Raw genomic sequence first — 55,918 nt, 5'->3', positions numbered from 1 at the left:
AACGCGGCCACCATCTCGTCCTCGCGCTCGACGCCCGGATAGACATCGACGAGCGCCCGCATCCGGTCCAGCCGCAACACGGCCAGCCCCGCCTCGGTGAGTGTCCCGAGATCACCCCCGGACCCCTTCACCCACATCAACTTGACGTCGCCGCCGGTGACGGGGTCGGTGTCGGTCCCCTTCGCGGACGCGTTCCCGCCGGCGTAGTTGGTGTTGCGGGGGTCAGCGCCGAGCCGATGGGACCGGGCGAGGAGAGCAGCGGCTTCGGGGTGCGATGCCATGTGCATTCAGTCCTTGTCTGAGATACGTGTGTGGAGCGCCCCTCCAGGGGCGCGGGGCTGTATCAATTTGCGGCTCCGCCGCGTGGGCGCGACCAGCCACATACGGCCCGCAGCCCGCAACGAACAGATCCCGGCAGACGCTTACGCCCCCCACCCCGCCTGCTCCCCACCAACCCGCTCGGCCACGATCTTCTCGGCCCACCCGGACCTCCGATACGCAGCCATCGGATCGGCGTCAAGACCCATCTCCTCGCGCACCTCGCCAAGAAGCGGCCGTACATCAGTGTTGTACGCGTCCATCAACACGGCGTTGGCCTCGAGAACGTCCCCGGCAGCCTGCGCCACCGCCAACGCCGATCGATCGACCAGCAGCGCTTTCGCGGTGGCTTCCTGCACATTCATCACGGAACGCACGATCGCCGGGATCTTCGCCTCGATGTTGTGACACTGATCGAGCATGAAGGCGACGTCGGAAGTGAACCCACCCCCACGCACGACCTCATACATGATCCGGAACAGCTGGAACGGATCGGCGGCCCCCACCATCAGGTCGTCATCCGCGTAGAAGCGCGAGTTGAAGTCGAACCCCCCGAGCTTCCCCTCCCGCAGCAGCGTCGCCACGATGAACTCGATGTTCGTACCCGGCGCATGATGACCGGTGTCGACCACGACCTGAGCCTGCGGCCCCAACTTGAGGCAGTGCGCGTACGCCGTACCCCAGTCCGGGACATCGGTCGAGTAGAAGGCGGGCTCGAAGAGCTTGTACTCCAGCAGCATCCGCTGCCCCTCGCCGAGCCGCCCGTACACCTCGGCAAGTCCCTCGGCCAGCCGGTCCTGGCGCTCCCGTAGATCATCCTGCCCGGGGTAGTTCGTACCGTCGGCAAACCACAGCTTCAGGTCGGCGGAGCCCGTCGCGTCCATGATGTCGACGCATTCCAGCAGGTGATCGACGGCCTTGCGCCGTACCGCCGCATCCGGATGGCAGATGCTGCCGAGCTTGTAGTCGTCGTCCTGGAAGGTATTGGAGTTGATCGCGCCCAGTTTCACGCCGCGCTCCTCGGCGTACTTCGCCAACGCGCCGTAGTCGTCGACCCTGTCCCAGGGGATGTGCAGCGCAACGGTCGGGGCCACGCCGGTGAACGCGTGGACCTGGGCGGCGTCGTCCAGCTTCTCCTGCGGCGTACGCGGAACGCCTCGCTGCGCGAACACCTTGAACCGCGTGCCCGAGTTCCCGTACGCCCACGATGGCGTCTCGACGGCCTGGGTCTTCAGGGCGGCCTTCACCGCGGGGAGATCGGTCACTTCAGGACTCCTGTGGCATCGGGTCGTAAGGACTGCTGCAACGACTACTTCATTGACTACCGCATTGACTGTTGCATGAAACGATTCAGAACGGGAAGCTATGGCGCCCCCGAAGGGGTGTCAACCCCTCTGACCAACCCCGATTCCCGTGACTGGTCCGTGACCTTCGGCTATCGAAACTTTTTCGACACAGACCCATTGACGTGACATGGCTGTCGTGTCTAACGTCCCGGCAACCAAGTTGAAACCTTTCACGACGTCGTGAGGCCCGTCCCGCCGGCGTTGTCGAGGAGCCCCCAATGACCCACCCGTCCGACACGGGTCCGGCCCCGGTGCTTGCGCTGAAGGACGTTTCCAAGTCCTTCGGCGCGGTGCGCGCTCTGCGGGACGTCTCCCTGGAGTTGTTCCCCGGCGAGGCGCACGCACTCGCCGGTGAGAACGGCGCCGGCAAGTCGACCCTCATCAAGACGCTTGCCGGGGTGCATCGGCCGGACGCCGGCCAGGTGCTGCTCGACGGCGAGCCCGTGGTCTTCCACGGCCCCGGCGACGCCCGCGACGCCGGCATCGCCGTGATCTACCAGGAGCCCACGCTCTTCCCCGACCTGTCGATCGCCGAGAACATCTTCATGGGCCGCCAGCCCCGGCGCGCCCTCGGCCGGATCGACCACAGGGCGACGCACGCGGCCACCGCCGCACTGATGAAGCGCCTGGGCGTCGAACTCGACCCCGACCGTCCCGCCCGCGGCCTGTCCATCGCGGACCAGCAGATCGTCGAGATCGCCAAGGCGCTCTCCTTCGACGCCCGTGTCCTGATCATGGACGAGCCGACCGCCGCCCTCACCGGCAGCGAGGTGGCCCGTCTCTTCGGCGTCGTGCGCACCCTGCGCGAGCAGGGCGCCGCGGTGCTGTTCATCTCGCACCGGCTCGAGGAGATCTTCCAGATCTGCCAGACGGTGACCACGCTGCGCGACGGCGCCTGGATCGCCAGCGAGCCGCTGGATGCCATGACCGAGGACGACCTGGTCCGCCGTATGGTCGGCCGGGACCTCGACGAGCTCTACCCCAAGCAGGACATCCGGACCGGTGAGGTCGCCCTGAGCGTACGGCGGCTGACCCGGGAGGGCGTCTTCACCGACGTCTCCTTCGAGGTCCGCACCGGCGAGATCGTCGGCCTCGCCGGGCTCGTCGGCGCCGGGCGCACCGAAGTCGCCCGTGCCGTCTTCGGCATCGACCGCTGGGACGCCGGCGAGGTCGAGGTCCAGGGGCGGAAGCTGACCAACGGCGCGCCCTCCACCGCGATGGCCGCCGGGCTCGCCCTGGTCCCCGAGGACAGGCGCGCCCAGGGGCTGGTGATGGACATGTCCATCGAGCGGAACATCGGCCTCACCGGACTCCGTACGACCGTCAGGGCCGGCCTCATGGACCGGGGCGCCGAACGCAGCCGCTCCCTCGACTGGGCGGTCAAGCTCCAGGTCAAGTACGCCCGCATCGCCGACACGGTGAACACGCTCTCCGGCGGCAACCAGCAGAAGGTCGTCCTCGCCAAGTGGCTGGCCACCGGCCCCAGGGTGCTGATCGTCGACGAGCCCACCCGCGGCATCGACGTCGGCACCAAGGCCGAGGTGCACCGGCTGCTGAGCGAGCTGGCCGCCGACGGCGTGGCCGTGCTGATGATCTCCTCCGACCTGCCCGAGATCCTCGGCATGGCCGACCGCGTCCTCGTGATGCACGAAGGCCGACTCGCCTCCGAGATCCCGCGCTCCGACGCCACCGAGGAAACCGTGATGGCCGCAGCCACGGGGAGGGCCGCCGCATGACGGTGACCACGAACCCGGCCCCCGTGACCGACGTGCCCAAGTCCAGCGGCACCCGGCTGGTCGACCGCGTCTTCAAGATGCGTGAACTGGCCATCCTGGTCGTGTTCCTGGTGATGATCGTCATCACCCAGCTGGGCAACAGCGAGTTCCTGAGCGAGCAGGGCATCAAGGACCTGCTCCTCAACGCGACCATCCTGGTGCTGGTCGCCACCGGCCAGTCCCTGGTCGTCATCACCCGCAACGTCGATCTCTCGGTCGGCTCGACGCTCGGCATCAGCGCCTTCGCGGCCGGGACCTACCTCCAGGGCGGCGGCAACTCCACCGTCGCGATCCTGCTGGCCGTGCTGCTCGGCATCGGCTGCGGCCTGCTCAACGGGCTGCTCGTCAGCCTCGGTCAGGTGCCCGCCCTCGTCGTCACCCTCGGCACGCTCTACATCATCCGCGGCATCGACTCGATCTGGGTCGGCTCCCGCCAGATCACCGCCGCCGACCTGCCGAACGGCTTCGTCGACTTCGGCTCCGGCGGCATCTGGGCGGTGCCGTGGCTGGCGCTGATCGCGCTGGCGGTCCTGGTGGCCACCGCGTACTACCTCAAGCACTTCGGCAGCGGACGCGAGCTGTACGCGCTCGGCTCCAACCCCGAGGCCGCGCGACTCGCCGGCATCCCGGTCCGCAAGCGGATCCTCGCCGCGTACACCTTCTGCGGAGCGCTCGCCGGGCTTGCGGGCGCGATGTATCTGGCCCGGTTCGGCAACGTCGACTCCGGTACCGGCAACGGCTACGAACTCACCGTCGTCAGCGCGGTCGTGGTCGGCGGTGTGGTGTTCACCGGCGGCTCCGGGAGCGTGTACGGCGCCGCGCTCGGCGCGCTGCTGCTGACCTCCATCAACAGCGTGCTGCCCGCCCTCGGTGTCAGCTCCGTCTGGGTGCTCGCCATCAACGGCATCCTGCTCCTCCTCGCCATCGCGGTCGACCGGATCGTCGCGCTCCGCGTGGCCTCCGCCCTGAAGAAGAGGAACGCCCGCCATGCCTGAGTCCTTGACGCGCGCGATCCGCTGGGACACCGTCGTGGGCGCGCTCCTGATCGTCGTCCTGCTGCTCTCCTTCGGTTTCGTGGACGGCTTCGGCAACGCGCTGAACCTGTCGTTCCTGATCGGCAACACCCTGCCGATCGCGCTGATCGCGCTGCCCATGACGTTGCTCGTGGTCTCCGGCGAGATCGACCTCTCGGTAGCCTCCACGGCCGGGCTGTCCGGCGCGGTGATGGGCGCTCTGTGGAACCAGGGCATGACGATCGAGACGATCATCCCGATCTGTCTGCTGCTCGGCGTGGTCTGCGGGTTGATCAACGGGCTGCTGGTGACCCGGCTCGGGCTGCCGTCCCTCGCCGTCACCATCGGCACGCTTGCCGCCTACCGGGGCATCGCGCAGATCGTGCTCGGGTCCGACGCGGTGACGGATTTCCCCTCGCAGTACCTGGACTTCGCGGCCGGGCGCCTCGGGGACACCTTTATCCCGTACGCCTTCCTGCCCTTCCTCGTGCTGCTCGCCATCGCCGTGGTCGCGCTGCACGCCACCCCGTTCGGCCGCTCTCTTTTCGCGGTCGGCGCGAGTGAGGAGGCTGCGCGGTTCGCCGGTATCCGCGTCAAGCGGCAGAAGTTGATTCTGTTCACGGTGACGGGGTTCATGGCCTCGCTCACCGGGATTTTCTGGGCCCTGCATTACGCGTCCGCTCGGTATGACAATGCCACGGGGCTGGAGCTCTCGGTTGTGGCTGCCGTGTTGCTCGGTGGCATCGACTTCGACGGTGGCAAGGGCACGTTGGGCGGTGCTATTGCGGGCGTGTTCCTGCTCGGTGCGCTGCAAAACGTGATGAGTCTTCAGGACATTTCCGTGCAGACGCAGATTCTCGTCACCGGTGTGTTGCTAGTGCTTTCCGTCCTCGGGCCGCGTGTGGCTCGGCAAGTCGCCGTTGTGCGTGCTCAATCGTCCGGCTGACGGCCGTGTGTGGCTGGTCGCGCAGTTCCCCGCGCCCCTTTGGGGGCGCCTCCGCTCACCCTCTTTTCAAAGGAAACCGTCATGCGTAAGTCGTCCCTCCGCCGTACCTGCGCGGCCCTCGCCGCCGCCACCTCTCTCGCCCTGGCGCTGACCGCCTGCGGTGGCACCACCAAGAAGGACGTCGCCAATGACGACGCCTCCGCCGCCACCGCCGGCAAGGCCGACCCGAACGCCGAGCTGAAGAAGGGCCTGACCGTCGGGTTCCTGCCCAAGCAGGTCAACAACCCGTACTTCACCTCCGCCGACAAGGGCGGCGAGACGGCACTGAAGGAGCTCGGCTCCAGCTACAAGGAGGTCGGCCCGAGCAGCGCCACCGACACGGCCGGGCAGGTGAGTTACGTCAACACGCTCACCCAGCAGCAGGTCGACGCGATGGCCGTATCCGCGCAGGACCCGGGCGCCCTGTGCACCGCGCTCAAGCAGGCCATGAAGAACGACATCAAGGTCGTCACGTACGACTCCGACACCAAGGCCGACTGCCGTAACGCCTTCGTCTCGCAGGCCGGCGCCGAGGACCTGGGCCGCACCGAGGTGCAGCTGCTCGGCGAACAGCTCGGCTACAAGGGCGAGATCGCGATTCTGTCCGCCGCGCAGACGGCGACCAACCAGAACACGTGGATCGACTTCATGAAGGACGAGCTCAAGGATCCCAAGTACAAGGACATGAAGCTGGTGAAGGTCGCGTACGGCAACGACGACGCCCAGCAGTCCTTCCAGCAGACCCAGGGCCTGCTCCAGGAGTACCCGAACCTGAAGGGGATCATCTCCCCGACCACCGTCGGCATCAAGGCGGCGGCCCAGTACCTCTCGGGCTCGAAGTACAAGGGCAAGGTCAAGCTGACCGGCCTCGGCACCCCGAACGACATGCGCAAGTACGTCAAGAACGGCACCGTCGAGGCCTTCGAGCTGTGGGACCCGGCCAAGCTGGGCGAGCTGGCCGCCCGTACCTCCGTCGCGCTGGTGTCCGGTCAGATCACCGGCAAGGAGGGCGAGACCTTCACCGCCGGCGACATGGGCGAGTACACCATCGGCAAGGACGGTGTGATCAGCCTCGGCAAGCCGACCGTGTTCGACGCCAAGAACATCGACCAGTTCGACTTCTGATCATCAGGGGACCGTTGATGCAGCGTGTGTGCTTTCTGCTGAAGGTCCGGGCGGACCGCCTCGACGAGTACCGCGAGCGGCACGCCGCCGTGTGGCCCGAGATGCTGGACGCGCTCTCGGCCACCGGCTGGCACAACTACTCGCTCTTCCTGCGCGAAGACGGCCTGCTGGTCGGCTACTTGGAGACCGAGGACTTCGCCGCCGCCCGGGCCGGCATGGAGGCCACCGAGGTCAACGCCCGCTGGCAGGCGGAGATGGCGCCGTTCTTCGAGTCCCTGGACGGCGCCCGACCCGACGAATCGATGAAACCCCTCACCGAAGTCTTCCACCTAGCCTGAGCCGGAGTTGCCTTCATGAAAAGACGCGCCTTGCTCACGACGGCCCTGCTGACCTCGGTGGCCGGCTCCGGCCTGGGCGCCGGTGTCGCGCGCGCCGCCGCCCCTGGCCCCTCCGTCACCCGGACCGGCACCACGACCCTCGACACCCAGGCCATCTTCTTCGTCTCCTACGACGGCCTGGTCAACAACAACTCGTTCCAGAAGAACGGCCTGCTGACCTACAAGGGCCACCAGTACGCCGTCTGGTACACCGCCGACCGCAACGCCGTCGTCGGCCGCCGCGCCCTCGGCGCCACCACCTGGTCCACGGTCCGGGTCGGCCACACGCTCCGCTACAACGACTCCCACAACGTCATCTCCATGGGCGTCTCCAAGGTCGACGGCCGACTGCACCTCCACATGGACTCCCACAGCGACGGTTTCACCTACGTCAAGTCGGTCGCCGGCCTCATGGACAACCCGGCCGGTCTCAGCTGGACCGCGAGCCGCTTCGGCGCACCTCGGTCGACGCTCGACGGGCTGGCGCTCACCTCGCAGTTCACCTACCCGCAGTTCATCTCCACCCCCGAGGGCAAGCTCCAGCTCAGCTACCGAGTCGCCGTCTCCGGCAACGGCCGCAACGCCCTTGCCGAGTACGACGGTTCGACCTGGACCGCGCTGGGGGAGTGGAGCAGCTCCACCGGCACCTACACCAGCGAGCACGGCTCCTCGACGGCCCGCAACATGTATCTGCACGGCATCGACTACGACAGCAACGGCCGACTGCACTCCTTCTTCACCTGGCGCGAGCAGAACGCCGCCGTGATGTGCAGCAGCGGCGGCATCACCAACCACGACACGGGTTACGTCTACTCGGACGACCGCGGCCGCACCTGGCGTACCAACGCGGGCACCGTCGTCGGTACCACCGGCGGCTCCGACAAGGTCGCCGTCACCGATTCCGGACTGGTCGTGGACGCGCTCAACCCGGACCACTCCCTGATGAACCAGGAGAGCCAGTTCACCGACTCCGCCGGTCTGCCGCACGCCATCATCAGCTACGTCCCCGGCCGCTTCGGCCAGTGCACCACCAACTACGTCTCTAACCGCACCACCAATGGCCGCGCCTTCCACCTCCGCAAGAACTCCTCCGGCACCTGGCAGAAGACGGAGATCCCCCTCGCCCTGAACTCCAGCCAGCGCACCAGGCTGGTCCTCGACAAGTACGACAACGCGTATGCCGTCCTCCCCTTCGGCCGGATCGCCGGCGCCTCCAAGGCGTCCGGGTACGCCGACTGGACCCTGCTGTTCGACGGCAGCGGTCTGAACGCGTTCGGAGAGGTCGTGATCGACGAGATGCGGATCGCGCAGGACAACGTCCTGTCGGTCATGTACCAGGAGAAGTCCAGCGGTACGACGCCCTCGGCGCTCCGAGTGGCCGACTTCCGGCTCCCTACGTGACCGAAGCACCGTTGCAGTACTGATGGGGCGGCATGACGGTAATGTGAAGCCCTTCCCGCCGCCCCTCGTTTCCCTGGAGGTCCCTGCCCGATGGCCCAGTCGGTGGGTATCAAGGACGTCGCCCGAGTCGCCGGAGTCTCCGTCGGCACGGTGTCGAACGTGATCAACCGCCCGGACACCGTCGCCACGGAGACCCGCGCCCGGGTGCTGTCCGCGATCGACCGGCTCGGCTACGTCCGCAGTGAGTCGGCGCGCCAGCTGCGCGCGGGCCGCAGCCGGATCATGGGTCTGCTCGTCCTCGACATGGGCAACCCGTTCTTCGTCGATGTCGCGCGCGGTGCCGAGCGGGCCGCACGCCAGGCCGGGCTCGGCGTGATGGTCTGCAACAGCGCGCAGAGCGCCGGCGAGGAGGCGGACTATCTGTCGCTCTTCGCCGAGCAGCGGGTACGCGGCGTCCTGCTCACGCCCACCGACGCCAGCGGCCGCAACATCGACGCGTTCCGCCGCCACGGCATCCCCTTCGTGCTGGTCGACCGCGTCGCCGACGGCACCACCGAGTGCTCGGTCTCCGTGGACGACGTGGCGGGCGGCGCGCTGGCGGTACGGCACCTGGTGGACGCCGGGCACCGCTCCATCGCGTACGTCAGCGGCCCGCCCGGCCTCAACCAGGTGCGCGACCGCCGCACCGGCGCGCTCAACGCGCTCACCGAGGCCGGTCTTGGCCCCGGCGCCCTGCGCGAACTGCCCACCGAGCGGCTGGACGTCGCCGCCGGCCGGGACGCGGGCGCCCGCCTCCTCGGCCTCGCCGACCGCCCCACCGCCGTCTTCTGCGCCAACGACCTGCTCGCCCTCGGCGTCCTGCAAGCCATGTACGCCGCCGGTGTTGGCGTCCCCGACGACCTCGCGATCGTCGGCTACGACGACATCGAGTTCGCGGCCGCCGCCGCCGTCCCCCTCACCTCGGTCCGTCAGCCCGCCGTCACGATGGGCGCCATGGCCGCCGAACTGCTCCTGGAGGAGACGGAAGCAGAGAGCGGCGGACCGATGAAGCACGAGCACCGCCGGGTGGTACTCCAGCCCGAGCTGGTGGTACGCCGCTCCAGCCTGGCGGCACGCTGAGCCCTGTAAGGGGCGCGGGGAACTGCGCGACCAAGCCCCCACCGGCCCGCGGGTTCATCACCGCGGGCCAGCGGAGCGCTTACTCTGCGGCCATGACCGAGCCCCAGATCCCACAACTCCAGCCCATGCCCGACGACTGGCAGCGCGCCCTCGCCGTCGTGGCGCACCCGGACGACCTCGAGTACGGCTGCTCCGCGGCGATCGCCGCCTGGACCGATGGCGGCCGAGAGGTCGCCTACGTCCTGGCGACCCGCGGTGAGGCAGGCATCGACACGCTGGAGCCCGAGACGTGCGGTCCGCTCCGGGAGCGTGAACAGCGGGCGAGCGCGGCCGTCGTAGGGGTGTCGGAGGTGGAGTTCCTCGACCACAAGGACGGGGTCATCGAGTACGGCACGCCGCTGCGCCGTGACATCGCCGCCGCCATCCGCAGGCACCGGCCCGAGCTGGTGATCACCCTCAACCACCGGGACACCTGGGGCGGCGTCGCCTGGAACACCCCGGATCATGTGGCCGTCGGCCGTGCCACGCTGGACGCGGCGGGCGACGCGGGCAACCGGTGGATCTTCCCGGAGCTCATCGAGCAGGGCCTGGAACCCTGGAACGGCGTCCGCTGGGTCGCCGTCGCCGGCTCCAGCAGCCCCACGCACGCAGTGGAGGCCACCGAGGACTGTCTGGAGCGCGCGGTGCGCTCGCTGCTCGAACACCGCACCTACATCGAGGTGTTGACGGACGAGGACCCGGAATCGTACGTCCGGGAATTCCTGACCCGGGGTGCCGCGATGTCGAGCGAGCGCTTCGGCGGGAAGCCCGCCGTGGCGTTCGAGCTGTTCGGCCGTTAGCCCGGCCGGAGGCCTCAGGCGGCGACGGCCAGCGCGCCGAGGGTGCGGTACGGGCTCACGACCCGTCCGTCCGGCAGGAGTTCGCCGGTGTCGTCGAAGACGATGGTGCCGTTGCACAGCAGGCTCCAGCCCTGTTCGGGGTGGGCCGAGACGATCACGGCGGAGTGGTGGTCCGCGCTGTCGGCGGTGGGGCACGGGGGCTGGTGGCTGCACATGACGTCTCTCCTCGATCCGTTGGCTCCTGCCTTGCCGGCTTGTTTCTCATTGGTAGCCGAGCTTGTTTTCTGTTGTATGTGGAGACACCCACACCGCCGGAAACTCATCGGTGAGTTTTCCTTTCGGGGCGGAGATTAGGCTGGTCGTATGGAAGATCGACCCGGCGACCTCATCGACCTGCGCGGAGACTGCGAGAACTGCTTCGGACTGTGCTGTGTCGCGCTGCCCTTCACCGCCTCGGCGGACTTCGCCATCGACAAGGACGCCGGGACGCCCTGCCGGAATCTTCAGGACGACCACCGCTGCGGTATCCACGCCCGGCTCCGGCAGAAGGGCTTCAACGGCTGCACGGTCTACGACTGCTTCGGCGCCGGGCAGAAGGTCTCCCAGGTCACCTTCGGCGGACAGGACTGGCGCACGGGCCCGCGTGAGCAGGCGCGTCAGATGTTCGAGGTGTTCCCGGTGGTCCGCCAGCTCCATGAACTGCTCTGGTACCTGACCGAGGCCCTCACCCTGCCGGCCGCCCGCCCCGTCCACGCCGATCTGCGCCGGGCCCTGGACAGGACCGAGGAGCTGACGTGCCTGACCGCGGAGGAACTCGGTGCGCTGGACGTCGGCGCCCATCGGCAGGACGTCAACGCGCTGCTGCTGCGGACCAGTGAGCTGGTGCGGACGGGCATGCGGGGCCGGAAGAAGGACCGCAGGGGCGCGGACCTCATGGGCGCCCGTCTCAAGGGCGCCGACCTGCGTGGCGTCAGTCTCCGTGGCGCCTACCTCATTGCCGCCGACCTGACCGGCGCCGACCTGCGCGGAGCGGATCTGATCGGTGCCGACCTGCGCGACACCGATCTCACGGGCGCCGACCTGACCGGCGCGTTCTTCCTGACCCAGCCTCAGCTGAACGCGGCCAGGGGCAGCGCGGGCACCAGGCTGCCGGAGTCACTCACCCGCCCCGCGCACTGGACAGGGAGCCTCTGAGCGGGGTGCCGGCAGAGTCGTGTGCCGGCGCTCCAGGTGCAGCCGCAGTCCCTCCGGCATCAGCGTCAGCCGCTCGGTCACCCGCAGCCGGTACTCGGGGTCGGCCTGCAGCTCGTAGCGGCGCAGCAGCAGCCCCAGCACCAGCGTCGCCTCGTGCAGCGCGAACTGGCGGCCGATGCAGGCCCGCGCTCCGGTCCCGAAGGGCTTGAAGGCGTGCGCGGGACGGGATCGTACGGCCGCGGTGTCGAAGCGGTCCGGGTCGAAGCGCTCGGCGTCGGCGCCCCACACCTCGGGTTCGCGGTGCACCATCGGGATGAGCACCAACGCCCAGGCACCCCGGCGCATCGGATGGCCGCCGGCCAGCACCGTGTCCTCCCGGGCCTCCCGGGCGTACGCGGGCGCCGTCGGCCACAGCCGCAGCGACTCGTCCAGCACCCGGCGCACGTACCGCAACTTGGCCACCTGGTCGTAGCCCGGCGTCTCCGTGTCGCCCCAGACGCGGTCCACCTCGGCGCGGGCGCGGGCCGCGACCTCGGGGTGCCGGGAGAGGTAGTGCAGGGCGAAGGAGAGCGCACCGGACGTGGTCTCGTGGCCCGCCACCAGGAAGGTGATCACCTGACGGCGGACGTTCTCCGGCGACAGCCGCTCGCCGGTCTCCGGATGGGCCGTCTCCAGCATCCGGTCCAGCAGATCCCCGTCCCCGCTCGAACTGCGACGGGCGCGGACGATGTCGTCGACCGTGCGGTTGAGGACGTCCATGTCGGCGTCGTTGCGCCGGGAGGCGCGCTTCAGCAGCAGCGGAGCGAGCGGCGGCGGCACGCGGTTGAGGTCCTGCGCATAGGAGAGCGTGCCGACCATCGCCGTCACGAACGGGTGCGGCCGGGACCGCTCGAAGGAGCCGAAGTCGTGCCCGAAACCGGTCCGCGCGATGGTCTCCAGGGTCAGCTTCGTCATGTCCCCGGGGACGTCCACCGCCCGGCCCGCCGCCAGCTGACGGTCCCAGTGGTCGGTGAGCCGCCCCGCCACGTCCAGCATCATCGGGTGGTAGCCCGCCATGGCCTCCCGGCTGAAGCCGGGTGCCAGGACGTCGTGCGCCAGCTGCCAGTTGGGCTCGTGGTTGTACGCCGTGAACAGCCCGTCCCCGACGATCTTCCGCAGATTGGCGATGCCGAGGCCCACATGCTTGGCGAAACGCGACTCGTCGGCCATGTCCGCGGCCAGGCCCGCGCCCCACACGAACACGATCTCGTTGGCGAACACCTTGCGCCGGAAGATCGGCCCCAACTGCCGCGCGTGGCGCATTGAATCCTGCAAGGGCTTGGTCCTGCTGGCGCCGACCACATCGCCGAGCAGCGGGAGCCGGCGCGGCGGATGCGGTATGCGGTGGAGCTCCGGCCAGCCCTGCTCGGCGCTGCGAAACCCCTTCGGCATCGCGGCTCTGGTCGTCGTCTCCGCCATGACGCGATCTCCCTTGATCCAGCGGTGGGTTGAGCATGTTGTACGTGGGTTCAACAACGCGAGCCAGTCTGATCCCGCTGTTGAACCGGCGTCAAGTAAAGTGCGGACATGACCGCGAAACAGGGCGGGCCGATACGCCGTCGGCTGAGCACCGAGGAGCGCAGGGATCAACTGCTCGCGGTCGGGGCGCGGTTGTTCTCGGACAGTCCGTACGACGACGTGTGGATCGAGCGGGTCGCCGAGATCGCCGGAGTCTCGCGAGGGCTGCTCTACCACTACTTCCCGACGAAACGCGACTTCTTCGCGGCGGTCGTGGAGCGGGAGAGCGAGCGGATGCTGCGGCTGACCGCGGCCGTGCCCGGAGTTCCGGTGCGTGAGCAGCTGGCGGCCAGTCTCGACGCGTATCTGGAGTACATCCAGACCCATGCGCACGGCTTTCGTGCCTTCCACCGGGCCGACGCGGCGGGGGACCAGGCCGTGCACACGATCTACCACCGGTATCTGAGGGCCCATGAACGGCAGATCCTGGCGGTGCTCGCCGAGGATCCCGAGTTCGGCCCTGTCGCGCGGGCCCGTCCCGACATCCAACTCGCCGTCCGTGGCTGGCTGGCGTTCACGACGTCCGTCTGTCTGGGGTGGCTGCGGGAGTCGGATCTTTCGCGGGAGCAAGTGCGCGACCTCTGCGCACGGGCCCTGCTGGGCGTGCTCACCCTCTGAATTCCGACAACCGCCGCACAGGTTCGGCCGAGCCGGTTGGCGTGCGCCTCGATCTTGGGTAAGTTAGGCAAGGCTTACCTAAGGAGGTTTTGGGATGGGTGACAGTCAACCCTGGACGGCCGCACCTTCCGCGGCGGAACGGGCCCGTTCGCTGCTGGCCACCGCGTGGTCCTGCGCGGTGACCGCGGACGGCGGTCGTGAGGAGTTCGTCGGCGCGCACTCCGTGGACGAGGACGGCCGGGTGCTCCTGAGTGTGCCCGAGGACAGCGCGCTGCTCGCGGCGGCGATCTGCGCGCCCCGCGGCGAGCCGTCCGCCGTCCTGGAGTTCGCCGACGTCGCGCCCGTCCCGGTGCGCAACCGGATCCGCGCCCGGCTCTGGCTCGCCGGATGGTTCGCGTCCGCGGACGACCAGCTCGCGTTCCACGCCACGCGCGTCGTGCTGCGGCAGCCCTCCGGCGCCGTGGTCGTCGACCTCGACGACTTCGCCGTCGCCGCGCCCGATCCGCTGGCCACGGCGGAGTCCCGGCTGCTCACGCATCTCGCCGACTGCCATGCCGACGCGGTCGAGCGGCTCACCCGGCTCGTCGAGCCCGAGAGCCTGCACGGCGCGGTGAAGGTCCAGCCCCTCGCCGTGGACCGGCACGGACTGACGCTGCGCATCGAACGCAACCGCGCCCAGGGCGACGTACGACTGCCGTTCCACCGGCCCGCCGACGATGTCGCGCAACTCACCGAGCGCATGCACATCCTGCTCTCGCAGGCCAGTGCGGCCCAGTGCCCCCGCGCCCTACAGCGGCAGCGCACAGACGGCGACGGGTGAGGCGAACGGTTTGCCCGCGAGCCGCAGTTCACCGCTGCCGGCGTCCACCTGGAACACGCTCACCGTGCTCGACTTCTGGTTCGCCGCGAACAGCAGCGTCCCGTCCGGCGAGAGCGCGATCTGCCGGGGGAAGTCACCGGACACCGGCACCGTGTCCAGCAGCCTGAGCCGGGCACCGTCGGCCTCCACCGCGTAGCGCGTGAGGCTGTTGTGGCCGCGGTTGGCGAGATAGGCGTACGAGCCGTTCGGCGTCACCACGATCTGCGCCGGGTAGCTGGTGCCCTCGCCGGTGCCCGTGGACTGCGGCTCGCCGATGGTCAGGCGCCCGGAGGCGGTGTCGTATGCGCAGACCGCGACCGTGTTGTCGACCTCGTTGGCCAGGTAGGCGTACCGGCCGCCGGGGTGGAAGGTGAGGTGCCGGGGGCCCGCGCCGGGCCGGGTGTGGGCCTGGGAGACCTCGGCCAGGGTGCCTGCGCTGTCGTCGAGACGGTAGGTGTAGACGGTGTCCGTGCCGAGGTCGACGGCGAGGACATGGCCGCCGTCGGGGCTCGTGACGAACTGGTGGGCGTGCGGGCCGTCCTGGCCCGGACCCGGCGCCGGGCTCGTGTGGGTGACCAGGTCGGTGCGCTCGCCGAGTGCGCCGGAGTCGTCGATCGGGTGCACCGCCATACTGCCGGAGGCGTAGTTGGCGCTCAGCAGCCACCGCCCGCCTGGATGCACCGAGAGATGGCAGGGAGCACCGCCGCCGGTGCTCCGGCTGCCCAGGATCTTGCGGTCGGACAGCCGCACGGCGGTCACGGCACCGTCCGCGCGTTCGTTGACGGCATACAGCGTGCCCCCGTCCGGATGGAGCGCGAGATACGACGGGTCGCCCACGTTCTCGATGGTTCCGGCGCCCGTGATGCTGCCCGTGGCGGCGTCGTAGGTCGCCAGGCCGATGCCCTTGCCGCCGCCGTCGACCGAGGTGTACGTGCCGAGATACAGCGGGCGGGGGCCGGAGGGCTTGGCGGCCTCACGCGGGGAGCTCGCGGCCGTCTCCGAGGCTGCCGTCTCCGCCGTGGGGGCCGGAGCGTCGTTGCACGCCGGGAGCGCCACCGCGGCCGTTCCTGCGAGGGCACCGATGAATCGGCGCCTGCTCACGCCACCACTGCCCATGTCCACCCCTCAGGTCGTCGGTCGTCCCGACAGCCACCCTGGCGTGGATCGCCCGGCCGCGCAAGAACCGCAATAGGCGTTGCGCATGCCGCAACGCCTACCAGTCGCCGTCCTCCACCGCCTTGCCCGGCGCGTCCTTGAGGGGCTTCACCTGGCCCGTCGACGGCGCCTGCCAGGGTTCGTGGTCGTCACCGATCCAGTCGCCCACCGGCTTCACCGCATCCAGGGTGTCCGTCGGGGCCAGGTCCTCAGCGTCCTGGTCGTAGTAGTCGAACCACGGGAGCCCCGCGCGCGTGTACGCCGCCCGGTCCACCGGCGACGGCGGCGGGGCCTCACCGGTGATGCGGCGCCACTCGGGAGGCGTGACCAGGTGGACGAAGACCCGCCCGGCGGGCTCCGCGGCCCAGTCCGTCGAGGGCCGGTCGTCCTGGTAGACCTCCTGGCGCATGGAGCCGCCGACGCCCAGCCCCATCGCCGCTGCCGGCCGTGCGCGCCCTGCCGCGGCGGCGCCGGCCTGCGGGGGCGCGGACATCGGCATCGCTGCGCCGAAGGCCCCGGTCGGCTGCACGGACCGCGCCTCACGCTCGGCCCTGAGCCGCTGCTCCTCGCGCCACACGGCAAGCGCCCCGTCGTTCAGTGGGAACGACTGGAGTTGTACGCCGCCCCAGACCTCCTCGCCGGTGACCTGGCCCTCGACGGTCGCGCCCAGGCCCAGCGGGACCGCCACGAACTGGCGGACCGTGCCCTTCCCGGAATTGATGCCGTCCAGCCAGGGCTGGCGGGGCAGCACGACATAGTTCTGGGGGGTCTGGGGTTTGCGGGAGAGCCGGTCGCTCCACGGCCTGCCCGAGACGGCGCACACCTTGCCGACGCCGACCTGAAGGGCGGCCGGTTCCGCGGTGCCCGCGAAGCTCAGCCACATCGCCTCGCGCAGATACACCGGCAGCAGCACGCCGCCGCGCGAGCGCCACTGCTCGGGCACGGTGTCCGGGTAGTCCGCCACCCGCCGGACCGGGAACTCGCCGAGTCCCGGCGGCAGCGCGTGCGTGCCCGTCTCGGGCAGCCGCAGGGTGCGGATGAACCGCACCGCCACCCCGCCCGGCAGCCGCAGTGTGTTCCCGTCGATCCGCACGGTGGTGTCGGTCATCGGCCCGCTCCCTCACTTCCGGCACCGGCCCCGTCCCGGCACTCCGTCACGAAGAACGCCCACCGATCCCCGTACGGTTCCGCCACAGCTGCTCCTGGACGCCCATCCGCTCACGCAGCCGGGTCAGACGCGGCATCCGGGCGCGCTGCTCCTGCGACACGCGGTCCAGTTCCTCCAGCAGCCGGCGCGACCGGTGCTCGGTGTCCAGCTCGTCGAGGATGCGGTTGACCTCGGTGAGCACGGCACCGAGCAGTTGCCAGTGCCCGTCCTCGCGCTCGGCCTCCTCGCGCAGCAGCAGGGCGAGCTTGTCGCGGGTGCCCGCAGCCGTGCGCAATTCGGCGGCGAGCCGGGACTCGGCCGCGTCGGCGTTGCTGCTGACGTGTGTGGTGACCAGCACCGAGAAGCTGACCACCGCGTCGGCGATCTCGGACATCAGCTGCTCCACGACCGCGCCCGTCCCCTTCGCGAACAGCGGCTCCGGCTCACGCTCCTTCGCGAGATCGGTGAGGGTGCGGGCGAGGACCCGCAGGACCACCGTGCAGATTTCCAGCGTGTCCAGTCCGGTGCGCAGGACCACGCGGTGCAGCAGGCTGTCGCGCACGCGGGGATTGAGCCGCAGGCTGTCCTCGGCCTGCCTCAGCGCCGCGTCCACTTCGATGATGTCGTGATCGAGCCGGCGCGCTTCGTGCAGCCGGGCCGCGGCCTCCTCGAACGCGGTGCGGCCGGCGGCCTCCTCGCCGATGCGCAGCATCAACTGCCGTAGCCGGCGGGCCAGCCCGCCCAGTGACTCACCGGCCTCCTCCACCCACACCGGCGGCGCGAGGAGAAGGTTGAAGCCGAGCCCGACGACCGCGCCGATCAAGGTCTCCACGACTCGCGCCCATGCCGTGTCGCCCACGGCCGTGACCCCGAGCACCAGCATCGCGCTGATCGCCACCTCGGGCACGTACTCGTCGACCCGCACGAGGTGTCCCACGCCCAGCGAGGCCAGGATCAGCAGTGCCAGGCTCCACCAGGTCAGACCCACCAGCAGGCTGAAGGCGATGGCGACGAAGACACCGGCCACCACCGCGTTGACCCGGCGGATGCCGTTGGTCAGCGTGGCGTACAGGGTGACCTGGACGACCAGCAGCGCGGTCAGCGGCGCGGTGAGCGGCAGCGCCTCGGGGCTCAGGCGGAGCGCGATGACGTAGGCGATCGTCGCGGCTGCGGCCGAACGCAGGGTCTGGACGACGACGGGATCCCGGCGCCTTTTCACCAGGCGCCCGAGGGACGCCGTCTGCTCACGCACATCTCGCATCGCTTGGGGTTTTCCCATCCTCAGGCGCATCGAACGTACTGAGGGAATCCCCTGCTGACGCTCCGGCTGTCCGTGCCCGACGACGGAGGACCGCCCGTTGGTGCCCGCCGGGTCGGGAGCGAAAGCATTGGATCATGACAAGGCATCGGACCGGAACAGTCCTGACACTGCTTGTCACCCTCGGATGCCCTGTTCGGTGCGTGATCTCATGGGGAGTCTCCTGGGGACGACGGGCTGCCCAGGAGCGTGGGGTTCTGGCCTGAGGCGGAAAGCCCGGGGGAGGGGGAAGCCGGTGGATTTCCGGGATGTCGGGTCACCGCGGGCACGCGCGGCACTGGGGCATGTGGGGGGTCGCTCGGCCGGACCGGCCGTCGACAAGGATCTGCGCATCACGCTCAACTTCCACCCGGACCGGCTGGTCGGCGGGGTCCCGATCCTGGAGGCGCTGGCCCAGGACGGCATCTACCACTCGCAGTTCGTCACGGGCGTGAGCAACGGCGGCCTCACCGCGCACCCGGGAGGGGACCGCTGGCGCTGGGAGAGCCGGATCTTCGGCGGGGTCTACGACGACGCGGCCCCGCGCGACCGGCCCGTCTACGGCGCGCTGGACTTCCGGCATCAAGTGGTCGGCGCGGCCCCGCGGTTCGGGTCCTCGCACTTCCGGCTCACCGGGGCGACCCTCGCCCGCGCCACGTTCTGCTACCCCGACAGCGCGGCCGAGCCCACCGAATTCGGCGTGGCCGCCGGCATGTCCCTGATCGCCCTGGCCGAGGCGGACCGGCGGGACGCCCTCAACGACTACATCGAGGCACAGGTCCACGGCGGCGTCGCCCTCGCCCGGGACGTGGAGGCGCTCGTCCTGGACTCGGCCTACCGGGGCACCTCGGTCGAGGCGGCGGCCCGCGCGCTGCTTTGCCGGGTCGAATGGCACCCCGGCTACCGGCTCACCGTGGCCGAGCTGCGACGTCACACGGACTACCGCGGCCCGGGGTACGCCGACCTGGGCGCCCGGATCGCCGTCGACGGCCGCCTCGACCCGCGGATCATCGGCGACGCGGCCCGCACCGGACGCCATGAACTCCAGGACCTGAAGATGGTGTGGCACACCCTCGCCCGCTTCGGCGCCCCGGAGGGAGCCGGTACGGCCTACTCCGGCGCGCCTTACTCCGAGGCGGCCGAGCCCGGATCGGCCGGCGCGGCCGGCGTCGGTGGCCACACCCCGGGAGTGAGCACGCCCAGTGCGTAGGCGCGGGCGACCAGCTCCGTGCGGTTCGCCGCGTGCCAGCGGGCGGACAGCCGACGCAGGTGGTAGTTGACGCCGTCGACGGTGAGGCCGGTCTCCCGGGCCGCGTGAGCCGTGGTGGCGCCCGCCGCCAGCAGGGCCAGGATGCGGGCCTCGATCGGGGCGACCCGGACCGGGGTGTCCGAGCCGGCCTCGCGTTCGCCGAGGACGCTCAACATCACCAACAGCGCGGGCGTGTCCTCCACGGTGTCGCTCACCGGGTCCGCCGTCAGCTCCCCGTACCGCTCGCCGCCGCCGGGCGCCTGCCAGCGCACCGAGACCTGATAGCGCGACCGGTGCCGCAGCCGCAGCGCCTCGGCGATCCGCTCCACCTGTGTGGCCTCCTGCGGGCGGAACAGCTCCAGTACGTCACGGCCGCGCAGCCGCCCCGGGGTCGTACCGCACTCCGTGGCCATCGCCGGGTTGGCCAGCAGGACGGAGCCGTACACGTCGCACACCGCCACCGGTACCGAGACCCGGTCGAACAGCAGCAGCGCGCGATTGCGCCACACCACCCCTTCCGCATGCCTCAGGTCCACCAGCACCTCCAGCCCTTCCGTGCAAGGCCGATCCATGTACCTGCACTACAGAATCATGTAGTTCAGGGGCGCGGGCCACCGGGGCCGATCGATCAACCTGGAGCGCAGTTCTTCCGTACCGCGAAAGGCAGTTGTCGCGCCATGCCCCCCACCGCGCTGCACACCCGTACCGCCGACACCCTCCCCGGTGTCCCCGTCGTCGACATCTCCGCCACCGGACCAGGACGCACGCCGATCCAGCAGGTCATGGGCCTGATGCGGCAGCACGGGCCGGTGCTCGTGCGCCGGCTGCACGGGCGGGACACGCTCTTCGTGGGCGATCTCGACCTGATCGCCGATCTCGCCGACGAGCAGCGGTTCGCCAAGCACATCGGGCCCGCCCTGGAGAACGTCCGTGAGTTCGCCGCCGACGGACTGTTCACGGCGTACAACGATGAGCCCAACTGGGCCAAGGCGCACGACATCCTGATGCCCGCCTTCGCGCTCGGCTCGATGCGCACCTACCACCCGGTGATGCTGAAGGTGGCCCGCCGCCTCATCGACTCCTGGGACCGCGGCGCCCGCACCGGCCGGCCGGTCAACGTGCCCGACGACATGACCCGGATGACCCTCGACACCATCGGGCTCGCCGGCTTCGACTACGACTTCGGCTCCTTCGAGCGGGACGAACCCCACCCCTTCGTCGAGTCGATGGTCCGCTGCCTGGAGTGGTCCATGACCCGGCTCGCCCGTACCCCGGGCGAGGACCACTCCGCCGCCGACGCCGCCTTCCGCGACGACGCCGACTACCTCGCCCAGGTCGTCGACGACGTCATCGCCTCCCGCACCGGCACCGACCAGCAGGACGCCACGGACCTTCTCGGGCTGATGCTCAGCGCCACGCACCCGACCGACGGCAGCACGCTCGACACCGCCAACATCCGCAACCAGGTCATCACCTTCCTGATCGCGGGCCATGAGACGACCTCCGGCGCGATGTCCTTCGCGCTGTACTACCTCGCCAAGCACCCGACCGCGCTACAGCTCGTCCAGCGCGAGGTGGACGCCCTGTGGGGCAACGCGTCCGACCCGGAACCGACGTACGACGAGGTCGGCCGGCTCACCTTCACCCGCCAGGTCCTGAACGAGGCGCTGCGGCTGTGGCCGACGGCCGCCGCCTTCACCCGGCGCGCACTTCAGGACACGGTGCTCGGCGGCCGGATCCCGGTCGCCGCCGGACAGGCCGTCACCGTGCTCGCGCCGATGCTGCACCGGCAGCCGGTCTGGGGCGACAACCCCGAGCGCTTCGATCCCTCCCGCTTCACGCCCGAGGCGGAGGCGGGCCGGTCCGTGCACGCCTTCAAACCGTTCGGCACCGGTGAACGCGCCTGCATCGGGCGCCAGTTCGCGCTCCACGAGGCGACCATGCTGCTGGCGATGCTCGTCCACCGCTACCGGCTGAACGACCACGCCGACTACCGCCTCGACGTCAAGGAGACGCTCACGCTGAAGCCGGAGGGCTTCACACTGACGCTCACCCCACGCACAGAAGCCGACCGTGTGCACCCGCCGCTGCCGGGTGTCGTCCCGGCCGAGGTGTCCCCGACGGTCGACGACGACACCCTCCCCGCCCGGGTCCGCCCCGGCACCAGCGCCCTGTTCCTGCACGGCAGCAACTACGGAACCTGCCGCGAGTTCGCCGCCCAACTCGCCGACGAGGCCGCCGCGATCGGCTGCGAGACCCAGATCGCGCCCCTCGACGCATACGCCGGCGGGCTGCCCACCGACCGCCCCGTCGTCATCACCGCTGCCTCCTACAACGGCCGCCCCACCGACGACGCCACCGCCTTCGCCGCCTGGCTCGACGCCACTCGGGACGCGACCGACGTGACGTACGCGGTCCTGGGGATCGGCGACCGCAACTGGGCCGCCACCTACCAGCACGTCCCCACCCGCATCGACGCCCGCCTCGCCGAGCTCGGCGCCACCCGGCTCACCGACCGTGTGGCGGCCGACGCCTCGGGCGATCTCACGGGCGCCGTCCGGGAGTTCACGGACCAGCTGCGCACCGCCCTGCTGGAGCGGTACGGCGATCCCGATGCCGTCGCCGAGGCGGACGTACCCGACACCGCCTACGAGATCCGCACCCTGACCGGCGGCCCCCTGGACGCGCTTGCCGACCGGCACGGCCTCGTCCCCATGACGGTCACCGAGGCATCCGACCTCACGGCACCCGGACACCCGCGCCGCAAGCGGTTCGTACGCGTCGCACTCCCGGAGGGCGTCGCCTACCGTACGGCCGACCACCTCACCGTGCTGCCCGTGAACGCCCCTGCCCTCGTCGAACGAGCCGCTGCCGCCCTCGGCGTCGACCCCGACACCGTCCTGGACATCCGCGCCAGCCGCCCACGCCGCGACGGCCTGGCGGTGGACCGCCCCTTGACGGTACGTCAACTCCTCGCGCACCAAGTCGAGTTGCAGGAGCGCCCGAGCGCATCACAGCTGACCGCGCTCGCCGCCGCCAATCCGTGCCCGCCGGAGCGCATGGCGCTGGCAGCCCTCGAAGCCGACGACCCGCGCACCCTGGTCGAGGTGATCGAGGCGTACCCGGCGCTGCGCGGGGCCCTTGGCTGGCCGCAACTCCTGGAGATCCTCACTCCGCTGCGCCCGCGCCACTACTCCATCTCCTCCTCGCCCGCCGTCGACCCCGGCCACGCCGACCTGATGATCTCCCTGCTGGAGGCACCGGCCCTCCCCCACTCTCGGCTGCGCTCGAGCGGGGGGACCCCCATGGGCAACGGGGAGTACCGGGGGACCGGGTCCGGTTACCTGACCGGCGTCGAGCCGGGTGACACCGTCCTCGCCCGTGTCCAGCCGTGCCGGGAGGCCTTCAGGATCGACGGCTCCACGCCGGTCATCATGATCGCGGCGGGCACGGGACTGGCCCCCTTCCGTGGCGCCATCGCGGACCGCATGGCAGCCGACGCCGAACTCGCCCCCGCCCTTTGCTACTTCGGGTGCGACGCCCCGGACGCGGACTTCCTGCACGCCGAGGAACTCCGCGCAGCGGAGGCCGCCGGAGCGGTCGCGCTCCGCCCGGCCTTCAGCACCGCCGGGACCTTCGTGCAGCACCGCATCGCCGCCGAGGCCGGCGAGGTCTGGGAACTGCTGAGCGCGGGCGCCCGGGTGTACGTCTGCGGCGACGGTTCGCGCATGGCGCCGGGCGTGCGGGACGCGTTCCGTACCCTGTACCGGGAGCGGACCCCGGACGCCGACGCGGCGACTGCCGAGCGGTGGCTCGACGGGCTGATCGCGGACGGGCGTTACATCGAGGACGTGTACGCCGCCGGCTGACCGAGGGGAAGGGGTGGGCGCACGGTGGTGGACTCCTGGGAACGGGCCCGAAGTGTCCTGGCGGCGGCGAATATCCCGCCCCACCACCTCGCCCACCTCCGCCCGCTGGACGGCGGCACGTACAACACCGTCGAGGAACTCCGGCTCACCGACGGTACCCGCCACGTCCTGAAGATCCCGCCCCCGGAGAGCACGCCCGGCCTGCGCCATGAGCGCGAACTCCTCGTCTCCGAGGCGGAGTTCTACGACGGTGCCGCCAAGGCCGACGTCCCGGCACCACGCGTCGTGGCGATCGGCGGGGACCCGGGCGCACGCCATCTGCTGATGACCGCCTGCCCGGGCGACCCGTGGGACGATTCACTCACGGATGCCGAACGGGCCGGTCTGCGCACGGAGTTGGGGCGTCAGGTGGCCAGGCTCCATCGGGTGACGGGCCCCGGATTCGGCTATCCGTCCGGCGCTCTGGGCCCCCTCGCCCCCGACTGGCGTACCGCCGTCGCCGCGATGCTCGACGCCGTTCTCGACGACGCCCGCCACTACCGGGCCCGGCTGCCACGCCCCGTGGACGAGGTGGCCCGCACCGTCCGGGCCGCCTTCCCCGCCCTCGACGAGGTCTCCGTACCGTGTCTCGTCCACTTCGACCTCTGGCCGGGCAACATCCTGGTGGACCGCTCGACGGGGGCGGTCCGGATCGGCGGGCTCATCGACGGGGAGCGCATGTTCTGGGGCGACCCGCTGGCCGACTTCGTCTCCCTCGCGCTGCTGGGTGACATCAAGAAGGACGAGGACTTCCTGGCGGGCTATCGGCAGGCCGGGGGCCGTGCCGTCTTCGACGCTCCTGCCCGCCTCCGTCTTGCCCTCTACCGCAGCTACCTCTACCTGATCATGCTCACCGAGACGGTCCCGCGGGCGGTGGGAGAGGACCAGAACCGGTGGGTGCAGACGGCGGTGGCCCCCGAACTTCTCGCCGCCCTCGACGAGATTCAGGACCTGACCGCTCCTTGACAGGGACGGGCACTTCTTAATTCATCTCATGAACTAAGGGGTCGGAGAAGCTCGCGCCGGACCGGTCCGCGGAGGTATGTTGCAGGTCGGACAGGGTTCGAAGGGAGCCACATGGCGGGGCGGAACGGTCGCACGGTACGCGACCTCAGGCGGGCCAACCGCACGGCCGTACTACAACGGCTCTACTTCGACGGACCCCTGAGCCGCTTCGAACTCGGCCCGGTGACCGGGCTCAGCTCAGGCTCCGTCAGCAACGTCGTCGCCGACCTGGTCGCCGACGGTCTGCTGGAGGAGGCGGGCAGCGTCGACTCCGACGGCGGCCGCCCGCGCACCCTGCTGCGGGTGGCGCCGAGCAGCGGTCACATGATCGGGGTCGACGTCGGCGAAACCCGGGTCCGCATCGAGCTGTTCGACCTCACGCTCACCGAACTCGCCCGCACCGAACGCCCGTTGGCGCAGCAGGGCTACGAGGTCGACGTCATCGTCGGTCACATCCGCGACGGCATCACCGAGGTGCTCGCCAGCGCCCGGATCGCACCGGAACAGCTCCTGGGCGTCGGCATCGGCGTCCCCGGCATCGTCGAACGCACCCCGGACCGGGGCGCCGTGGTCCACGGACAGACGATCGGCTGGGACGCGGTCCCGCTCGAGGCGCTGCTCCGGGACGGCTCCCCCCTGCCCGACACCGTCCCGTACTTCATCGACAACGGAGCCAAGACCCTGGGCCAGGCCGAGATGTGGTTCGGCGCCGGACGCGGCGCCCGCAACGCGGTCGTCGTCCTCTTCGGCTCCGGCGTCGGCGCCTGTCTCGTCACGCCCGAGGTGGAACACGGACGGGCCGTGGAGTGGGGGCATCTGACGGTACGGGTGAGGGGGCGCCGCTGCCGGTGCGGTGCGCTCGGCTGCCTGGAGGCGTACGCGGGCGCCGAGTCGCTGCTCGAGCGGTGGAGCGAGCAGGGCGGACGCCCGCCCGAGGACACCGACGAGGAGACGGCGCTGACGGCGATGCTGGCCGCCGCCTACCCGGCCGAGAGCGGTGCGGCGGACCCGGTGGCGCTCGCCGTCCTGGAGGAGACCGCCGAGTACCTGGGCGCAGGCCTGTCCGACCTGATCAACCTCTTCCAGCCCGAGCGCATCCTCATCGGCGGCTGGGCCGGGCTCCAGCTCGGCTCACGGTTCCTGCCCGCCGTACGCCGCCACGCCGTGTCGTACGCGCTGCGCCACCCGGCCGAGCGGGTCACCATCGACCTGGGCCGGCTCGGCCCCGACGCGGTCACCGTCGGCGCCGCGATCCTGCCGCTGGCCGACTTCTTCGCCCGCGGCGGCCGCCGTGCCGAACCCACGCCCGAGGGCCCGCCGCCCGCCTGGCGCGCGGCGCTTCAGGAACGGGCTCCGCACTGAGGTTTCGCCGGTGATCGCGGAGGTACTCGGTGCCCTCGCACCACGGGAGGGAGGACGCGATGGCCGACGACCGACGTACAGGTCCCGTGCCACGGGATCTCCAGGACCAGCAGGCGGCCGGCACGGGCGACGACCCGTGGGAGGTGCCGCCCGCCGACGCGGCCGACGATCCCGACGAGGCCGAGGTGCCCGACACCGACGAGGCGGGGACCGGCCGCCAGGGCGCCCCGCACTCGGCGGGCGTCCATCCCGAGCAGCCGGTACCGGACGAGTCCTCCGGGTGACCCACGGCGCGCCATGCGTACCCGGCAAGCCTCATACGCTGGACGCATGGCTCGGGTAGGGTCCGTGGGGTGGGACTGTCCTTGGGAGAACGGGTGAGGTCGGCGGTGGCCGCGCTGATGCACGCGACCGGTGAGTCGCAGGCGGACCTCGCCGTCGCACTCGGCGTGAGCCAGGCACAGGTGAGCCGCCGGCAGTCCGGCAGCGCGGCCTGGAGCCTGTCCGACTGCGACGCGCTCGCCGCGCACTTCGGCATCGACGTACTCGACCTGCTCGCAGGCCCGACCCGGGCGTGCGAGACCCTGCCCGTCCGGCGGCGCAGGACCGGCGGATCGACGGCGGTGGCCCGGTGACCGACTTCAACGCGATCGACGCACTCCTGGCAGGCGCCCGCCAGGAGGTGCCCCTGCCGCCCGCCGAGGAGCGGCGCGAACTGCGGGAGAAGCTGAACCTCTCCCGCGCCCAGGTGGCCCAGGCCCTCGGCGTGAGCCCCTCCACCGTCGGCGGCTGGGAGTCCGGCCGGGACCCCGGCGGTGAGGTGCGCGAGAAGTACGCGTACTTCCTGGAGGGGGCGCGGACGAAGTTGGTGGGCCAGGACGAGGAGGCGGCCGGGCCTGCGGAGGATGCCGTCGAGGCGACCGACGCGGCGGAGGCGACCGACCCCGCCGTCGACGGGGCCGACTCCGATGCCGACGACGTCGCGGCCCTCGGCGCTCCGCGCCCGTGCGTCCTGTGCGGCGCCCCCGCTCACCACGAGGTCGCCGGATTCCCCCAGCACCTGGACCCCGCCGAGTGCGCGACTACGGCACCGGACCCGGCGCCGAGCGCCCCGGTCGCCGAGGCACCGCAGCCGACCGGACCGGTTCAGCCCCGGCAGGGCGCGAAGCCCGTCCAGGTCGTCCCCGTCGGCCGCCGTATGCGCACCGCCTCCGACGAAGACCCCGACCTGATCCGCGCGGCCGTCGCCGAGGCGCTCGCCCGCCACGAAGGCGATGTGGACGCGGCGACCGCGGCCCTGGTGAAGCGGGCCATTCCGGACGCCATGGCGTTGCTGGACGAGACCCGCAAGGGCGGCCGGTACGACGTCGTGGCGCACCCCTGGATCCCGGAGATCCTGCGCAAGCAGACCGCTCGCGGCTCCGACCAGGTCTGGGAGGCCCGCCCCAAGTGGGCCCGGCGCGAACTGCCGCCCGGCGCGCACGAGGTGACGGCCCTCGACGTCAACGGCGCCTATCTGTCGGCACTCAAGACGCATCTGCCGATCGGTCAGCTGGAGCACTCCACCGGCTTCGACCACGACCGCCGCCGGGCCGGCGTCCATCTGATCACCCCGCCCGCCTGGGAGCACGACGCCCACCTGCCGAACCCCCTCGGCAGCCGCGACGAACCAGGCCCTTTGTGGGTCACCGAACCCACCTTGCGTCTCCTGCTGCGTCTGTCCGGCCCGAAGCACGGACTGTGCGACCCGCCGGAGATCCACGAGTCGTTCACCTCCGGCGCGACCGAGAACCTCCTGGAGAAGTTCCGGATCGCGCTGAAGGACGCCCGCGACCGGGCGATCGCGGAGGACGACGAGGTGACGCTGGAGTATGTGAAGGCGATGTACTCCAAATTCGTCTCCACGATGGGGGAGTCCCACTACAACCGGGAGCTGTACCGCCCCGACTGGATGCACCTGATCCGCTCCCAGGCGTTCGCCAACCTCTGGATGAAGGCGTACAAGGGGCACGAGGAAGGCCTGTTGGTCGTCCGCGCCATGGGCACCGACGAACTCCATGTGATCGGCGACTGGCGGCGGGTGTTCCCGGAGGGCCGGGGCGTCTCCGACGTGAAGCTCAAGGACGTGTACACCGTCGGAGAGGACGCCGCCCCGGCCGTCGTCGACGACTGAGAAGCCCTACGCGGCGAACGGGTTCACACCGGTCAGCTTCACCGACAGCTCCCACAGCCGTGCCGCCTGCTCGGGGTCGCGTGCCCAGTCCATGACGCCCCAGAGCGCGTCGGCGTCCGGAGCGGGCTCGGCGATGTCGCAGTCCTCCAGATACACGCCGCCCATTCCGGCCAGCTGGGGCGAGGTCGCCGCCCACACCTGGGTGGCCGCGCCCTGCTCCGGGGTCTTGAAGCCCTCGGGGTTCAGCGGATTGCCGTCCTCGTCGATCCAGCCGCGATCGACCATCTCCTGCTTCGGCAGATGGCGCTGGAGCGGCGTGAGGATGCCGCCCGGGTGCAGCGCGAAGGCCCGTACGCCGCGCTCCCGGCCGAGCAGGTCGAGGTGCACCGCGAACAGGACGTTCGCCGTCTTGGCCTGGCCGTACGCCTGCCACTTGTCGTAGCCGTCGCGCCAGTGCAGGTCGTCCCAGCGGATCCCGGAGTTGTGGTGCCCGCGCGAGGAGACCGAGACGACACGGGCGCCGCCGGGCTCGATCGCCGGCCACAACCGGCCCACCAGGGCGAAGTGGCCGAGGTGGTTGGTGGCGAACTGCGCCTCCCAGCCGGGGCCGACCCGGGTCTCCGGGCAGGCCATGATCCCGGCGCTGTCGATGACGAGGTCGACGGTCCGGCCGGAGGCCAGGAACCGCTCGGCGAAGCCGCGCACGCTCTCCAGGTCGCCGAGGTCCATCTCGTCCACCTCGACGCCGTCGATACCCGCGAGGGCCTCCTGCGCGGAGGCGGGACGGCGGGCGGGTACGACGACACGGGCGCCGGCCTTGGCGAGCGCGCGGGTCGTCTCCAGGCCCAGGCCCGAGTAGCCGCCCGTGACGATCGCGAGCTTTCCGGTCAGGTCGATGCCCTCGAGGACGTCGTCAGCGGTGCTCGTGGCACCGAAGCCCGAGCCGATCTTGTGCTGTGCAGTGGTCATACCCGCAACGCTACGAATTGGAGCGCTCTCGAAGTCAAGGCGGGACGAATGCGGAGCAACGAGCGGTATGCGGGCAAGAGGGAAAGCCCCGACCGCGACGGGGGAATCACGATCGGGGCAGCCAAAGGGTGGGCACGGATGGCGGTCGCCTCTCGGCGAAAGGCTCCACAGGGCTTCAGCCGAACGATCGTCCCTGTGGGCAAAAGGTGAGGCCCGGGGACACTGTCCCATCCGCACCCACGGTTTGTTCAACGGGGAACCACCTTGGGGTGTTCCACCACCTGCGGTGATCTGGGTCACCCGGGCAGCCGTCGCTCGCGGGCCCAGGTCAGCAGGTCGTCCACCGGCCAGGTGGTGACGACCCGCTCCGCGGGCACCCCGCACTCCTCCGCCCGGGCACAGCCGAGGATCTGCCAGTCCAGCTGGCCCGGCGCGTGCGCGTCGGTGTCGATCGAGAACAGGACGCCCGCATCAACGGCCCGGCGCAGCAGCCGCCGCGGCGGGTCCAGCCGCTCCGGGCGGCTGTTGATCTCCAGGGCGGTGCCCGTCTCGGCGCACGCGGCGAACACCTCGTCCGCGTCGAACCTGGACTCGGGCCGTGCGTCGCCGCCGTTGCGCCCGATGAGCAGCCGTCCGGTGCAGTGCCCGAGGATGTCCGACAGCGGATTGCGTACGGCGGCCACCATGCGGTGCGTCATCGCGCGGGCGTCCATCCGGAGCTTGGAGTGCACCGACACGACCACGATGTCGAGCCAGTCCAGCAGCTCCGGCTCCTGGTCCAGCGAGCCGTCCTCGAGGATGTCGCACTCGATGCCGGTGAGCAGCCGGAAGGGTGCCCAGGTCGCGTTCAGCTCCGCCACCACGTCCAGCTGCGAGCGGAGCCGGTCGGGGGACAGCCCCCGGGCCACGGTCAGCCGCGGTGAGTGATCGGTCAGGACCGCCCACTCGTGGCCGAGCCGGGCCGCGGTCCGGCCCATCTCCTTGATCGAGCTGCCGCCGTCCGACCAGTCGGAGTGCAGATGGCAGTCCCCGCGCAGCAGCGCCCGCAGCCGGTCGCCGCCCTCGCCCCGGGGACCCCCGGCCTCCTCCTCCAGCTTCTCCAGGTAGCCGGGCACGCCGCCGGCCAGTGCCTCACGCACCACCTGTGCCGTCTTGGGGCCGATCCCCTTGAGCCTCTCCAGTGACCCGCCGTCCGCCTTCGCGCGCACCTCGTCCGCGGAGAGCTCGGAGAGCACGTGGGCGGCCGTCCGGAAGGCGCGGACGCGGTACGTCGGCGCCAGGGAGCGCTCCAGCAGGAAGGCGATCCGGTCCAGTGCCTCGACGGGGTCCATCGCCACCTCCTCCTCCAGGGTTCCCCAGCCCCGGAGGGAGCGCACCCGGGTCGGGGGGGGGGGGGGGGGGGGCGCCCCCCCCCCCCGCCCCCGGGGCCCCGGGGGGGGGGGGGGGGGGGCGGGCCCCCCCCCCCCCCGACGGGTCGTTTCGCCCCGCTTCGGGGGCGACTCGTATGGTTCGCGATGGCCGGATTCGCTCTACGCTCTAAGCATGACCGAAGCAGCGAGCCCCTATATCTCCCACCCGCGGATCATGGTGCTCGGGGTGCAGCCGGGCACGCCCCCGTTCCGCATCGTGGAGATCGACGGAGAGGTGGTCGGTGAGGCGAAGACCCTCACCGACGTGCTCCAGGCAGCCGCCGCCTGGGGCATCACGGTCCACGACCTGGACGACCCGGACGTGGTCCGCTGGGTGGGCGGCGACAAGCTGACCTGGAGGATGCACTAGGGCGCAGTGGCTCAGCCGACCGTCCACTTCTGGTTGGCGGCGCCGCCGCAGGTCCAGATCTGTAGCCGGGTGTTGTTCGCCGAGTTGTTGCCGGTCACGTCGAGGCACTTGTTCGCCTGCGGGTTCACGATGTCCTGTGCCCCGCTGATGGCCCACTTCTGGTTCGGGCCCCCGGTGCAGTCCCACAGCTGGACGGTCGAGCCGTCCGCGGTGCCGTTGCCGGTGACGTCCAGGCACTTGCCGAGCGCCCGCAGCGTGCCGTCGGAGCCGACGGTCCACTGCTGGGCGGCGGAGGAGTTGCAGTCGTAGAGCTGTACGGGGGTGCCGTTCGCGGAGCTCGCCCCGGCGACGTCCATGCACTTGCCCGCGAGGCCCCTGATCGGCACGCCGGCCGCCGAGTCGCTCGTGGTGACCGTCACGTGGTCGACCACCAGCTGCTGCGGGAAGACGGTGGAGCCGTCCGGGTCGCCGGGCCAGTAGCCGCCGACCGCGAGGTTGAGGATCATGAAGAACGGCTTGTTGAAGACCCAGGTCCGACCGCCGAGGTCGGCGGGCGTGCGCCGCTGGTAGACGTTCCCGTCCACGGACCAGGTGATGGAGTCGGGCGCCCAGTCGATGGCGAAGGTGTGGAAGGCGTCCGCGAAGGCCTGGCCGTTCGGCAGGGAGTAGCCCGCGCCGATGCCGCCCGATCCGGAGTAGCCGGGGCCGTGGAGGGTGCCATGGACGGTCGAGGGCTCGAAGCCGACGTTCTCCATGATGTCGATCTCGCCCGAGTCGGGCCAGTTGACCGGTGTGCCGAGCATCCAGAAGGCGGGCCACATGCCCTGTCCGCGCGGGACCTTCATCCGCGACTCGATGTGGCCGTACTGGGCGTTGAACTTCCCGGCGGTGTTGAGCCGTGCCGACGTGTACTGGCAGGTGCCGTACCAGCACTGGTAGTTGGCCGGGTTCTCACGCTTGGCCGTGATCACCAAATGGCCCTGGCCGTCCAGGGCGGCGTTGTTGGTGCCGGAGGTGTAGTACTGCCGTTCATGGTTGTTGACGTTGTCGCCGGTCTCGAGCTGCCACTTCGACGAGTTGACGCCCGAGCCTGCGGGCCCGTCGAAGGTGTCCGAGAACGTCACGGCCTTGACGCTCGGCGCGTCCGCCGCGGCGGGGGTGACGTCCGCCCCGGCGGGGGCGACGGCTGCGGAGGCGACCAGCAGGGCAGACAGTGCGACGAGGAGACATCTGCGGAGCGAGCGTGGGGAGACCACGGCTCTCCCTTCCGTACGGCGTGCCCGGCGTACGGGTGCGCCGACCGAGGTGGGGGGTTGGTGTGTCGCCTCTTGATTTAAGGGTTGAACAAAGGGGCCGTCAATAGCTTGGTACGGTCCAACTCTTGAACAGTACGCGTCAGGCGCTCCGCTCCCGGGAGTGCACGGCCCGGCTCAGCCGGCGCCCCAGCAGGAGGTAACCGATCAGTGCGCCGCTGGTGTTGAGGATGACGTCGTCGATGTCGAAGGCGCGCCCGGTCACCATCGCGCCCTGGGCCAGCTCCACCAGCAGCATCACGGTCGCGGTCAGCAGGAGGATGCGCAGCGGTCCCCGGGTGCGCGGGGCGATGACGGGGGCCAGGATGCCGAACGGGATGCCGAGCAGCAGATTGCCGCCGATCTGCTTTGCGGCGTCGCGCAGTTCCGGCTGATCGAGATAGGCCTTGAGGGAGCGGCCCGGCCGCAGATTGGTATGGGTCAGTGCCTCCGACGCGGGGGAGGGCTCCAGGGTCAGCCGGGCCAGCACGACGGCGAACGCCACCATGAGCACGAACGCGCACAGCATCGTGACCATCCGGGCGAGGAAGCGCAAGGGCTCCCGTTTCCGACGGGTGGGCGCAGTCGCCTGCTTGGCCTTGGGTGTCCCCTTGGCCTTGGGCGCCTGCGCGGCCTTGGCTGTGCGGGGGCGCCACCCGGCACGGGATCGCAAGGCTGTACGGGCCATCAGGTCCTCCAGTCTTCAACTTCCCCCGGTCGTAAGGCGGTTACCCGCGAACCGACCGAAGATGCCGCGCGATCCCGGCCTCCGGTGTCGCCCCCTTCGATCAGGCGCCGTTCTTCGAGCCGGCGCCGTACGACACGGCCACCTCCTTGAAGCCCAGGGAGTGCAGCAGGCCTTTGAGCATGTCGGTGGTGTTGCTCTCGGCGCGTTTGGTCAGCTCGCTGCTCCGGGCGGCGTCGCCGATGTGCTTGGACGCGAGCTTCTGCACGGCCTGTTCGCTGTTGGGGTTGTCGGAGAAGAGGTCGCCGAGTCGGTCGAGCAGCCCGCGCTGCTTGGAGACGGCGTAGGAGCGTTCGGGGTCCAGAGCGGGTTGGCCCAGCGCCGCGTGCGGCAGCCGGAGCGTGGCGGACGTACGGTCCTCGTTGACCTTCACGTCCTGTTTGCCGACCTGTCCGAGGTCGACGTAGGCGTCCACGGTGCCCGCCCCGACATACAGGGTGCGGGTGCCGCGGATCGCGTCGGGCAGGAACTTGGCGTCCTTCTCCAGGTCCACGACGACCTGGAAGTTGCCGGAGGCGGCGTCGTAACGGCTGATGTCCTGAATGGACTCCAGCAGCGTGGGACCGGTGCGGTCGTGGGTCTCCGTACCGAAGAAGTCCTTCAGGCCCGGAAGCAGACTCAGCCGGATCCCGGCGAACATCACGGCGAGCACCAGGACGACGGCGGTCACCAGCTTCGCCCAGCCGGGCATGCGCCTGGGTAAGCGCTTGATGGAAGTCGTCATGTCGACGGTCCTCCTTCCTTCCCAGACCGAATGCCCCCCGAAGCCCGCGTCAGACCCGGTTGTTGCGAGACCGGGACACCCGACCGAGCGCGCACCGGCGCACGGGCGAGCGCGAACCGCACCTATCGCCCCGCCCGGAGTTCCCGGTCGCCGGACGGCCGTGACCACCACACCCCCTCGCCCCGCGTGAGCCCCGGCAGCCGCAGCTCCACCTCGCGCACCCGGCGGGCCGGCAGCTCCCCGGTGATCAGCCACGACGCGCCCGCGCTCGTCGTTCCCGTGAACTCGGCCGCGCATGCCGCCAGTTGGGCGGTGACCTGGGCAAGGACATCGCGGGGGATCTCGGCCTCGAAGGCGTGGTACGGCTCGTACAGTCGCGTTCCCGCTCGTTCCAGGGCCCGGCGCAGCACGATCGGGGTGAGGCCACGGAAGTCGGCCGCGGTGCTGATCGGAGCGGAGTAGCCGGACCGGATCAGGGTTGCCCGGTAGTCCGTCACCGCCGCACCGGACAGCCCCGTGCGCAGGGTCGCGTGAACGGTGTCCTCGATGGCCTGGTGGAAGGCCCGGGGGAGGGCGCCGAGTTCCGTCTCGTACGTGAACACCCCGCCGGAGTCGACCGCGCCGGGCTCGATGCGCAGCCCGATCGTCGCCCAGTAACGGGTGTGATCGTGCCACGGCATCTCCGCGCAGGCCTCGCCCCTCTTCCTCGGGCGCTCCAGGAACCGGACCCGGCCCGCGGTGAAGTCGGCCTCGACTCCGAAGTCCTGGACGAGTGTGGCCGCGAGGACCTCCATCTGGACCTCGCCGTAGAGGAGCAGGGCGGTCGAGCCGGAGTCCGCGGGCCGGGCGTGGATCAGCGGGTCCTGGTCGGCGAGGGCGAGCAGAGCCGAACGCAGCCGCCCCGCCTGCCCGGGGTGCCGCGCCCGGACGAGGGTCTCCAGTGTCGGTGGCGCGAACTGCGGGGCCCGGTCGGTGAGTTCGCCGAGCCGGTCGCCGACGCGCAGACCGGAGGGGACGGTGACCGCCGCGATGTTCCCCGCGGTGAGTGAACCGCTCCCGCCGACCACGTCGAGGCGCGTCACCCGGCCGGAGACCTCGGTGGTCCGGCCGTCCGCCTCCCGCCGCAGGAAGGTCAGTCGCTGGCGCCGGGCCACCTCACCGTCGTAGAGCCGCAGATACGCCGTCCGCTCCCCGCCGGGACCCGGTCGTACGGCGAAGACCGTGCCGCGCGGCTCGGTGGCCCCGGTCGTCGGGGCCGGTGGGATCAGGCTCAGCACGCCCTCGACAAGATGCGAGACGCCCTGGCCGCCCAGCGCGGAGCCGAAGAAGACCGGGTGGAGGGAACCGTCGGCGGTGCGTGCGGCGAGAGCGGCGCGCAGCTCGTCCGGGGTCGGCCCGGGACCGTCGACGACGGCCGCCAGGATGTCCGGGTCGACCTCGGCGAGGGCCTCGGCCGGTTCCGGGGCGTCCTCGCGGAGGGGCGTCACCCGGGCGTCGGGGGTGCCGATGCCCGTCACTTCCGTCAGCGGGACGACGTACGGCGTCAGTCTGCGCCGGATGTCGGTGAGCAGCTCCGCGGACCGGGCGCCGGCCCGGTCGATCTTGTTGACGAAGACGAGCGTGGGCAGCCGCAGCCGGCGCAGCGTCCGCATCAGCACCCGCGTCTGTGCCTGTACGCCCTCCACGGCGGACAGCAGCAGGACCGCACCGTCGAGGACCTCCAGGGCACGCTCGACCTCGGCGATGAAGTCCGAGTGGCCGGGGGTGTCGATGAGGTTGATCCGCGTGTCGCCGGCCGTGAACGAGGCGACGGCGGAACGGATGGTGATGCCGCGCTCCCGCTCGATCGCACCGTCGTCCGTGCGGGTGTCACCGGTGTCGACGCTGCCGAGCCGGTCGATCGCTCCGTGGTCGAACAGCAGCCGCTCGGTGAGGCTGGTCTTACCGGCGTCGACGTGGGCCAGAATTCCGATGTTCAGGGTGTGCACAGTGGGTCGAGTCCTCGAGAACCGTCGTCCAGTAGGGGCGCTGGGAGATTCCGAGGAGTCGGCGCATGCGAGGAATCCTGTCGTGAGGGAATGCGGACGCCGCCATGATGGCCTGCTGTCCGAGGGGGCCCGCAACCGAATTTCCGCGGTCAGTAGCATGAGGGCGCCGACCCGGAATGATCATGCGAGGAGCGGACGTGCGAGACATCGCCGTGTTCAGCGGTAGCGCCCACCCCGAACTGGCTGCGGAGGTCTGCCGGCATCTCGGCGTGCCGCTCAACCCGATTCGGGTCAGCCGGTTCGCCAACGACTGTCTGGAGGTGCAGCTCCAGGCCAACTGCCGGGAGCGGGACGTCTTCCTCATCCAGCCGCTGGTCGTTCCCGTCCAGGAGCATCTGGTCGAGCTGCTGATGATGTGCGACGCGGCGCGCGGGGCGTCCGCCCGCCGGATCACCGTCGTCATGCCGCACTACGCCTACGCCCGCTCCGACAAGAAGGACGCGCCCCGGATCTCCATGGGCGGACGGCTCGTCGCGGATCTGATGGTCGCGGCCGGCGCAAGCCGGGTCCTCGCCATGACGCTGCACTCGCCGCAGGTCCACGGCTTCTTCTCGGTGCCCGTCGACCACCTGCACGCGCTGCGTGAACTCGCCGTGCACTTCCGGCAGTACGACCTGACCCGCACCACCGTCGTCTCGCCGGACCTCGGCAACGCCAAGGAGGCGGCCGCCTTCGCCCGGCTGATCGGCGCCCGGGTCGCGGCAGGCGCCAAGCAGCGGTACGCGGACGACCGGGTCAGCATCAGCGCCGTCATCGGCGATGTCGCCGGGCGCGATGTCATCGTGCTGGACGACGAGATCGCCAAGGGCAGCACGGTGCTCGAACTCCTCGACCGGCTCCGGGAGTTGGGTCCGCGGTCGATCCGGATCGCCTGTACGCACGGTCTGTTCGCCGCCGGGGCCCTCAAGCGGCTCAGCGAGCAGCCCGACGTGGAGGAGATCGTGTGCACCAACACCGTGCCGGTACCGGCGGAGGAGCACACGGACAAGCTGCGGATTCTCTCCATCGCTCCCGCGCTCGCCGAAGCCGTGCGCCGCATTCACAACGGTGAGTCGGTCAGCGCCCTGTTCGACGCGCCGCGGAGCGAATAGACAGGAGGGAGCGGATTCCCAGCAACCGCAACGCTCGGCACCACCCAGGTGACCAGGAGGGCTTGCAGTGGCCAAGGCGAAGTTCCAGCGGACGAAACCGCACGTGAACATCGGCACCATCGGTCACATCGACCATGGCAAGACGACGCTCACGGCGGCGATCACGAAGGTGCTGCACGACCGGTTCCCCGATCTCAACCCGTACACGCCGTTCGACCAGATCGACAAGGCGCCCGAGGAGCGGCAGCGCGGCATCACCATCTCCATCGCCCATGTCGAGTACCAGACGGAACGCCGCCACTACGCACACGTCGACTGCCCGGGGCACGCCGACTACATCAAGAACATGATCACGGGCGCGGCCCAGATGGACGGCGCCATCCTGGTCGTCGCGGCCACGGACGGTCCGATGCCGCAGACCAAGGAGCATGTGCTGCTGGCCCGGCAGGTGGGCGTGCCGTACATCGTCGTGGCCCTCAACAAGACGGACATGGTGGACGACGAGGAGATCCTGGAGCTCGTGGAGCTGGAGGTGCGCGAACTGCTCACCGAGTACGAGTTCCCGGGCGACGACGTCCCGGTGGTGCAGGTCTCCGCGCTGAAGGCCCTGGAGGGCGATCCGCGATGGGTCCGGTCGGTGCTCGACCTCCTCGACGCGGTCGACTCGGCGGTGCCGGAACCGCAGCGTGATGTGGAGAAGCCGTTCCTGATGCCGATCGAGGACGTGTTCACCATCACCGGACGCGGCACCGTCGTCACCGGCCGGATCGAGCGCGGCACGCTGAACGTCCACAGCGAGGTCGAGATCATCGGCATCCACGAGCACAAGACGAAGACCACCGTCACCGGCATCGAGATGTTCCGCAAGCTCCTCGACGAGGGCCGGGCGGGAGAGAACGTCGGACTGCTGCTGCGCGGAGTCAAGCGTGAGGACGTCGAACGCGGCCAGGTCGTCATCCGGCCCGGATCGGTCACACCGCATCTTGAGTTCGAGGCGCGCGCCTACATCCTGTCGAAGGACGAGGGCGGCCGGCACACGCCCTTCTTCGACAACTACCGCCCGCAGTTCTACTTCCGTACGACGGATGTGACCGGCGTGGTGACCCTGCCCAAGGGCACGGAGATGGTCATGCCGGGCGACAACACCACCATGCATGTGCAGCTGATCCAGCCGATCGCCATGGAGGAGGGGCTGAAGTTCGCCATCCGGGAGGGCGGCCGTACGGTGGGCGCCGGTCAGGTCACCAAGATCCGCACATAGTCGCCGTCAGACGGAACCGGATGCCGCCTCGGACTGCCCCAGGGCCGCGTCCAGCGTCGGGGCCGGGGGCAGCAGGCGCACCAGACCGGTCACCCGGAGGATGCGCAGCGTCAGCGGATGCGTGCACACGAGATGGAGCTGTCCGTCGCGGTCGAGCACCCGGCTCCTGGCCCGGTACAGCAGACGCAGTCCGGAGCAGTCGAAGAACTCGATCCGGCTGAGGTCCAGCACGACCCGGGGGCCGGCTCCCGCCGTCGCGCGGTCGAGAAGCGGGATGATCTCCACGGTGGCCGCGATGTCGATCTCGCCGCGGAATTCGAGCACCGTGAAGCCGCGGTCCTGGCGGATGCGCAGGTGCCGGGTGAGTGGAGCGGGTTCTTGCGGCACGACAACGTCGCCTCCAACCGGCTCCCTGGGCGGCAATTCCTTTTCCCGCCCAGCAAGTTACCCCCGATCGAGGGAATTCGCGCAAGTTCGATTGACATATGTCTTCGTGTTGAGCCTAAGCAGTTACGACAGCGCATGCCAGGCCCGGGAGAGTGCTCGTCGGAACTGCTCGGCCTGGTGTGCCGTGAGATCCCCGATCATCCGCTCCTCCAGCTCCCGCACCGGCCCGGCATGGCGCTCCAGCAGCTCCCGGCCGGTGTCGGTGAGCAGGATCAGCAGCTCGCGCCGGTTGCGGGGGTTGCGCTCCCGCCGGACCAGTCCGCGGCTCTCCAGGGACCGGACCAGGTCGGCGATGGACTGGGCGGTGACGAACGAGTCCCGGGCCAGCTGCGCCGCGGACAACCCGTCGTGACGCTCCAGGACGGTGAGCGCCGTGTACTGGAGGGCGGTGATCCCGGACGGTTTGACCAGCTCGTCCAGGTGTGAGCGCACGACGAGTTCCACCTGCTTGACCATGTACAGCAGGGACGGGGGTGCCTTGGTTGCCTGGGTGCCGACCATGGATCGAGCCTAGAGCATTGACAGGAATCCTGTCTGTAAAGAGACTGCGAAGCGGATGAGGCACCAACAGGAATCCTGTTGGTTGAAATCTTGGCAATGAGGCTGAGGAGTGGTGATGACCACCTTCGAGATCGAACCCGGACGGCTGTTCATCGGGGGTCAGTGGCGTGCGGCCGCCGACGGAGCGCGCACCGAGGTGGTCGACCCGTCCCGGGGCACGGTCGTCACCACCGTCGCGGAAGCGGGCGCAGCCGACGTGGACGCCGCCGTGCGTGCCGCCCGGGAGGCCTTCGACGGCGGAGCCTGGTCCGGCCTGAGCGGCCGCGAGCGGGGCCGGGTGCTGCACCGCGTCGCCGAGCTGATCCGCGCGAACGCCGACGACATCGCCCGGCTGGAGAGCCTCGACGTCGGCAAGCCGATCAGCCTGTGCCAGGCCGTCGACGTCACGAACGCGGCCAACGACTACGAACACTTCGCCGCCCTCGCCCACTCCCTGCACGGGGCCAACCGCGACACCCCCATGAACGCCCTCGCCTACACCCGGCGCGAGCCGCTCGGCGTGGTCGCGGCCATCACGCCCTTCAACTTCCCGCTGATCCTGGCCGGTTCGAAGCTCGGCCCGGCGCTCGCGGCCGGCAACACGGTGGTGCACAAGCCGGCGGACGAGACCCCGCTCAGCGCCCTCTACATGGCCCGGCTGCTCCAGGAGGCGGGCATCCCGGACGGAGTCGTCAACGTCGTGACCGGCACCGGCCCCGTCGCCGGTGAGGCGCTGCTGCGCCACCCGGGCGTGGACAAGATCGCGTTCACCGGCTCCACCGCGGTGGGCCGGCATGTGGCGAGCGCCGCGGGCGAGGCACTCAAGCCGGTCACCATGGAACTCGGCGGCAACGCGGCCCATGTCGTCTTCGAGGACGCCGACCTGGAGAAAGCGGTCGGTGCGGTCATCAAGGGCTTCGTCTTCAACACCGGGCAGTTCTGCATGGGCGGCCCGCGCCTGCTGGTGGCACGCCCGGTCTACAGCACCCTGCTGGGCATCCTCGCCCAGGCCGTTCCCGGCGTGCCGGTGGGCGACCCCCGCAGTCCCGAGACCGTCGTCGGACCGATGGCGGGGGAGAAGCACCTGGCGAAGGTCGAGGAGTACGTCGACCTGGCCCGCAAGGAGGGCGGCCGCATCGTCTGCGGCGGCGAGCGGCTCGACCTGGACGGCGGCTACTACTACAAGCCCACCGTCATCGCCGACCTGCCGAACGACTCCCGGGTCGTCCAGGAGGAGATCTTCGGCCCGGTCCTCACCGTGCAGCCCTTCGACTCCGAGGACGAGGCCGTCGAGCTCGCCAACTCAACGCCCTACGGCCTGGCTTCGGGCGTCCAGACCACCAACCTGGCCCGCGCCCACCGCATCGCCGACCGGCTCCAGGCGGGCATCGTCTGGATCAACGACTGGGCGATGCTCGACCCCGCGGTCCCCTTCGGCGGCGTCAAGGACTCCGGCTTCGGCCGCGAATACGGCCCCGAGGCGCTCGCCGCCTACACCAAGGTCAAGTCCGTCGTCGTCTCGCTCGACTGAGCGCCGCCCGCAAGGAGTTCCTGCGATGTCCCTCACCACCCGCGCCGCCGTCGTCGAGTCGGGCGGCGCGCCCTTCACCCTCTCCGACGTGGTCCTCGACGAGCCCGGCCCGCACGAGGCGGTCGTCCGGATGGTGGCGACCGGTCTGTGTCACACCGACCTCGGCGTCGCGAGCGGCGGACTGCCCTTCCCGCTTCCCGGAGTTCTGGGCCACGAGGGGGCGGGGGTCGTCGAGGCCGTCGGCCCGGCCGTCACCGGCGTGGCCCCCGGCGACCATGTCGTGCTGTCCTTCACCTCGTGCGGCGAGTGCCGCAACTGCCACGGCGGCCACCCCGCCTACTGTGCGACCTGGCTGCCGCTGAACCTCATCGGCGGCCGTCGTGCCGACGGCACCAGCACCATCAGCCGGGACGGCGCACCGCTCGGCGGCCACTTCTTCGGCCAGTCGTCGTTCGCCGAGCGGGCGTTGGTGGACGAGCGCAGCCTGGTCAAGGTCGACCCGGATGTGCCGCTGGAGTCCGTCGCCCCACTGGGCTGCGGTGTACAGACCGGAGTCGGCGCCGTCTGGAACGTGCTGCGGCCCACCCTCGGCAGCACCGTCGTCGTCCTCGGCGCCGGCGCCGTCGGCCTCTCCGCCGTCATGGCCGCCGCCCTCACGCCCGCAACGCTGATCGTCGCCGTCGACAGGGTCGGCGAACGCCTTTCGCTGGCAAGGGAATTGGGGGCCACCCACACCGTCGACGCCGGCGAGGCCGATCTCGGCGGGGCGATTGCCGAGATCACCGGCGGGCGGGGCGCCGACGGCGTCGTGGAGACCACCGGCAGCGTCGCCGTGCTGCGTCAGGGCGTCGACGCGCTCGCCGCCCGCGGCACCCTGGTCGTCGTCGGGGTACCCCCGTTCGGCACCGAAGTCGCCCTGGACGTGAATGGGTTGCTCGGCGGCAAGCAGGTTGTCGGCCTCACCCTGGGCGACACCGAGACGCAGTCCTTCATTCCGTCCCTGGTGCGGCTCGTCAAGGAGGGCCGGCTCCCGCTGCACCGCCTGATCAGCACGTATCCGTTCGCGGAGATCGACCAGGCGGTGCGGGACATGGGCGCGGGCAAGGCGATCAAGCCCGTGCTCATGTTCTGACCCGGGTCAGTCCATCAGCAGGACCAGCTTGCCCGTGGTCCGGCCGGTGCCGCCGAGCTCATGTGCCTTGGCGGCATCGGCCAGCGGGAAGGTCCCGGCGATCGTGGCGCGCAGCTTGCCCGCCTCGACCAGGTCGGCGATCGCCTCCATACCGGCGCGATCGGCGTCGACGAGCAGCCGGACCGCCCGTACGCCGAGCCGCTCAGCCTCCTCGTAGAAGTCCTGCGAGCCGACCGGCAGGATCGAGACGACGATCCCGCCCGGGCGCAGGACCCGCAGCGAGCGGACCGCGTTGTCGCCGCCGAGCGTGTCCAGGACGACATCCACGTCCTTCACGGCCTCGGTGAAGTCGGTCTCCCGGTAGTCGACGGTCTCGTCCACGCCCAGCTCGCGCAGGAAGTCGTGCTTGCCCGCGCTCGCCGTGCCGATCACGTACGCGCCGCGCGCCTTGGCGATCTGCACGGCCACATGCCCGACCCCGCCCGCCGCCGCGTGGATCAGCACCCGCTGCCCCGGCCGGACATCCGCCGCCTCGACCAGCGACTGCCACGCCGTCAGCGAGACCAGGGGCAGCGCGCCCGCCTGGATGTGGTCGATCCCGGCCGGCTTGCGGACGAAGGCACGGGCCGGGGCGGCGACGTACTCGGCGTGCGAGCCGTGGCCCCACGGGTAGGCCAGCATCGAGAAGACCTCGTCGCCGGGCTTGAAACGGGCGACGCCGACGCCGACGGCCTCGACCACGCCGGAGACGTCCCAGCCGAGGACGAACGGCGGCTCGCCCAGGAAGCCGCCGGTGGCGCGGTGCTTCCAGTCGGTCGGGTTGACCCCGGCGGCGCGCACCCGGACCAGGATCTCGTTGGCCCGGGGTGTGGGCCGCTCCACCTCGACCACCTCGAGGACCTCGGGACCGCCGAGGACGGGCTGACTGATGGCTCGCATGGTGTTCACAGTGCTCATGGTCGTCCAGCCTGCCGGGTTCCGCCGGGCAGAAAAATGGCACGATGGCCAACCTTCGATAGAATCGTGCCATGCAGCATGTGGAACGGGTCGTGGTCCTGGCGCTCGACGGCGTCTACCCCTTCGAGCTGGGCATCCCCAGCCGGATCTTCGGCGCGGCCGACGGTCACTACGAGGTGCTGACCTGCACCGTCGACGGCCGACCGGTGCGTACCAACGCCGACTTCTCGGTCACCGTGGACCATGGACCCGAGGTCCTCGAAACGGCCGATACCGTCGTGGTCGCCTCCATGGCGACCCCGGACATCCCCGCCGGGCTTCCCGTCGAGATCGCCGACGCCCTCGCCCGGATCCGCCCGGACGCACGGATCGTGTCGATCTGCACGGCCGCCTTCGTGCTCGCCGCCGCCGGTCTCCTCGACGGCCGCCGCGCCACCACCCACTGGCAGGTCGTCGACCGCTTCCGGTCCGAGTATCCGCAGGTCGACCTGGACCCGGACGTCCTCTTCGTGCACGACGGCCGGATCCTGACCTCCGCCGGCGCGGCCTCCGGAGTCGACATCTGTCTGCACATCGTGCGCACGGACCACGGCAGCGAACTCGCCAACCGGGTCGCCCGCCGTTGTGTCGTCCCGCCGTTCCGCGACGGAGGTCAGGCCCAGTACATCGAGCAGCCGGTCCCGGAGTGCGGGGCCGCCAGCACCGCCGAGACCCGCTCCTGGGCCCTCCAACGCCTCGACGAACCCCTGACGTTGGCCGATCTCGCCGCCCACGCCCGGATGAGCCTGCGCACCTTCGCCCGCCGCTTCAACGACGAGGTCGGCCTCAGCCCCGGCCGCTGGCTGATCCAGCAGCGCATCGCCCGCGCCCGGCACCTGCTGGAGGCCAGCGACCTGTCCGTCGACCAGATCGCCGGCCGAGTCGGCTTCGCCACCGGCGCCTCCCTGCGCCAGCACCTGCACGCAGCCATCGGCGTCTCGCCGCAGGTGTACCGGCGTACGTTCCAGGCGGTTCGCTGATCGCCGTGGTGTGCCACCGGCTGCCGCGAGGAGGGCGCTGACTGCTCCGCGGGGTGCTTGGACGGGCCGTCGGTCGTCTGCGGGTCCGTCGTGGCGGGTCGCGCAGTTCCCCGCGCCCCTTCGGGGCGCTGCCGGACCCCCTGGCGACGGTCCGGGCAACGGCTGTCACCGGCTGGTGTGCAGGGCGACCAGCAACTGCCAGGTCTGGTGGGCGACTTGGTCGGCGTCGCCTTCGATCAGCCCGTGCAGCCAGTCGGCCAGGACGCCGGCGAAGGTCGCGGCGACCGCGGAGGCGACCAGGGGGGCGTCCGCCGCGCCCACGAGTCTGCGCTCGGCCAGGCTGCGGGCGCGTAGATCCCGGTGCAGGACGTGGCCGAGCGGACCGCCGCCGCCCGGGCTCAACAGGGCCCGGTACAGGGCCGTGTGCGGGGCGAGGTCGGCGAAGAACTCCAGCAGGGCGGCGGGTGCGTGGACCGGGTCGGGCCGGCCGCGCCAGGCGTGCAGCGCGTCCACGGCGTCCCGTACGACGTCCGCGCAGGCGTCCACGGCCAGTGCCTCGAGGTCGGCGTAGTGGACGTAGAACGTGGCCCGGCCGACACCGGCCCGGCGCACCAGCGAGGCGACCGCGACCTCCTCCAAAGGCCGCTCGGCGCACTCCGCGAGCAGGGCCTCGCGGAGCCGCGCCCGGGTGCGGGCCGCCCGCGGGTCCTCGGGCACGCCGCGGATCACTGTGCGATGAGGACGGCGGCCAGGGCGAGCGCGCCGGGCAGTGCCTGCGCGACCAGGATGCGGGTGTTCGCGGTGAGCGCGCCGAACACGCCCGCGACCACGACACAGGACAGGAAGAACACCTGCACCCTGAACCCGGTCGGATCCGCCGCGATCAGCCCCCACACCAGACCCGCGGCGAGAAACCCGTTGTAGAGCCCCTGGTTTGCAGCCATGGGCGCGGTCGCCCGCGTCATCTCACGGCTGAATCCATGGAACGACCTGCCCGGCTTCTTCTCCCACAGGAACATCTCCATCACCAGGATGTACGCGTGCAACGCGGCCACCAGACCGACCAGCACGCTCGCGACTGTCTCCATGTCCCACCTCTGTATTCTGGACGGATGTCCACTATAGCTGGACGTCTGTCCAGGAAGTGCCGCTGGCAGAGCGTGACGGAATCCTCACTTCCAGGAGACCGTGAGGTTGATCCTTTTCCGTTCGAACCCGATAAGCTCCCCTACAGCGCTGCGAGTTGACGCGGTCACGATCCGTTGTCTCGCGGTGCGTACTCATGTGCGGTCCCTTGCGCACCCCCCGTTGTTCGTCGTGTTGCTTCGAAGGATGCAGATGGAACTCGCCACTCCGCCGCCGGCGGCGCGGGCCCCTGTCGCCTGGTACAGCTGGTGGCTGATGCCGCTGGCCCTGGGAGGCGGCACGGTTGCCGCCACGTTCATGAGCTCGGAGCGAATAACCGCGGCCGTCGCCGGTGCCGCGGCGACGGCGGCGAGCTCCGTGTGCGTACGGCTGCTGATCCGCACCCGGACGCAACTGCGCCGCGCGGAGGGCACCTTCCGCACCTCGCAGGCCGAGCACTCCCAGCAGTGGCAGCAGCACGTGGCAGGCATGGAGCGGAAGAACTCCGCCGAACGCGCCGCCCAGGAAGACCGGTTCGCGGACCAGGCCGGCGCCTACGAGGCCCAGCTCGGCGAGCAGACCGAGGCGTACGAGTCCCGGCTCGCCGAGCAGGCGGAGGCGTACGAGGCGCGCATCGCCGCCCAGATGAAGTCGTACGAAGCACAGCTCGCCGACCAGGCCGAGGTCTGGCAGGAGCAGCTGGCGCACCAGCTCGCCGGCGTCGCCCGGCTCGCCGACGAGCAACTGCCCGAGTCCCTGGACCGGCTGCGCTCCGGTGACGCCATCGACGACATCCTGCCGACGGTCAACCAGTGCGCGAAGGTCGGCGCCGACCTCCAGGCCGAACTGCGCAAGCTGCTGAGGACCGCGCTGATCGGCGTGGAGCGGGAGTTCGACCGCTCCACCTCCGCCGAACAGGCCGTCATCTCCATCGGCAACCGCATCCACGTCCTGACCAGCAAGCTGCGCGGCCGACTGCACGAGATGCAGGGCGAGCACGGCCGGCTGCCGGTCGTGGCGCGGGGCCTGATGGAGCTCGACCAGGAGATCGGCCCCGCCGACTGTCTCGCCGCCAGCATCGGAGTACTCGGCGGTTCGGACCGGCCCGGCCGGCAGTGGCAGGAACCGCAGCGGCTGCTCAGCGTGGTGCGCGGCGGCATCGGCCGGATCAAGGACTTCCACCGCGTCGACGTACGCCATCTGCCCGAACTCGGCGTCGACGGCGGCCTGGTGGACCACCTCACGCTGATCTTCGCGCACCTCCTGGACAACGCGGCCCGCTACTCGCCGCCCACCGAACCGGTCGTCGTATCCGGCAAGGAGGTCCCGAACGGCGTCGGCATCGAGATCCAGGACTCCGGCAAGGGCCTGAGCGAGGAGAAGAAGCGCGAGGCCGAACAGGCCCTCGCCGGCACCGAGTCGGGCCCGGGCCTCGGCGGTATCTCCGAGGACGCCAACATCGGCCTGCGCGTCGTCGGTGCCCTCGCCCGCCGCTACGGCATCCGGGTCACCTTCGCCGACTCGCCCTGGCTCGGTACCTCGGTGGTCGTCGTGGTCCCGCACAAGTACTTCAGCCCGCTCCCCGCGACCACTCAGGCCATCGCCGCCCCCGCGACCCAACCTGCCGCAGCGCCCGCCCCGGCCCGCGAACCGGTCCCCGCCGAAGCCATGGCCGAGCCCGTCGCCGGCGACGTCGAAACGACACCCGGCGGACTGCCCCGGCGCCGGAGCAAGCGAGGAGAGGCGGCCCGGCACGAGCCGGCCGAGCGCGCCGAGCGGACCGGGGAGATCAGCGTCTCCGCGGTCCCGCCGGACGCGTCCTTCGCCGGCCTGGCCGCCTTCGCCACCGCCGGACGCGAGCACGGAGAGACCGGCGAGGCGGTTGACACGGCCGATGGCCGCGAGTCCGCCGAGCCCCGCACTGAAGAGAGCGACTAGTCCACATGACGCAACAGGGAACCGACGTGAGCTGGGCGCTCCGCGATCTGGTGGAGTCCATCCCGGAGATCCGCTTCGCCCTCGTGGCCTCCAGTGACGGCAAGGCCATCACCTCCTACGGCGCCGAAGACCCCGACGACGTGGACCGCTTCGCCGCCGTGGTGGCCGGCCTCCAGGCGCTGGCCCAGCCGGTCGCCGAGCAGTTCCCCACCTATGCGGGGCAGTTGAGGCTGGCGATGATCGAGGTCGACGGAGGGCATCTGTTCGTCGTCCGCGCGGGTGTGGAGACCTATCTCGGTGTCCTGGCGCGCGAGGGCCTCGACCAGGGTCTGCTCGGACACCAGATGAGGGATCTGGCCCGCAGGATGGGTGAGCTCCTCGGCACCACTCCGCGGCTGGAGGAGCACTCTGGATGAGTGCTCCCCGCCGGCCCACGGACCCTCCCCCAAGCTCTCGGCTTCGCTCGACTTGGGGGGACCCCCAAGGTCTGGAGCGCTACTACGTCGTCACCAGGGGACGTAGCGGACCGGGCGGTTCGGCGTCGAGTCTCGACGTGGCCACCCTCATCGTGTCCCGCGCCGCCCCCGTACCGGGCATGCAGCACGAACACGAGGACATCCTCCGGCGTTGCCGCGATCCGCTGTCGGTGGCCGAACTCGGCGCCCACCTCGGATTGCCCTTCAACATTCTCGCGGTGCTGCTGACGGATCTGCTGGAGGCAGGCCACGTCGAAGCCCGTGATCCCATCCCGGCGCACAACGCCGGTCGCGGGCCCGACCTCGCGCTCCTTGAGGAGGTACTCAGTGGACTTGAACGGCTTTGACCGACCCGGCCGGCCGACCGGTGACGGCACCCGCTCGGTGAAGGTGATGATCGCCGGTGGCTTCGGCACCGGGAAGACCACGATGGTCCGCTCGGTCAGCGACATCAAGCCGCTCACCACCGAGGAGACCCTCACCCAGGCCAGCGCCGACGTCGACCACCTCATCGGAGTGGCCGACAAGACCGAGACCACCGTCAGTCTCGACTTCGGCAAGATCAGCATCAACGACAGCCTGATGCTCTACCTGTTCGGCACCCCGGGCCAGGAGCGGTTCTGGTTCCTGTGGAACGGCCTGTTCAAGGGCGCGCTCGGCGCGGTCGTCCTGGTGGACACCCGACGGCTGGCCTCCAGCTTCCGGGCGATCGAGGAGATGGAGCGCCAGGAGGTGCCCTTCGTCATCGCCCTGAACGTCTTCCCCGACTCCAAGGAGCATCCCATCGAGGAGATACGGGACGCCCTGGACATCTCCCCCCACACCCCGATCGTGGTCTGCGACGCCCGCGACCGGGCCTCCAGCCGTGACGTGCTGATCACCCTGATGCGTCACTTGAAGGAACGCTCCGCCGTCGTCCTGGAGCCCCGATGAACGACCAGAACCTCGACAGTCCCGACGCCCCCCGCGGCTGCCCGGTCGCCCATGGTTCGGCAGAACCGGTCCGGCTGTACGGGCCCGAGGCGGCGACCGACCCGCGCGGCATCTACGAGCGGTTGCGCAAGGAGCACGGCTCCGTCGCGCCGGTGCTGCTGGAGGGCGACATCCCCGCCTGGCTGGTACTGGGCTACCGGGACAGCCGGCGAGTGCTCGACAATCCCCGCCAGTTCGCCCGGGACGGGCGGATCTGGCGGGACTGGCGGGAGGGCCGGATCGCGGACAACTCTCCCCTGGTTCCGATGCTCGCCTGGCGCCCCGACTGCGTGTCCCAGGACGGCGAGCCTCACCGCCGACTGCGCGGTGCCGTCAGCGACGGGCTCCAGTCCGCCGCCGGCCGCGGTGTCCGGCGCCACGCCACGCATTTCGCCAACAAGCAGATCGACGCGTTCGCGGACTCCGGCCGCGCCGATCTGGTGGCGGACTACGCAGACTTACTGCCGATGCTCGTGATGGCCCGCATTCTGGGACTTGCCGAAGCGGAGGGGCGTCGCCTGGTCGAGTCCTGTGCGCAGGTGATGAAGGGCGGCGAGGACGCCGTCATGCACGACGGCGTGATCAGGGAGATCTTCGGTGAACTCGCCGAGCGCAGGCGGTCCGAACCCGGGTCCGACCTCGCCACCGGCCTGCTGGAGCATCACGCGGCTCTCGACCACGACGAGGTCGTGCTCCACCTGCGCGCGGTGCTGATCGCCGCGCACGTCACGACCAACCTGCTGGCCCGGGTGCTGGAGCTGGTCCTGACCGACGCCTCCCGGCTCTCCGGGCTGATCAGCGGTCAGCTGAACATCTCGGCGGTGATCGAGGAGGCCATGTGGGACTCTCCGCCGCTGGCCGTCCTGCCGGGGCGCTTCGCCGCCGGCGATGTCGAACTGGGCGGGCACCGCATCGAGGAGGGCGATCTGCTCGTTCTCGGTCTCGGCCCGGGCAACCTGGACCCTGAGGTCCGGCCTGACCCGAGTGTCTCGGTGCACGGCAACCAGGCGCACCTGGCGTTCGGCGCGGGCCCGCACGAGTGCCCCGGGCAGAACATCGGGATGTCCATCATCGAGATCGCGGTGGACGTCCTGCTGCACCGTCTGCCGGGCCTGCGCCTGGCCGTGCCGCCGGAGGAGCTCACCTCGACGGCGTCCACATGGATGTCGCTGCTGGAAAGCCTGCCGGTCGAATTCGAGGTATAGGTCCTGAGACGCCGCTGCCCGGCCGGGCAGCGGCGTCATGTTTCTGGAACAGGATCGAGGCGTCAGCCGTCGAGCCAGTCGCCTGCGAGGTGCGTGGGACGGTATCCCGTGGCGTTCCAGAGGAAGTGCGGGTGGGCGCAGCCGAACATGTAGGCGAGCAGCGCGGTGTCCTCCCGCCCGGTGTCAGGGTCGTGCAGGGTGTAGTAGAACTCGGACCCGACTACGCCGGAGTCTTCCTGGACCTGACGAGCGCGGGCCGTGGACGATTCGGCGCGGGATGCCTCCACGGCGGCGATGTACGTGCGGCGCAGGATCTCCCATGTGCTGTCGGTGTTGCCGTGCCAGGGGCCGTGCAGCGCTTCGAAGGCGTGGAGTTCGGCGTCGAAGAGGGGCCAGGTCTCGGGGTATTGGGCCCGGCAGCGTGCGGACAGCTCGGCGGTCCGGGGGCTCAGAGCCGGTGCGGTGGGCCGCGGGGCGACGGTGAGGGTGGTGCCGTCGGTGAGGATTCCGGTGCATGCGTTGGGCTGCAGGTCGCACAGCGGGCAGTCCTGGGCCGGGGGGAGGCCCTGGGTGATGCCGTCGAACCACAGGGCGTGCCGGCCCGTGAGCCCCAACCAGACGATGGTGCTGGTCTGCAGCCAGGAGTTCCACATCGGGGGATGCGCCTCGGGCATGCAGCCGTACTTGATGAGGGCGATGGCCGCGGCAGCGTAGAGGGCCTTGGTGTGGGTGGGCAGGTCGGCGAGCCAGAAGTTGCTGATCTCGCCGGTGAGGGCGTCGGCTCGAACGTCGACCATGTCGTCGACGACGCGGCACAGCAGCAGGGAGGCGAGGTGTTCTTCCTGCCAGAGCTCGGTGTCGGGTGAGACGTGCCAGAACAGGCAGTCCATCATCTGCAGGAGTGAGTAGGTGCTCTGGCTGAGCGGGTTGGTCTGGGGGAGTACGACGCTGCCCGCGTGGTGCTGTTGGAGCCAGTACTCGTCCACGGATCGCTTGTGGGCTGCGTAGAGTCCGCAGACGAGGGCCCGTGCGGTGTTGGTGCTGAAATTCTCGGCCAGGCGGCCTTCGATGAGTTGGGTGAGGTGCGTGGTGTCTATGGTGTCGATCACGCGTTTGTATTCGTGGAAGAGCAGGATGTCGTCCTCGAAGCGGTGGCGGTGGCCGAGGTCTCGTTCGAGGTCGTTCATCTTCCGGGCCAGGACCCAACCACCGGTCAGGACGCTGTCGAGTTCCCGGTGGTACGGCCAGGTCTTGACGGTGAGGGGACGACCGGCGCTCTGCCGCCAACCGTAGTCAGCCGGCGTGCGTGCGGGGGGCGTAGGCAGCCGACGGCACAGAGAGCAGTCGCAGACGGTTGTCTGCCTCTGCTCGCGCGGCGGGGTGAGTGCCCGTTCCCTCCAGGCCCCTTCCAGCATCATGCAGGTCAGTCGGCAGACCTCGATATCGGTGCTGACTTGAGGGAAGGCCGCTTCGATCACGCGCAGGCCGTCGTCGAGTCGCCTCAACCTGGCGTAGCCCTCCTCGTCGGGCGGGAGGAACGGGTGCGGCGCCAGATGGAGGGCTCCCTCCACATGCAGCGTGGTGCTGGGCTGGGGGGATCCGATTGCATCCAGCCGCTGCTGAGCGGCATTCTGGCAATCTCGGTACTGCTCCGTGCACCCATTGATGTGTTGTGCAAAGAGGCGGGCCAGGGTGTTCCCCGCCTCCGTCGGCTGGAGCCGGGCGCTTGGCTGTGCCGGGACCGAGCTGTCGCGGGTCGTCTCCGGACCACCGCCTACGACTCGAGAATTCACACTGGTTTCCCTTCACGCTGTGCTCCTGGCAACGGAATCGACCGGCCGTGGTTGTAAGCCGGGGATGCGACGAGCCGCTCGTTCGCGGCAGATTCATCCGCGACACCGCCGGCGGCCTCCCATGAACGGCCCGCCCTTGTCGAAGGGGAGTCGGAACCGGACGTCCTGCGGCATGGGTTTCCTTTCGAAAAACGGCAGCGCAAAGTCCCCCGTCCCTGTGTGCGGACAGTCACCGTGACTGCCCGCTCACTCGAACTGGGTTGCGCGATACGAAAGTTGAACCGGAAAGCGGTACGAGGCTGCCCAGGGCGTAAATGATCTACGCGTAACCGGACCGTGATCTCCGTTACTGCTCAAGCCTCTTGAGCTGCGTATACTCGCGCGCCCCCGACGTAAGTGATAGCTACATGGGTCTCCGCGACGGCCTCGACCGGCCCGTCGAACGGATCGCGATCCAGGACCACGAGATCCGCGAGCGCTCCCGGGCGCACCTCGCCTGTGTCGTCGAGATGGTTCACATACGCCGAGCCCGCGGTGTACGCGGTCAACGCATCGGCGAGAGCGAGGCGTTCGGCGGGCAGGAACACCGCGGTGTCGGCGCCCGGTGCCACGCGGTTCACCGCCACATGGATCCCCTCCAGTGGATCGGGGCTGCTCACCGGCCAGTCGCTGCCCGCGGCCAGCCGGGCACCGGAGCGCAACAGCGCACCGAACGGGTACTGCCACGCCGCCCGTTCGGGTCCGAGGAAGGGGATCGTCAGCTCGTCCATCTGGGGTTCGTGCGCGGCCCACAGCGGCTGGATGTTGGCGGTGGCGCCGAGCCGGGCGAACCGCGGGACGTCGACCGGCTGCACGATCTGAAGATGCGCCAGGTGGGGCCGCGTGTCGCTCGGTCCGTTCACGGCGCGCGCGGCCTCGACGGCGTCCAGTGCGTCACGCACGGCCCGGTCGCCGAGAGCGTGGAAGTGGCACTGGAAACCGAGGGCGTCCAACTCGGCCACGTACTTGGGCAGTTGGGAGCGGTCGATGAAGCTGGTGCCCCGGTTGGCGGTGGCGCAGCCGCACCGGTCCAGATACGGGTCCACCAGGGCGGCGGTGCCGGTCTCGGCGACCCCGTCCAGCATCAGCTTCACCGTGGAGGCGCGGAACCGCCCGTGGGTCAACACAGCCCGCTTCTCGACGAGTTCGGGGATCTGCTCGGCTCCGCGCTCCCGGTCCCACCACAGGGCGCCGACCACGCGGGCGGTGAGCGAGCCGTCGCGGGCGGCGGCGAGATACGCCTCGGACGGATCGTCCATGCCCAGGAAGTCCCCGACCAGCGCGTCCTGCCAGGCCGTGATGCCGAGGGCGTGCAGATGACGCTGGGCGTGCAGCAGGGCCGCCTTCCGGTCGGCCGGTGTGGCGGGCGGAGTGAGCCGTCCGACGAGTTGCATCGCGCCTTCCTGGAGCGTCCCGCTGGGCTCGCCGGAGGCGTCGCGCTCGATCCGCCCGTCGGCCGGGTCGGGCGTGTCGCGTGTGATCCCGGCGAGCGCGAGGGCGCGGCTGTTCACCCAGGCCCCGTGATGGTCGCGGTTGGGCAGGTACACCGGCCGGTCGGGGACGACCGCGTCCAACAGCCCCTTCGTCGGCGTACCGCCCTCGAAGGCCTCCATGGACCAGCCGCCGCCGGTGATCCACTCCCGTTCCGGGTGCGCGGCGGCATACGCGCGTACGGCGGCCACGGTCTCGTCCGCCGTCCGGGTCCCGGTCAGATCGCACTGGGTGAGTTCCAGACCCGCCGGCACCGGGTGGACGTGCGCGTCCTGGAAGCCGGGCAGCAGCAACCTTCCGGCGAGGTCGACGACTTCCGTGCGGGGCCCGGCCAGGTCGTGCACCTCGTCGTGCCCGACGGCGGTGATGCGGTCGCCGGTGACGGCGACGGCGGTGGCGGTGCGGCCCTCGGGGGTGAGGACGGGGCCGCCGGTGAAGAGGAGGTCAGCGTGCATGATCCGTTTCCTGGTAGGTCTACTGCGGGGTGGCGAGCAACTGGGGCGCGTCGGCGTCACTGCCCTCGCCGGTGCGGAAGTACGGCGATCTGCGCACCCACTTGGCCCACGCGGCGGCCACGAAGCCGGACGCGATCATCGCCAGGGGAGTGAGCAGCAAGAACCACCCGTTGTCCGCACGGAGTTCGAGATGGTCGGTGGAGGTGTAGAACGACCAGCCGAGATAGCCGCCGAGGCTCAGCAGGGCGGCGGCACTCAGCGCCGGCAGCACCACGGCCCGCACGCCCTGCCGCCAGTCCTCGCGCAGCAGCGAGCGGAAGCGCACGGCGGCGGCGAGCGCGGTCAGCGCGTAGGACAGGGCGACCACGATGCCCACGGCGCTCACCGTCGCTATGATCATGTCCGCCAGCCGGGGGATCACCAGGGCGAGCGCCGCGACCGCCGCGGCGGCTGCGCCGATCAGCAGCGTCCCGGCGGCCGGAGTCCCGTACCGGGAGCTGACCTTGGACCACACCGGACCGAGCGTACGATCCCGGCTCATCGCGAACATCCCCCGGGCCGTGGGGATCACCCCGGCCTGGAGCGAGGCGACCGCGGAGAACATCAGCGCGATCAACGGCAGTGCGGCGAGCGGCTGCGCGGCCAGCCGGTCCCCGAAGTACGCCAGGCCCTCGGCGCCGTGACCCGCCAACTCCTCCTCGGACAGCACCCGTTGGAAGGCGATCGAGCCGAGCAGGAAGAGCGCCAGCATGGTGACGAGGGTGATGATCCCGGCCCTCGAGGCATCCCGAGGGTCGCGCACCTCCTCGTTGACGCTGAACGCGGCCTCGAAGCCCCAGTAGCAGAACACCGAGAGCAGCAGGCCCTGCGCGAGCGCCGGCGCCGAGGGGATCGCGAACGGGTCGAACCAGCTCCAGCTGAAGGGGTGCGGCCCGGTGACGATGCCGTAGCCGCAGAAGGCGAGCAGGACGACGTACTCGAAGACCAGCAGTCCGGCCTGGAGGCGTGCCGCGGTCCGAATGCCGGTGACGGCGGTGAGCGTGACCGCGGCCAGGACGAAGACGCCCACCGCGGTGGTCTGCGCGGTCGAGCCGGGGTCCAGCGCGAGCCCGCCCAGCTCGTGCAGCCCGGCGTCCCCGGCCAGTTGGAGGATCGCCGACCCGGTGACGGCCGTGGTGTACGCGAGGAACGCGACCGTGGCCACGATCTGCACCCAGCCGACCAGGAAGCCCAGCCAGGGGGTGAGCGAACGGCCCACCCACACATAGCCGTTGCCCGCGTTCGGCTCGACCCGGTTGAGCCGGGAGTAGGCGCCCGCGATGCCCAGGATCGGCAGAAAGGCCAGCAGCATGATCGCGGGCAGATGCAGTCCGACCACCCCGGCGGTGACCCCGAGGCCGATACCGATGCTGGTGGTCGCGGCCGTGCTGGACGCGGCGATGGCGACGCCGTCCATGACTCCGAGGGACTTGCGCAGCACGGGCCGCGCGGGAGGGTCGACCCCATAGGGCTTGTCGGTCATGGCCAGCTCTCCGCTCGCACCGGGGGGCCTGGTCGGCCCCGGTGAGGCGACATGAAACTGGCCGGGGGGTTAACAGGTCAACGGTGTTGTCATAAGGTGCGCCCACCGGCCCCTCCTGGAGGCACCCATGACCGAACGCGTCGTCGCGCCCGCGGCCCGGCAGCGCAGACGTCCCACCAAACAGGGCGTCGTCCTCTCCGAGGAACTGATCGTCGCAACGGCCCTGAGACTCATCGAGGAACACGGCGCCGAGGCCCTCTCGGTCCGCCGCCTGGGCCGGGCCCTGGGCGCGGACCCCAGCTCGCTGTACCGGTACTTCCGGCACACCGACGACCTGATGCTCGCCGTCGCCGACGAGCTGATCGGCCGTACGCTGCGGATCTGGCGGCCCACCGGCGACTGGCGCGCCGACCTGCGCGATCTCGGGCTGCGCATCCACACCGGGGCGCTCGCCCACCCCAGGGCGGCGGTGCTCAGCTCGCACCGGGTGACCGGACGCGCCCATGAGATCCAGGCCGTGGAGACCATCATCGGAGTGCTGCGCGACGGGGGTTTCCCCGACGCCGAGGCGGTGCGGATCTACCACGCCTTCATCGACCAGGCCCTCGCCTTCGCCGCCCTCGACTCCGCGGACAGGGTGCTGCCGAAGGCCGCGCGCGACGCGGAGGCGGCCCTATGGCGGGCCACTTACGCGCGGCTGCCCGCGGACACCCACCCGCACATCGCCGCAACGGCACGCCATCTCATGGCGGACATGCGGCACAGCTCCTATCCGGCCGCCCTGGACCTGCTGCTCGGCGCGGCCGCGGCCCGGCTCGACGAGTTCCGGGCGCAGGAGAGCCCGGGACGGTCACACTGAGCGGCATCCGCTCGACATGTCCGTACGAAAACCCCTGTCAGGAGGCTGTCCGACGATGACCCCAGCGCCCGCACGCCCCGCCGAGCAGCGCAAGCAGGACACACTGCACCGACTCGAGCACGACGTCGACGCCTGGGTCGCGACGGCCGCCGGCGACGGAGCACTTCCGTATCTCGTGCCGCTGTCCTTCCGCTGGGACGGCTCGACGCTGCTCATCGCCACACCGGCGAAGAGTCCGACCGGCCGGAACCTGCGCGAGACCGGCAAGGCCCGCATCGGCATCGGGCCGACCCGGGACGTGTTGATCGTCGAGGGCACGGTCCAGACGGTGCCGCCCGCGGAACTGTCCGATGAGGAAGGCGATCTCTTCGCGGCCCGGACCGGCTTCGAGCCGCGCCAACTCTCCACGCCCTACCTGTACTTCCGCATCCACCCACAGCGCGTGCAGGCCTGGCGGGAGGCAGACGAACTCGACGGACGCGACCTGATGCGGGACGGGGAGTGGCTCGTGGCTTCCTAATGCTGTTGTCAAGCGGCCGAAGTCACTGGCGGTGCGACTTGGTAGCACCGCCGGTCACGGATCAGGGCCCAGAGGACGTTGACGCGTCGTCGGGCGAGGGCGAGTACGGCCTGGACGTGCTTCTTGCCCTCGGCGCGTTTGCGGTCGTAGAACCTCCGCGAGTTGG

General features: G+C 70.6%; 53 protein-coding genes and 1 pseudogene (1 of these 54 cut by a window edge). 31 read left to right on the top strand and 23 right to left on the bottom strand.

All coding sequences use genetic code 11. From position 1 onward, the window contains the following. Together ACIHFB_RS12830 and rhaI are read right to left on the bottom strand one after the other, a co-directional pair. Positions 1–281, bottom strand: partial view of a bifunctional aldolase/short-chain dehydrogenase gene (locus ACIHFB_RS12830; RefSeq protein ID WP_365279754.1) — the beginning only. It extends 1,759 nt beyond the left edge of the window; 281 of the gene's 2,040 nt are visible here — the first part of the coding sequence; it begins with the start codon at positions 279–281; the stop codon falls past the left edge of the window. A 141-nt stretch (positions 282–422) separates the two neighbouring features. After that, positions 423–1,583 (bottom strand): L-rhamnose isomerase, encoded by a 1,161-nt coding sequence (rhaI, locus tag ACIHFB_RS12825; protein WP_365279751.1) that lies wholly within the window; start codon positions 1,581–1,583, stop codon positions 423–425. 299 nt (positions 1,584–1,882) lie between these two features. Here rhaI and ACIHFB_RS12820 point away from each other — a divergent pair, with 299 nt between their 5' ends. From ACIHFB_RS12820 to ACIHFB_RS12785, 8 genes are all read left to right on the top strand, one after another. After that, positions 1,883–3,400 carry a sugar ABC transporter ATP-binding protein gene (locus ACIHFB_RS12820; RefSeq protein WP_365279748.1) on the top strand — a complete coding sequence of 506 codons (1,518 nt, stop codon included), beginning with the start codon at positions 1,883–1,885 and terminating at the stop codon, positions 3,398–3,400. Continuing rightward, positions 3,397–4,434 (top strand): ABC transporter permease, encoded by a 1,038-nt coding sequence (locus ACIHFB_RS12815; RefSeq protein WP_365279745.1) that lies wholly within the window; start codon positions 3,397–3,399, stop codon positions 4,432–4,434. Before ACIHFB_RS12820 ends, ACIHFB_RS12815 begins: the two co-directional genes overlap by 4 nt. Then, a complete protein-coding gene (locus ACIHFB_RS12810) occupies positions 4,427–5,398 on the top strand; it encodes an ABC transporter permease (RefSeq protein ID WP_365279742.1) in 972 nt (323 codons plus the stop codon). Before ACIHFB_RS12815 ends, ACIHFB_RS12810 begins: the two co-directional genes overlap by 8 nt. 81 nt (positions 5,399–5,479) lie before the next feature. After that, complete coding sequence (gene rhaS / locus ACIHFB_RS12805) at positions 5,480–6,562, top strand: rhamnose ABC transporter substrate-binding protein (protein WP_400126792.1); 1,083 nt, start codon at positions 5,480–5,482, stop codon at positions 6,560–6,562. A 17-nt stretch (positions 6,563–6,579) separates the two neighbouring features. Beyond that, positions 6,580–6,900: an L-rhamnose mutarotase gene (locus tag ACIHFB_RS12800; RefSeq protein ID WP_365279736.1), complete on the top strand. Its 321-nt coding sequence runs from the start codon at positions 6,580–6,582 to the stop codon at positions 6,898–6,900. A gap of 15 nt (positions 6,901–6,915) precedes the next feature. After that, complete coding sequence (locus ACIHFB_RS12795; protein ID WP_400126791.1) at positions 6,916–8,340, top strand: BNR repeat-containing protein; 1,425 nt, start codon at positions 6,916–6,918, stop codon at positions 8,338–8,340. 90 nt (positions 8,341–8,430) lie between these two features. Then, positions 8,431–9,459 (top strand): LacI family DNA-binding transcriptional regulator, encoded by a 1,029-nt coding sequence (locus ACIHFB_RS12790; RefSeq protein ID WP_400126790.1) that lies wholly within the window; start codon positions 8,431–8,433, stop codon positions 9,457–9,459. A 92-nt stretch (positions 9,460–9,551) separates the two neighbouring features. Next, entirely contained in the window at positions 9,552–10,298 is a 747-nt protein-coding gene (locus ACIHFB_RS12785; RefSeq protein ID WP_400126789.1) for a PIG-L deacetylase family protein, read from the top strand. A 14-nt stretch (positions 10,299–10,312) separates the two neighbouring features. Here the strand turns inward: ACIHFB_RS12785 and ACIHFB_RS12780 are convergent, their stop codons facing one another. Further along, positions 10,313–10,513, bottom strand: a complete 201-nt coding sequence (locus tag ACIHFB_RS12780; protein WP_365279726.1) for a DUF5999 family protein — start codon at positions 10,511–10,513, stop codon at positions 10,313–10,315. A gap of 148 nt (positions 10,514–10,661) precedes the next feature. On the opposite strand from ACIHFB_RS12780, the gene ACIHFB_RS12775 reads away from it, so the two are divergent. Beyond that, positions 10,662–11,492: a pentapeptide repeat-containing protein gene (locus tag ACIHFB_RS12775; RefSeq protein WP_365279723.1), complete on the top strand. Its 831-nt coding sequence runs from the start codon at positions 10,662–10,664 to the stop codon at positions 11,490–11,492. Here the strand turns inward: ACIHFB_RS12775 and ACIHFB_RS12770 are convergent. Further along, complete coding sequence (locus tag ACIHFB_RS12770) at positions 11,454–12,950, bottom strand: cytochrome P450 (protein ID WP_365279720.1); 1,497 nt, start codon at positions 12,948–12,950, stop codon at positions 11,454–11,456. The genes ACIHFB_RS12775 and ACIHFB_RS12770 overlap by 39 nt on opposite strands. A gap of 108 nt (positions 12,951–13,058) precedes the next feature. On the opposite strand from ACIHFB_RS12770, the gene ACIHFB_RS12765 reads away from it, so the two are divergent. Together ACIHFB_RS12765 and ACIHFB_RS12760 are read left to right on the top strand one after the other, a co-directional pair. Further along, positions 13,059–13,667 (top strand): TetR/AcrR family transcriptional regulator, encoded by a 609-nt coding sequence (locus ACIHFB_RS12765; protein ID WP_400126788.1) that lies wholly within the window; start codon positions 13,059–13,061, stop codon positions 13,665–13,667. Between the two features lie 94 nt (positions 13,668–13,761). Next, positions 13,762–14,487 carry a DUF2470 domain-containing protein gene (locus ACIHFB_RS12760; protein WP_400126787.1) on the top strand — a complete coding sequence of 242 codons (726 nt, stop codon included), beginning with the start codon at positions 13,762–13,764 and terminating at the stop codon, positions 14,485–14,487. On the opposite strand, the gene ACIHFB_RS12755 is transcribed toward ACIHFB_RS12760, so the two are convergent. The 3 genes from ACIHFB_RS12755 to ACIHFB_RS12745 form a co-directional block, all read right to left on the bottom strand. Continuing rightward, positions 14,455–15,642: a lactonase family protein gene (locus ACIHFB_RS12755; RefSeq protein ID WP_400126786.1), complete on the bottom strand. Its 1,188-nt coding sequence runs from the start codon at positions 15,640–15,642 to the stop codon at positions 14,455–14,457. The two genes, ACIHFB_RS12760 and ACIHFB_RS12755, sit on opposite strands and share 33 nt — an antisense overlap. 97 nt (positions 15,643–15,739) lie before the next feature. Further along, a complete protein-coding gene (locus ACIHFB_RS12750) occupies positions 15,740–16,789 on the bottom strand; it encodes a hypothetical protein (protein ID WP_400126785.1) in 1,050 nt (349 codons plus the stop codon). 46 nt (positions 16,790–16,835) lie between these two features. Beyond that, positions 16,836–18,089 carry an FUSC family protein gene (locus ACIHFB_RS12745; protein WP_365279706.1) on the bottom strand — a complete coding sequence of 418 codons (1,254 nt, stop codon included), beginning with the start codon at positions 18,087–18,089 and terminating at the stop codon, positions 16,836–16,838. 343 nt (positions 18,090–18,432) lie between these two features. On the opposite strand from ACIHFB_RS12745, the gene ACIHFB_RS12740 reads away from it, so the two are divergent. Next, positions 18,433–19,335 carry a DUF3626 domain-containing protein gene (locus tag ACIHFB_RS12740; protein WP_400126784.1) on the top strand — a complete coding sequence of 301 codons (903 nt, stop codon included), beginning with the start codon at positions 18,433–18,435 and terminating at the stop codon, positions 19,333–19,335. Here ACIHFB_RS12740 and ACIHFB_RS12735 read toward each other — a convergent pair. After that, positions 19,251–19,946, bottom strand: a complete 696-nt coding sequence (locus tag ACIHFB_RS12735) for a PAS domain-containing protein (protein ID WP_400126783.1) — start codon at positions 19,944–19,946, stop codon at positions 19,251–19,253. The two genes, ACIHFB_RS12740 and ACIHFB_RS12735, sit on opposite strands and share 85 nt — an antisense overlap. 105 nt (positions 19,947–20,051) lie before the next feature. Here ACIHFB_RS12735 and ACIHFB_RS12730 point away from each other — a divergent pair, with 105 nt between their 5' ends. The 6 genes from ACIHFB_RS12730 (at position 20,052) to ACIHFB_RS12705 (ending at position 27,822) form a co-directional block, all read left to right on the top strand. Beyond that, entirely contained in the window at positions 20,052–23,243 is a 3,192-nt protein-coding gene (locus ACIHFB_RS12730; protein WP_400126782.1) for a cytochrome P450, read from the top strand. 24 nt (positions 23,244–23,267) lie between these two features. Beyond that, positions 23,268–24,248 (top strand): phosphotransferase family protein, encoded by a 981-nt coding sequence (locus ACIHFB_RS12725; protein WP_400126781.1) that lies wholly within the window; start codon positions 23,268–23,270, stop codon positions 24,246–24,248. 111 nt (positions 24,249–24,359) lie between these two features. Further along, on the top strand, positions 24,360–25,649 hold the full coding sequence (locus tag ACIHFB_RS12720; protein ID WP_365279691.1) for an ROK family protein: 1,290 nt from the start codon (positions 24,360–24,362) through the stop codon (positions 25,647–25,649). A 59-nt stretch (positions 25,650–25,708) separates the two neighbouring features. After that, positions 25,709–25,933 (top strand): hypothetical protein, encoded by a 225-nt coding sequence (locus ACIHFB_RS12715; protein WP_365279688.1) that lies wholly within the window; start codon positions 25,709–25,711, stop codon positions 25,931–25,933. A gap of 69 nt (positions 25,934–26,002) precedes the next feature. Continuing rightward, positions 26,003–26,284, top strand: coding sequence for a helix-turn-helix transcriptional regulator (locus ACIHFB_RS12710; protein WP_365279685.1), 282 nt, complete (start codon positions 26,003–26,005; stop codon positions 26,282–26,284). Next, a complete protein-coding gene (locus ACIHFB_RS12705; RefSeq protein WP_400126780.1) occupies positions 26,281–27,822 on the top strand; it encodes a helix-turn-helix domain-containing protein in 1,542 nt (513 codons plus the stop codon). Before ACIHFB_RS12710 ends, ACIHFB_RS12705 begins: the two co-directional genes overlap by 4 nt. Positions 27,823–27,828: 6 nt before the next feature. On the opposite strand, the gene ACIHFB_RS12700 is transcribed toward ACIHFB_RS12705, so the two are convergent. Beyond that, complete coding sequence (locus tag ACIHFB_RS12700) at positions 27,829–28,791, bottom strand: SDR family NAD(P)-dependent oxidoreductase (RefSeq protein ID WP_365279679.1); 963 nt, start codon at positions 28,789–28,791, stop codon at positions 27,829–27,831. Between the two features lie 296 nt (positions 28,792–29,087). Further along, on the bottom strand, positions 29,088–30,122 hold the full coding sequence (locus tag ACIHFB_RS12695) for a PHP domain-containing protein (protein ID WP_365279677.1): 1,035 nt from the start codon (positions 30,120–30,122) through the stop codon (positions 29,088–29,090). Between the two features lie 211 nt (positions 30,123–30,333). Between ACIHFB_RS12695 and ACIHFB_RS12690 the strand changes: the two genes are divergently transcribed. Then, the gene (locus ACIHFB_RS12690) at positions 30,334–30,570 is read left to right on the top strand and encodes a hypothetical protein (protein WP_365279674.1); all 237 of its coding nucleotides are present in this window, start codon (positions 30,334–30,336) and stop codon (positions 30,568–30,570) included. Positions 30,571–30,581: 11 nt separating this feature from the next. Here ACIHFB_RS12690 and ACIHFB_RS12685 read toward each other — a convergent pair whose 3' ends face one another. The 4 genes from ACIHFB_RS12685 to otr(A) all read right to left on the bottom strand — a co-directional run bounded on the left by ACIHFB_RS12685 (position 30,582) and on the right by otr(A) (position 35,319). Continuing rightward, a complete protein-coding gene (locus tag ACIHFB_RS12685) occupies positions 30,582–31,826 on the bottom strand; it encodes an RICIN domain-containing protein (protein WP_400126779.1) in 1,245 nt (414 codons plus the stop codon). A 139-nt stretch (positions 31,827–31,965) separates the two neighbouring features. After that, positions 31,966–32,550 (bottom strand): VanZ family protein, encoded by a 585-nt coding sequence (locus tag ACIHFB_RS12680; RefSeq protein ID WP_400126778.1) that lies wholly within the window; start codon positions 32,548–32,550, stop codon positions 31,966–31,968. A 100-nt stretch (positions 32,551–32,650) separates the two neighbouring features. Next, entirely contained in the window at positions 32,651–33,331 is a 681-nt protein-coding gene (locus ACIHFB_RS12675; protein ID WP_365279665.1) for a DUF4230 domain-containing protein, read from the bottom strand. A 122-nt stretch (positions 33,332–33,453) separates the two neighbouring features. Beyond that, on the bottom strand, positions 33,454–35,319 hold the full coding sequence (gene otr(A), locus ACIHFB_RS12670) for a tetracycline resistance ribosomal protection protein Otr(A) (RefSeq protein ID WP_400126777.1): 1,866 nt from the start codon (positions 35,317–35,319) through the stop codon (positions 33,454–33,456). A gap of 197 nt (positions 35,320–35,516) precedes the next feature. Here otr(A) and ACIHFB_RS12665 point away from each other — a divergent pair, with 197 nt between their 5' ends. Together ACIHFB_RS12665 and tuf are read left to right on the top strand one after the other, a co-directional pair. Next, on the top strand, positions 35,517–36,470 hold the full coding sequence (locus ACIHFB_RS12665; protein WP_365279659.1) for a ribose-phosphate pyrophosphokinase: 954 nt from the start codon (positions 35,517–35,519) through the stop codon (positions 36,468–36,470). A 67-nt stretch (positions 36,471–36,537) separates the two neighbouring features. After that, entirely contained in the window at positions 36,538–37,731 is a 1,194-nt protein-coding gene (gene tuf, locus ACIHFB_RS12660) for an elongation factor Tu (RefSeq protein ID WP_365279656.1), read from the top strand. 6 nt (positions 37,732–37,737) lie between these two features. Here tuf and ACIHFB_RS12655 read toward each other — a convergent pair whose 3' ends face one another. Continuing rightward, positions 37,738–38,118, bottom strand: coding sequence for an anti-sigma factor antagonist (locus ACIHFB_RS12655; protein ID WP_365279654.1), 381 nt, complete (start codon positions 38,116–38,118; stop codon positions 37,738–37,740). A gap of 123 nt (positions 38,119–38,241) precedes the next feature. After that, positions 38,242–38,679 (bottom strand): MarR family transcriptional regulator, encoded by a 438-nt coding sequence (locus ACIHFB_RS12650; RefSeq protein ID WP_365279651.1) that lies wholly within the window; start codon positions 38,677–38,679, stop codon positions 38,242–38,244. A gap of 115 nt (positions 38,680–38,794) precedes the next feature. Here ACIHFB_RS12650 and ACIHFB_RS12645 point away from each other — a divergent pair, with 115 nt between their 5' ends. Together ACIHFB_RS12645 and ACIHFB_RS12640 are read left to right on the top strand one after the other, a co-directional pair. Next, positions 38,795–40,249, top strand: a complete 1,455-nt coding sequence (locus ACIHFB_RS12645) for an aldehyde dehydrogenase family protein (protein WP_365279648.1) — start codon at positions 38,795–38,797, stop codon at positions 40,247–40,249. Between the two features lie 25 nt (positions 40,250–40,274). Further along, positions 40,275–41,381: an NAD(P)-dependent alcohol dehydrogenase gene (locus ACIHFB_RS12640; protein ID WP_400126776.1), complete on the top strand. Its 1,107-nt coding sequence runs from the start codon at positions 40,275–40,277 to the stop codon at positions 41,379–41,381. Positions 41,382–41,387: 6 nt separating this feature from the next. Here ACIHFB_RS12640 and ACIHFB_RS12635 read toward each other — a convergent pair whose 3' ends face one another. Further along, entirely contained in the window at positions 41,388–42,338 is a 951-nt protein-coding gene (locus ACIHFB_RS12635; RefSeq protein ID WP_365279642.1) for an NADP-dependent oxidoreductase, read from the bottom strand. A 71-nt stretch (positions 42,339–42,409) separates the two neighbouring features. On the opposite strand from ACIHFB_RS12635, the gene ACIHFB_RS12630 reads away from it, so the two are divergent. Continuing rightward, positions 42,410–43,357 (top strand): GlxA family transcriptional regulator, encoded by a 948-nt coding sequence (locus tag ACIHFB_RS12630; RefSeq protein ID WP_400126775.1) that lies wholly within the window; start codon positions 42,410–42,412, stop codon positions 43,355–43,357. A gap of 165 nt (positions 43,358–43,522) precedes the next feature. Here the strand turns inward: ACIHFB_RS12630 and ACIHFB_RS12625 are convergent, their stop codons facing one another. Continuing rightward, entirely contained in the window at positions 43,523–44,086 is a 564-nt protein-coding gene (locus ACIHFB_RS12625) for a TetR/AcrR family transcriptional regulator (RefSeq protein WP_400126774.1), read from the bottom strand. Continuing rightward, positions 44,083–44,445 (bottom strand): DUF1304 domain-containing protein, encoded by a 363-nt coding sequence (locus ACIHFB_RS12620; RefSeq protein WP_365279633.1) that lies wholly within the window; start codon positions 44,443–44,445, stop codon positions 44,083–44,085. Before ACIHFB_RS12620 ends, ACIHFB_RS12625 begins: the two co-directional genes overlap by 4 nt. Positions 44,446–44,695: 250 nt before the next feature. Here ACIHFB_RS12620 and ACIHFB_RS12615 point away from each other — a divergent pair, with 250 nt between their 5' ends. From ACIHFB_RS12615 to ACIHFB_RS12595, 5 genes are read left to right on the top strand one after another with little or no spacing between them, the layout of a single operon-like run. Further along, complete coding sequence (locus ACIHFB_RS12615; RefSeq protein ID WP_400126773.1) at positions 44,696–46,420, top strand: ATP-binding protein; 1,725 nt, start codon at positions 44,696–44,698, stop codon at positions 46,418–46,420. Positions 46,421–46,425: 5 nt separating this feature from the next. Continuing rightward, positions 46,426–46,836, top strand: coding sequence for a roadblock/LC7 domain-containing protein (locus tag ACIHFB_RS12610; protein WP_095755295.1), 411 nt, complete (start codon positions 46,426–46,428; stop codon positions 46,834–46,836). After that, positions 46,833–47,243 carry a DUF742 domain-containing protein gene (locus ACIHFB_RS12605; protein ID WP_365279628.1) on the top strand — a complete coding sequence of 137 codons (411 nt, stop codon included), beginning with the start codon at positions 46,833–46,835 and terminating at the stop codon, positions 47,241–47,243. The genes ACIHFB_RS12610 and ACIHFB_RS12605 overlap by 4 nt, the downstream gene beginning before the upstream one ends. Next, on the top strand, positions 47,224–47,829 hold the full coding sequence (locus ACIHFB_RS12600; RefSeq protein ID WP_365279624.1) for an ATP/GTP-binding protein: 606 nt from the start codon (positions 47,224–47,226) through the stop codon (positions 47,827–47,829). Before ACIHFB_RS12605 ends, ACIHFB_RS12600 begins: the two co-directional genes overlap by 20 nt. Beyond that, a complete protein-coding gene (locus ACIHFB_RS12595; protein ID WP_365279621.1) occupies positions 47,826–49,073 on the top strand; it encodes a cytochrome P450 in 1,248 nt (415 codons plus the stop codon). The genes ACIHFB_RS12600 and ACIHFB_RS12595 overlap by 4 nt, the downstream gene beginning before the upstream one ends. A 62-nt stretch (positions 49,074–49,135) precedes the next feature. Here the strand turns inward: ACIHFB_RS12595 and ACIHFB_RS12590 are convergent, their stop codons facing one another. The 3 genes from ACIHFB_RS12590 to ACIHFB_RS12580 all read right to left on the bottom strand — a co-directional run bounded on the left by ACIHFB_RS12590 (position 49,136) and on the right by ACIHFB_RS12580 (position 54,373). Then, positions 49,136–50,644 (bottom strand): hypothetical protein, encoded by a 1,509-nt coding sequence (locus ACIHFB_RS12590; RefSeq protein WP_400126772.1) that lies wholly within the window; start codon positions 50,642–50,644, stop codon positions 49,136–49,138. 575 nt (positions 50,645–51,219) lie between these two features. Then, a complete protein-coding gene (locus ACIHFB_RS12585) occupies positions 51,220–52,851 on the bottom strand; it encodes an amidohydrolase (RefSeq protein WP_400126771.1) in 1,632 nt (543 codons plus the stop codon). A gap of 19 nt (positions 52,852–52,870) precedes the next feature. Continuing rightward, the gene (locus ACIHFB_RS12580) at positions 52,871–54,373 is read right to left on the bottom strand and encodes an APC family permease (RefSeq protein WP_400126770.1); all 1,503 of its coding nucleotides are present in this window, start codon (positions 54,371–54,373) and stop codon (positions 52,871–52,873) included. Positions 54,374–54,500: 127 nt separating this feature from the next. Between ACIHFB_RS12580 and ACIHFB_RS12575 the strand changes: the two genes are divergently transcribed. Together ACIHFB_RS12575 and ACIHFB_RS12570 are read left to right on the top strand one after the other, a co-directional pair. After that, positions 54,501–55,232: a helix-turn-helix domain-containing protein gene (locus tag ACIHFB_RS12575; protein ID WP_400126769.1), complete on the top strand. Its 732-nt coding sequence runs from the start codon at positions 54,501–54,503 to the stop codon at positions 55,230–55,232. Positions 55,233–55,287: 55 nt separating this feature from the next. Further along, entirely contained in the window at positions 55,288–55,752 is a 465-nt protein-coding gene (locus ACIHFB_RS12570; RefSeq protein ID WP_400126768.1) for a pyridoxamine 5'-phosphate oxidase family protein, read from the top strand. A gap of 8 nt (positions 55,753–55,760) precedes the next feature. Here the strand turns inward: ACIHFB_RS12570 and ACIHFB_RS12565 are convergent. After that, positions 55,761–55,918, bottom strand: a pseudogene (locus ACIHFB_RS12565) (IS110 family transposase); the annotation flags it as partial.

Source organism: Streptomyces sp. NPDC051963 (assembly GCF_044593495.1).
Taxonomy (GTDB): Bacteria; Actinomycetota; Actinomycetes; order Streptomycetales; family Streptomycetaceae; genus Streptomyces.
Note: the sequence above shows the minus strand (reverse complement) of the source record. Positions and strands in the feature narration are given on the sequence as shown.

Bases quoted from the DNA above. Each gene is read 5' to 3' on its own strand.
- ACIHFB_RS12820 (WP_365279748.1), top strand. From the start codon at position 1,883: ATGACCCACCCGTCCGACACGGGTCCGGCCCCGGTGCTTGCGCTGAAG.
- ACIHFB_RS12780 (WP_365279726.1), bottom strand. From the start codon at position 10,513: ATGTGCAGCCACCAGCCCCCGTGCCCCACCGCCGACAGCGCGGACCAC.
- ACIHFB_RS12605 (WP_365279628.1), top strand. From the start codon at position 46,833: ATGAGTGCTCCCCGCCGGCCCACGGACCCTCCCCCAAGCTCTCGGCTT.
- ACIHFB_RS12750 (WP_400126785.1), bottom strand. From the start codon at position 16,789: ATGACCGACACCACCGTGCGGATCGACGGGAACACACTGCGGCTGCCG.
- ACIHFB_RS12735 (WP_400126783.1), bottom strand. From the start codon at position 19,946: ATGGATCGGCCTTGCACGGAAGGGCTGGAGGTGCTGGTGGACCTGAGG.
- ACIHFB_RS12810 (WP_365279742.1), top strand. From the start codon at position 4,427: ATGCCTGAGTCCTTGACGCGCGCGATCCGCTGGGACACCGTCGTGGGC.
- ACIHFB_RS12765 (WP_400126788.1), top strand. From the start codon at position 13,059: ATGACCGCGAAACAGGGCGGGCCGATACGCCGTCGGCTGAGCACCGAG.
- ACIHFB_RS12775 (WP_365279723.1), top strand. From the start codon at position 10,662: ATGGAAGATCGACCCGGCGACCTCATCGACCTGCGCGGAGACTGCGAG.
- ACIHFB_RS12595 (WP_365279621.1), top strand. From the start codon at position 47,826: ATGAACGACCAGAACCTCGACAGTCCCGACGCCCCCCGCGGCTGCCCG.
- ACIHFB_RS12745 (WP_365279706.1), bottom strand. From the start codon at position 18,089: ATGCGAGATGTGCGTGAGCAGACGGCGTCCCTCGGGCGCCTGGTGAAA.
- ACIHFB_RS12760 (WP_400126787.1), top strand. From the start codon at position 13,762: ATGGGTGACAGTCAACCCTGGACGGCCGCACCTTCCGCGGCGGAACGG.
- ACIHFB_RS12815 (WP_365279745.1), top strand. From the start codon at position 3,397: ATGACGGTGACCACGAACCCGGCCCCCGTGACCGACGTGCCCAAGTCC.
- ACIHFB_RS12645 (WP_365279648.1), top strand. From the start codon at position 38,795: ATGACCACCTTCGAGATCGAACCCGGACGGCTGTTCATCGGGGGTCAG.
- ACIHFB_RS12580 (WP_400126770.1), bottom strand. From the start codon at position 54,373: ATGACCGACAAGCCCTATGGGGTCGACCCTCCCGCGCGGCCCGTGCTG.
- ACIHFB_RS12790 (WP_400126790.1), top strand. From the start codon at position 8,431: ATGGCCCAGTCGGTGGGTATCAAGGACGTCGCCCGAGTCGCCGGAGTC.
- ACIHFB_RS12770 (WP_365279720.1), bottom strand. From the start codon at position 12,950: ATGGCGGAGACGACGACCAGAGCCGCGATGCCGAAGGGGTTTCGCAGC.
- ACIHFB_RS12650 (WP_365279651.1), bottom strand. From the start codon at position 38,679: ATGGTCGGCACCCAGGCAACCAAGGCACCCCCGTCCCTGCTGTACATG.
- ACIHFB_RS12785 (WP_400126789.1), top strand. From the start codon at position 9,552: ATGACCGAGCCCCAGATCCCACAACTCCAGCCCATGCCCGACGACTGG.
- ACIHFB_RS12690 (WP_365279674.1), top strand. From the start codon at position 30,334: ATGACCGAAGCAGCGAGCCCCTATATCTCCCACCCGCGGATCATGGTG.
- ACIHFB_RS12795 (WP_400126791.1), top strand. From the start codon at position 6,916: ATGAAAAGACGCGCCTTGCTCACGACGGCCCTGCTGACCTCGGTGGCC.
- ACIHFB_RS12610 (WP_095755295.1), top strand. From the start codon at position 46,426: ATGACGCAACAGGGAACCGACGTGAGCTGGGCGCTCCGCGATCTGGTG.
- ACIHFB_RS12640 (WP_400126776.1), top strand. From the start codon at position 40,275: ATGTCCCTCACCACCCGCGCCGCCGTCGTCGAGTCGGGCGGCGCGCCC.
- ACIHFB_RS12620 (WP_365279633.1), bottom strand. From the start codon at position 44,445: ATGGAGACAGTCGCGAGCGTGCTGGTCGGTCTGGTGGCCGCGTTGCAC.
- ACIHFB_RS12680 (WP_400126778.1), bottom strand. From the start codon at position 32,550: ATGGCCCGTACAGCCTTGCGATCCCGTGCCGGGTGGCGCCCCCGCACA.
- ACIHFB_RS12730 (WP_400126782.1), top strand. From the start codon at position 20,052: ATGCCCCCCACCGCGCTGCACACCCGTACCGCCGACACCCTCCCCGGT.
- ACIHFB_RS12800 (WP_365279736.1), top strand. From the start codon at position 6,580: ATGCAGCGTGTGTGCTTTCTGCTGAAGGTCCGGGCGGACCGCCTCGAC.
- ACIHFB_RS12585 (WP_400126771.1), bottom strand. From the start codon at position 52,851: ATGCACGCTGACCTCCTCTTCACCGGCGGCCCCGTCCTCACCCCCGAG.
- ACIHFB_RS12675 (WP_365279665.1), bottom strand. From the start codon at position 33,331: ATGACGACTTCCATCAAGCGCTTACCCAGGCGCATGCCCGGCTGGGCG.
- ACIHFB_RS12695 (WP_365279677.1), bottom strand. From the start codon at position 30,122: ATGGACCCCGTCGAGGCACTGGACCGGATCGCCTTCCTGCTGGAGCGC.
- ACIHFB_RS12575 (WP_400126769.1), top strand. From the start codon at position 54,501: ATGACCGAACGCGTCGTCGCGCCCGCGGCCCGGCAGCGCAGACGTCCC.
- ACIHFB_RS12570 (WP_400126768.1), top strand. From the start codon at position 55,288: ATGACCCCAGCGCCCGCACGCCCCGCCGAGCAGCGCAAGCAGGACACA.
- ACIHFB_RS12755 (WP_400126786.1), bottom strand. From the start codon at position 15,642: ATGGGCAGTGGTGGCGTGAGCAGGCGCCGATTCATCGGTGCCCTCGCA.
- ACIHFB_RS12615 (WP_400126773.1), top strand. From the start codon at position 44,696: ATGGAACTCGCCACTCCGCCGCCGGCGGCGCGGGCCCCTGTCGCCTGG.
- ACIHFB_RS12700 (WP_365279679.1), bottom strand. From the start codon at position 28,791: ATGACCACTGCACAGCACAAGATCGGCTCGGGCTTCGGTGCCACGAGC.
- ACIHFB_RS12720 (WP_365279691.1), top strand. From the start codon at position 24,360: ATGGCGGGGCGGAACGGTCGCACGGTACGCGACCTCAGGCGGGCCAAC.
- rhaS (WP_400126792.1), top strand. From the start codon at position 5,480: ATGCGTAAGTCGTCCCTCCGCCGTACCTGCGCGGCCCTCGCCGCCGCC.
- ACIHFB_RS12630 (WP_400126775.1), top strand. From the start codon at position 42,410: ATGCAGCATGTGGAACGGGTCGTGGTCCTGGCGCTCGACGGCGTCTAC.
- ACIHFB_RS12715 (WP_365279688.1), top strand. From the start codon at position 25,709: ATGGCCGACGACCGACGTACAGGTCCCGTGCCACGGGATCTCCAGGAC.
- ACIHFB_RS12635 (WP_365279642.1), bottom strand. From the start codon at position 42,338: ATGAGCACTGTGAACACCATGCGAGCCATCAGTCAGCCCGTCCTCGGC.